Here is a 56,890-nt window from a genome sequence, read left to right as displayed (position 1 = left end):
GCTGGACGGAGTGGGTTGCGCGCGTTCGGGCGGGCTGCAAGCCGGCGCTCCCAGGGAGTCGCAAACTCCTCAATGCCTCAAGCCACGGCGAGGAACTCTAATTCGCCGCCGCCCGCAGCCTCGGTTTGACGGTCGCCTCGGGCTCCTGAAACTGCAGCGAGGCGAGCCGTGCGTAGAGTCCGCCCTGGGACATGAGCTCCTCGTGGCGGCCGGAGGCGACGATCCGTCCCTGGTCGAGCACCAAAATCCGATCAGCGTTGCGCACGGTCGCCAGCCGATGGGCGATGACGATGCTGGTGCGGCCCTGCATCAGGGTCTCCAGCGCATCCTGAACCAGTCGCTCGCTCTCGGCGTCGAGCGCGCTGGTCGCCTCGTCCAGCAAAAGCAGCGTGGGATTGCGCAGGATGGTGCGCGCGATGGCGATGCGCTGACGCTCGCCGCCCGAGAGCCGCACCCCGCGTTCGCCCAGATAGGTATCGAAGCCCTTGGGCAGGCGATCCAGGAACTCCACCGCATGCGCGGCCTCGGCCGCCCGGCGCACGTCGGCATCGCTGGCCGATTCCAGGCCATAGCGGATGTTCTCCCAGGCATCGGCCCCGAAGATGACGGGATCCTGCGGCACCAGCGAAATGCGCCCGCGCAGATCCTTGGGGTCCAGATGGCGGATGTCGACGCCATCGAACCGAATGACCCCCGCCGATGGGTCATAGAACCGCAGCAGCAGTTGAAAGAGCGTGGTCTTGCCCGCGCCCGAGGGGCCGACCAGCGCGAGCCGTTCGCCCGGCTCGACGGTCAGGGTCAGATCCGACAGGGCCGGCGTCTCGGGGCGCGCCGGATAGACGAAGCGAACATTCTGGAATTCGATCTGTCCGCGCGGCGGCAGGGGCAGCGACTCGGGTTCCGCGGGCGGCAGGATCGCCGGGCGAATCTCCAGCAGTTCCATCAGACGCTCGCTGGCGCCGGCCCCGCGCAACAACTGCCCGATCAGATCGCTCAACGAACCGACCGAGCCGGCGACCACCACGGCATAAAAGAGGAAAGCGGAAAGTTCGCCGCCGCTCAGCGTGCCGGCCAGCACCTGATGCCCGCCGATCCACAGCACCACGCCGATGGCGCCGAAGGTCAAGAGCGTGGCGGTACCCGACAGCACGGCGCTGGTCCAGGAGCGGCTCAGGGCGACCTTGAAGGCCGATTCGACCTGATCGCCATAGTGCCGGCGGTCGAGCGGTTCGTGACAGAACGCCTGGACGGTGCGGATACCGTGAATAACCTCGTCCACGTAGGCCCCGACATCGGCGATGCGATCCTGACTGGAGCGCGAGAGCTTGCGCACCCGCCGCCCCAGAAACCAGGCCGGACCGATGACCAGCGGCAGACCGATCAGCACCAGCCCGGTCAGCCATGGACTGGTGATCGCCAGCATCGTCAGACCGCCCAGCATCAGCAGCGAGGTGCGCAACGCCATCGCCAGCGTCGAGCCCACCACCACTTGCAGCAGCGCGGTATCGCTGGTCAGGCGCGAGATCACCTCGCCCGCGCGGGTGACCTCGAAAAAGCCCACGTCCAGTTCCAGAACCCGATCGAAGACCGCCTTGCGGATATCCGCGACCACCCGCTCGCCGATCCAGTTGAGTAGATAGGAGCGCGCCATCACCGAGCCCGCCGTCAGCACCACCACGCCCAGAAAAAGAAGCAGCGAGCGGTTCAGCGCCTCCGCCGAGCCGGTGCCCAACCCGGAATCCACCACCACCCGGATCACCTGACCGAAGGCCAGCACGGAGCCGGCGGCGATCAGCAGCGCCACCACGGCGGCGGCGAGATGGCGGACATAGGGCCGGGTGAAGCGCATCAGGCGCATCAGGGAGCCCAGTTTGCGGGTACCGGGCCGGTTGATGGAATCGGAAGGTTCGTGGCGCATGGATCGTCTCGCGGTGGCTGTGACTTGGCTGCTGTGGCTTGAGTAATGAGTCCCGAGCGAAGCCGAACGAGGGGGAGGTCGCGCTCACGTTCCCGGAAGATTGCAAGATGAGGCGAATCGAACGAAAGTCCAAGGCTTCGGCGCTGATTCGTTGCGCGGATGTCACGTCCGGCGCATCCAGGTCATAATGTCCGGCAACGCCCAATCCCCAGACCGCATGCGACCTCCGCCCATGACCGAACAACCCACCCAGCGCCATCCCACTGAGATCAATCTGCACGCCAAATCGCGTCTGCTCACCATCGTCTTCGATGACGGCGCCTCGTTCGAGTTGCCCTGTGAATATCTCCGAGTCTTTTCGCGGGCCGCCGAGGTGCGGACTCTGAACCGGCCGGTCACGGGTAAGGAAACCGTCAATATCCTCGCGATCGAGCCGCAGGGTCAGTACGCCGTGCGTATCCTCTTCGATGACGGGCATGACACCGGCATCTATTCCTGGGACACGCTCTACCGACTCGGGCAAGAGAAAGAACGCAACTGGTCAGACTATCTCGCGAAACTGGAACAGATCGGCTATCGACGGGCCGAGCCGGAAGAGGGCGAGAAACACATCCGGCTGCTCTATTTCGCCTGGCTGGCCCGCAAGCTGCGCAAGGAATCGGAGGAGTTGACGATTCCGGCGAGTGTGAAGGATGTCGAATCGCTGATGCGCTGGCTCGGGTTGCGTAAACGCGGCGCGGCGGTGCTGTTCGAGGACGGACGGGTTCAGGTGACGGTCAACAAACAGTTCAGCGAACCTTTCACCAAGCTGCATGACGGCGACGAGGTTGGGATCGTACCGACCTCTCCGACTCCGCCAGCGACGCCCGACCTGATCTGACTTATCCGAGCGAGCAAGACAGCGCGCGGATGGCGTCGCGATTGGTCCAGGATCCGGTGAGTTGGGCGGCGGCGGCGGCCGGGAGCCAGCGGTATTCCAGATGCTCGCGCGGGTTCAGCTCGATGAAACGCCGGGTTTCCAGCACCAGGGCAAACCAATATTCGCGGTTGAAACAGACATTCGGCGCGTACCGCTTGCGCCAGGCCGCAATGATCGGGAACAGCGCCGAATGACGCAGATCGATCAGCGCTCCACCCACCCGCAGCCCTGTCTCCTCGCGCACCTCACGCGCGGCGGCGAGCCGGGGCGACTCGCCGGGCTCCAGGCTCCCCGTCACCGACTGCCAGAAGGCCACCGGACGCGCGCGCCGCAGTAACAGGAACTCGCCGCCACGGGTACAGATGACGACCAGCACGGACTGCGGGCGCTTCAAGGATTCAGGGGGCATGGCGCGCTCTGTCTCGTCCTCTGGAATCATGCCGGGAAACAGGCTCAGGGACGCAGCCGAATGCGCAACGCCAGTTCCTTCAACTGCGCCTCGTCCACCGCCGAGGGCGCGTCGGTCAGCAGACAGGCGGCGCTCTGGGTCTTGGGGAAAGCCATGACATCGCGGATTGAGGTCGCGCCGGTCATCAGCATCACCAGACGATCCAGCCCGAAGGCAATACCGCCATGCGGCGGACAACCGAACTTGAGCGCCCGCAGCAGGAAGCCGAAGCGGTCCTCGGCCTGTTCGTCGCTGATCGCCAGCAGCTTGAAGACGCTACGCTGGACGGCGTCGCGATGGATACGGATGGAACCGCCGCCAATCTCGGTGCCGTTCAAAACCATGTCATAGGCGCGCGACACACAGGCGCCGGGATCCGTCTCCAGCCGGTCGAGCTGATCCTCCTTGGGCGCGGTGAAGGGGTGATGCAGCGCCACCCAACGCTGGTTGGCTGGATCGTGCTCGAACATCGGAAAGTCGACGACCCAGACCGGGCGCCAGCCCTCGGCCATCAGCCCGCGCTCCTGACCGAGCTTCACCCGCAACGCGCCGATGGATTCGTTGACCACGGTCGCCTTGTCGGCGCCGAAGAAGATGAGATCGCCATCCTCGGCACCGGTGCGCGCCATGATGCCGTTCAGCGCGGCGTCGGGCAGATTCTTGACGATCGGCGACTGCAAGCCCTCGCGGCCCTTCGCCGTCCACTCGTTGACTTTGATATAGGCCAGACCCTTGGCCCCATAGATGCCGACGAACTGGGTATAAGCATCGATCTCCTTGCGCGACAGCTCGCCACCCTTGGGCAGCCGCAGGGCCACGACGCGCCCGTCCGGATCCTGCGCGGGACCGGCGAAGACCTTGAAATCGACCTCGGCCATCAGGTCGGCGACATCGATCAGTTCCAGCGGCACCCGCAGATCCGGGCGATCCGAACCGAAGCGGCGCACCGCCTCCTGATAGGTCAGACGCGGGAAGGGATCCGGAAGCTCGACGCCACTGACCTCGCGGAAGAGTTCGCGGATCATGGACTCCATCAGGACCATCAGCTCGTCCTCGGTCATGAAGGAGACTTCGATATCGAGCTGGGTGAATTCGGGCTGACGGTCGGCGCGCAGATCCTCGTCGCGGAAGCAGCGGGCGACCTGATAGTAGCGGTCCATCCCCGACATCATCAGCAATTGCTTGAACAACTGCGGCGACTGAGGCAGCGCGAAGAACTCGCCCGGATGGGTGCGGCTGGGGACCAGATAATCCCGCGCGCCCTCGGGCGTGGACTTGGTGAGGATGGGTGTCTCGATGTCCAGAAACCCATGGCGGTCCAGGAAGCCGCGCAGCATCCGGGTCACCTGGGCGCGCGTGCGCAGACGCGACTGCATCTCCGGGCGGCGCAGATCCAGATAGCGGTAGCGCAGACGCAGTTCCTCGGAGGCATCGGCGGCATGCGAATCGAGCTGGATCGGCGGGGTTTCGGAGGCGTTCAGCACCTCCAAATCCAACCCCAGGATCTCGATGGCGCCGGTCGGCAGGTCCGCATTGACAGTGCCCGCCGGACGCGGACGCACCCGCCCCGTGATCTTGAGCACGTATTCGCTGCGCACCTGCTCGGCGCGGCTGAACACCTCGGCGCGGTCCGGGTCGAACACGATCTGGACCAGACCCTCGCGGTCACGCAGATCGATGAAGATCACGCCGCCGTGGTCACGCCGCCGCTGGACCCAGCCGCAGAGAACGACCTCCTGCCCGTCGTGACTGTCGTTCAACTCTCCACAGTAATGCGTGCGCATCGCTCTCTTGCCCTGTTGTTCGCGGTGGGCGAATTCTTATGTCCTGAATTTGGACCGAACCCGCCATGAAAAAGCTCGGAAAGATACTGGTTGCAGGTGTTTGGCGCAAGCGGGGTCCGAGTGCAACTCGGCGCTCCCAGGTTGGGGTCAGGCGGCCGATTTGCTGTCCGCTGGCTTGGCCGCCGGAGCCGCCGCCTTGTCGGAAGCGCCGGTTGAGCTTGAGCTCTTGTCGGAACCGCCGGTAGAGCTTGATCCGCCCGCATCCGCCGATTTCGACTCTTTTTTCTCGCCGCTGTCGTGCAGGTTCTTCTGTTTATCCTTCTTGAAATCGGTTTCGTACCAGCCGCTGCCCTTGAGCCGGAAGCCGGCGGCGGAGATCTGCTTTTTCAGGGTGGGTTGACCGCAGGCGGGACAGTCCGTGAGGGCCGGATCGCTGATCTTTTGGATCTTTTCCAACGCGTGGCCACAGCTTTCGCAACGGTATTCGTAAATCGGCATGCTTGTCTTCTCGCTAAAGTTTGTCGTTGTCGTTGTCGTTGTCGTGATCGCTGTCGTTGTCGTTGTCGTTGTCGTTGTCGAGATGATCATCGCGATCAGAATTCTCCTGCACCGCATGGTTTCGATATCCGAGCTTTGTCCGCTTTCCAACGCCGACCCGGGAGCGATTTCAAAAAAGCAGCGCCGATCGGCGCTGGTTCCCTTACCGTTGCCTTCGGCGATGTTCAAAGGGAGCGACGGCGAGTCCCGAAGTCGTTGGCTCCATGCGTGGCGATCACGACAACGATCACGATCACGACAACGATCACGACAACGATTGTATTCTTTGTGTTGTTTAATTTACTTTTTTACTCGTTAACCAGGAATTCCAGACGGACAATCAATGCACTCGACCGACCTCCGTTCCATCCTCATCACCGGCTGTTCCAGCGGCATCGGCCAGCATTGCGCCCGAGGGCTTGCCAGGCACGGCTGGCGTGTCATCGCCTCTGCGCGTCGCCCGGAGGACGTCGCCCGACTTGCGGACGAGGGTCTGACCGCGATCCGGCTGGATCTGGACGACCCCGCCAGCATCCGCGCGGGCGTCGAACGAACCCTGGAGCTGACTGGCGGTCGGCTGGATGCGCTCTTCAACAACGGCGCCTACGGACAGCCCGGCGCGGTCGAAGATCTGAGCCGCGCGGTGCTGCGCGCCCAACTGGAGACTAACCTGCTCGGCTGGCATGACCTCACCTGCCGCGTCATTCCGATCATGCGTCGTCAGGGTCACGGGCGCATCGTCCAGAACAGTTCGATCCTGGGCTTCATGCCCCTGCCCTATCGCGGCGCCTATGTCGCGAGCAAATACGCGCTGGAGGGGTTGAGCGATACCCTGCGGCTGGAATTGCGCGGCACCGGCATCCATGTCTCGCTGATCGAACCCGGCCCGATCATCAGCCGCTTCCGCGACAACGCGCACCGCGCCTTTCTGGCCAACATCGACCGCGAACACAGCCCGCACCACGCGTCCTACCGTCGGGCCGAGGCGCGTCTGACCAAGGCCGGACCCGTGCAGCCCTTCACGCTGCCGCCGGACGCAGTGCTGAAAAAGCTCATTCACGCCCTGGAGAGTCCGCGGCCGCGAGCACGCTATTATGTCACCCTTCCGACTCATCTGTTCGGGACGTTGAAACGCCTTCTGCCGACCCGCGCACTGGACTGGATTCTGGCGCAGGTGTCGCGCGGTGGAGAAGGATAAATCAGTCACTGACTCCGCAAATCTTGAACAAACTGTCGAAAAATTTCGTTTCGTTTCGTTTCGTTATCGAGTATCCGCGCGACAAACGACAACGACAACGACAACGAGCAAAATCCTCGACCACGTTTTTGGTTCGGCTCTGCCGGGTTGGGCGATTTCCAGAAACCGCCTTACCGCTCAGCCGACGGCTGGCTGCCAAGCTCCTCCGCCCAGCAGCCCGTGGGCGGTCCCAGCACCAGATCCTCGCCCTCGAAACGCACCAGGAAAAGCTCCCGGTTCGGGTCCGCTTCCAGATGGCCGATGTTGACGATCACCCCGCGCGTCCCCGCACGGGCAATCAGCGCGTCCTTGGGGAGGTTCGGGATGCCGCCGTCATTGTGAAGATCGGTGGCCGCATAGACCATGTCACCGGGGTTCAGTTGGCTCAATTCCATCATCGTCGACTCCTGTTGTCGGGTTTGTCACCAGATGACCGCCCTCGCTTGTGTCGGAAATGACAAGCGAATCGGCGGCGCCTTGAAAATTGTCAATGAATCAGCGCCCTGCCTGTGCAACAGGCCGTGGCATGGCGTTTGCTGAATTCTCTCCAAACGAGAAAAGCAAGACTCAAGCCACGCGCCGGATCTGACGCCGCGCGCTCAAGCCAACGCCGCTGGAGAACAAAAGCCATGTGGGAGTATTCTGAAAAGGTCCAGGAACACTTTTTTAGTCCGCGCAACGCCGGGGCCGTCGCCGAGGCCAACGCAACCGGCGATGTCGGTTCGCTGTCCTGCGGCGATGCGCTGCGTCTGACATTGAAGGTCGACCCGGAAACCGAGATCATCCTCGAAGCGGGCTTTCAGACCTTCGGCTGCGGCTCGGCCATCGCCTCCAGTTCCGCCCTGACTGAAATCATCAAAGGCATGACGCTCGACGAGGCGCTGACGGTCAGCAATCAGGACATCGCCGACTATCTCGACGGTCTGCCGCCCGAAAAAATGCACTGTTCGGTCATGGGGCGCGAGGCGCTCCAGGCCGCCATCGCCAACTATCGCGGCGAGGTCTGGAAGGACGATCACGAGGAAGGCGCGCTGGTCTGCAAATGCTTTGCCGTCGACTCGGCGCTGATCGAGCACACCATCCGCGCCAACGCACTGAGCACGGTGGAAGATGTCGCCAATTACACCAAGGCCGGCGGCGGCTGTTCTTCCTGTCACGAAGGAATCGAGGAGATCCTGACGCGTGTGCTGGCCGAAACCGGCAAGACCTTCGCGCCCACCGGCGCGGCCACCAAACCGGCTCCCGTCCGCCGCAAGCTGACCAATCTGCAACGTATCCGCTGCATCGAAAGCTCCATCGAGGCCATCCGCCCCAATCTCCAACGCGATCATGGCGACGTGGAACTGGTCGATATCGACGGCAAGAACGTCTACGTGAACATGACCGGCGCCTGCGTGGGTTGTCAGATGGCCTCCACGACGCTCGAAGGCATTCAGCAGCGCATCGTCGAGGATCTGGGCGAATTCGTGCGAGTGCTGCCGGCGGCGGCGCAGCGGCATTAGGGCGCTTTCGAGAACCGGACGCACCACTCCGTAGGGGCGATTTAAATCGCATCCACAAGACTTTCAGGGCGTCCTGGGACTCCGAGAAGCAAGCTGAACAGCGATCGTTGTCGTTGTCGTCATCGGAGAGTCGATGACGAATACGACAACGACAACGACAACGAGATACAGGAACAGGCTTCGCTTTCGCCAGGTCGCAGCGTCCGACGACCAGAGCGATCGGCGATTCGACCGCATGCCGACGACCCCAGGTGCCGACGGCAAGTCGGCGCTCCCAGTTCATCGCGAGAGAAATCCATGACCACTTCACCACCCGTCCAAGGCATCTATTTCGATAACAACGCCACCACCATGGTCGCTCCCGAGGTCGTGGAGGTCATGCTGCCCTATTTCACCGAGCAGTTCGGCAATCCGTCCTCGCTGCATCAATTCGGCAACCGGGTTGGCATGGCGATCAAGCAGGCCCGCCAGCAGGTCCAGGCGCTGCTCGGCGCCGAGCATGACTCCGAGATTATTTTCACTTCCTGCGGCACCGAGTCCGACTCCACCGCCATTCTGTCCGCACTCAAGGCACAGCCGGAGCGCAAGGAGATCATCACGACCGTCGTGGAGCATCCGGCGATCCTCTCGGTGTGCGAACACCTGGAGAAGGACGGCTACAAGGTTCATTACCTGACGGTGGACGGCAAGGGCCGGCTGGACATGCAGACCTACATGGATCTGCTCTCCGACCGGGTCGCGATCGTCTCGGTGATGTGGGCCAACAACGAATCCGGCACCCTCTTTCCGGTGCAGGAAATGGCCGAGCTGGCCAAATCGGCCGGCGTGCTCTTTCACACCGACGCGGTTCAGGCGGTCGGCAAGCTGCCGATCGATCTCAAGGACACCGCCATCGACATGCTCTCGCTGTCCGGGCACAAGCTGCACGCGCCCAAGGGGATCGGCGTGCTCTATCTGCGCCGCAACACCCGCTTCCGTCCGCTGCTGCGCGGCGGTCATCAGGAGCGCGGACGGCGCGCCGGCACCGAGAACAGCGCTGCCATCGTCGGACTCGGCAAGGCGTGCGCGATGGCGCTTGAACACATGGAGTCCGAAAAGACCGTCGTGCGCGCCATGCGCGACCGGCTGGAGCAGGGAATCCTCACCGCCGTGCCCAACTGTTTCGTCACTGGCGACCCGACCAATCGCCTGCCGAACACCAGCAATATCGCCTTCGAATACATCGAGGGCGAGGCCATCCTGCTGCTGTTGAACAAGCTCGGCATCGCGGCATCGAGCGGCTCGGCCTGTACCTCCGGCTCGCTGGAGCCCTCGCATGTGATGCGCGCCATGGGCATTCCTTTCACCGCCGCGCACGGGACCACCCGCTTCTCGCTCTCGCGCTATAACCGGATGGACGAGGTCGAGCGGGTCATCGCGGCGGTCCCGCCGATTGTCGCGCAGCTACGCAAGCTCTCGCCGTATTGGGGAGAGACTGGCCCCGTAAAAGATCCGGAAAAGGTCTTTGCGCCGGCCTATGCCTGAGTGAAGGCCGTCAGGCGATATTCGAGAAACATCACCCCGAGTTCCCGCCCTCAGGACGAACGCTCTCCCAGCGAACCGTGCGCATCTGGCGGCGTTGCGTTGCGGCGCGGAAACGCCGCCAGCGCATGGACTGCACATCGGTTGCATGCTCGCTCCGCACCACATGAGCTTCAGCGCCAAGCGATCCGTTGCCGGTTCTCGACACAGAAAGAGCCGCCACCGGGCATCCTCGGTCGAAACAGCCGATCCGCCATGGTTCGCACACGCGAGAACGACGCATCGCCAAGCTTCACGATTCCGTCATTGAGATTGCACTGGACGGTCAAGATCGCTGCTTAAGATACGCAAGAGATTGTGCGAATTTTCGGAGCCTCCCGCGATGACCATCGAACCGACCCAACACAACCACCATCCGATCGAGCTTCAAGTACACATTCATTACGGCAAACGACGCTTCTTTTGCGCAAGGGGCCGTGACTTGTCCCAGCGCGGAATTTATCTGGACGTACGCAACCTGACCCTGCCGACCGGAACCCTGATCGACCTGGAGTTCCACGGACTTGAACAGGATTCACGGATCGAGGCGACCGTCGTTCATCAGGATAGCGCAGGCATTCAGGTGCTCTTCGCCGTACCACAACCAGAGCTGTCTCCCGGACTGGAGCAGATCTCCGCTCCGCCCCCCATGGCACTTGGCGCACTGCAGGAGTGCGCGCTTTCCATCATCTAAATCACCGAGCTAAACCGCGCCAGTTCCAACCGTCGCGGATGCTTCCGAGGCTGAGACAATGCAAAAACATCGCCTACCGCGCTAGGCGCGGTTTAATTCCACCGAAACAGCACCCATTGAGGAATCGAGGAATTCCTCGCCGATCGCTCCTGGGCGTCGATGATCCCATCCCCATCGTGATCGAAAAGGTAATACGGGGGGCCGACCTGAGGCTGCACCCGGACCATGTAGAGCATGCCCCGCACCCGATATTCATAAACGATGTCGCTGCCGGACTCGGTAATGGTGATGTCGGGTTCCACCGACTCGCCCGTGACCGGCGACGGCTCGATCGTCGGCGCCTGCAGGAACCCGCCGCCGACCGCCTCCTCCTCTTCTTGTGCATGCGATATCCCGAACGCGAGCGTCAGGACTAGGATGGTGAGAATTCGACTGGACACAGGGTCACCGTTGCGTGGCGAAAGAGATGGAGAATGGTAATACGAACCCGGCCGGATTGCTCGCCCGAGCGTCGTCTCGCTGGGTCAGGCATAATCCGCTCCTTGTTCACGGAACCTCCGCTGGATCCTCTATGAGCGGACTCAACCCCCGTCAAATCGAAGCCGTGCGTTACACCGCCGGCCCTCTGCTGGTGCTGGCTGGCGCCGGCTCCGGCAAAACGCGCGTCATCACCCAGAAAATCGCTCACCTGATCGGGCACGTCGGTCTCCAGGCGCGCCACATTCGCGCCGTCACCTTCACCAACAAGGCCGCGCGCGAAATGCGCGAGCGGGTTAACCAGCAGGTCAAGGGTATCAACACGCGCGGACTGGGCATTTCCACCTTTCATACCCTGGGACTCGACATCCTGCGCCGCCACCCCGAGCGGCTCGGACTGCGCGCCGGATTCTCGCTGCTGGACGCCCAGGACTCGGAATCGCTGATCAAGGAACACCTGCGCGGCACGCGCAATGCCGGCGCCATCGGCCCGCCCGCCGTGCAGCAGCGCATCTCGCGCTGGAAGAACGATTTTGTCGATCCCGAGCAGGCCATGAGCCACGCCGAGGATGACTTCGAGACCCAACTGGCCAGTCTCTATGCCGGCTACGAACGCAGTCTGCGCGCCTATAACGCGGTGGATTTCGACGATCTCATCCTGGGTCCGGCGCGGCTATTCAGGAACCAGCCCGATCTGCTGGAGACCTGGCAGGGGCGCATCCGCTATCTGCTGGTCGACGAGTACCAGGACACCAACGGCGCCCAATACGAACTGGTGCGTCACCTGGCCGGCCCGCGCGGCACCTTCACCGTGGTCGGCGACGACGACCAATCCATCTACGCCTGGCGCGGCGCGCGGCCGGAGAACCTGGCGCGGCTCAAGGACGACTATCCGACCCTCAAGGTCATCATGCTGGAGCAGAACTATCGCTCCAGCGCCCGCATCCTCGGGCTGGCGAACGCGCTGATCGCCCACAATCCGCATGTGTTCGAGAAACGGCTCTGGAGCGAACTCGGTCCCGGCGAACGCCCGCGCGTGCTGCATTGCAAGGACGAGGCACACGAAGCCGAACGGGTTGCCTCCGAGATTCTGCATCTGAAATTCGCCGAGGAGACGCCCTTCGGCGACCTGGCCATCCTCTACCGCGGTAACCATCAGGCGCGCCCGTTCGAGAAGGCGTTACGCGAGCACAACATCCCCTATTTCCTCAGCGGCGGCACCTCCTTTTTCGCCCGCGCCGAGGTCAAGGACACCATGGCCTATCTGCGCCTGCTCGCAAACCCGGAGGACGACGCCGCCTTTCTGCGCATCGTCAACACACCGCGGCGCGAGATCGGCCCGACCACCCTGGAGAAGCTCGCCGACTATGCCCGCGCACGCACCATCGGACTGCTCGCCGCCTGCGGCGAACTCGGTCTCGCCGAACACCTGAACGAACGTCAGCGCAACCGGCTCGGCGCCTTCGCCCGTTTGATCGCCGACCACGGACAGCACGTTGCCGCCGATCCGGCCGCTGCCATGAGCGCGCTTGTCGAGACCATCGACTACCCGGCCTGGCTGCGCGAAAACGCCTCCAGCCAGCCGGTCGCGGATCGTCGCTACGAGAACGTCACCGACCTTCTGAGCTGGCTCGGCAAACTGCACAAGGGCGACTTCCAGGACAAAACGCTCGCCGACATGGTCGGTCATCTCACGCTGATGGACGTGCTCGACCGCCAGGAAGAGACCGAGGGCGGCGACCGCGTCCATCTCATGACCCTGCACGCCGCCAAGGGGCTGGAGTTTCCGCACGTCTTTCTGGTCGGCATGGAAGAAGAACTCCTGCCCCACCGCGTCAGCATCGAGGAAGACAGCATCGAGGAAGAACGTCGACTCGCCTATGTCGGCATCACCCGCGCCCGCCAGGCGCTCACCTTCACCCTCACCCGGCGACGCAAGCGTTATGGCGAATGGGTCTTGAGCGCGCCCAGCCGCTTTCTCGGCGAACTGCCCAAAGAGCAACTGGATTGGGACAACGAGCGCGTGGAAACGCCGGAGAACCGCAAGGCCCGCGGGTTGAGCCATCTCCACCGGCTAAAAGGCCTGTTGAACGCCGACTGAACGCGGTGACCGCTCGAACCTTGGCCGAATCGAACCGTCTGGCGCGGCACCGTCGAACGGCAAAATGGCCTTTGACGAAAGCGTGATCGAACTCCATAATACTTAGTCTGCGCCCGTAGCTCAGATGGATAGAGTACAGCCCTCCGAAGGCTGGGGTCACAGGTTCGAATCCTGTCGGGCGCGCCAAATTCAATTGCCGGCAATTCTAAATTCGGTCGGTTTTCGCCGACCTTCTTCACCCCGGAGCGCACCCGCGTCCTGCTGGCCGGGCGACGGCTGGGGTGGGCAACGCCATGGCGGCCTCGCTTGGCATCGTCACGCCCTTCTGTTCCTGCTCGGCGGCGCCGCTGTTCATCGGCTTCCTCTCCGCCGGCGTACCGCTCGGCATCACCTTCTCCTTCCTGATCGCTGCGCCCATGGTCAACGAGGTAGCGCTGGCGCTGCTGCTGAGGCTGTTCGGCTGGAAGGTCGCGCTGCTCTATCTGGGACTGGGACTGCTGGTCGCCATCGTCGCCGGGCTGATCATCGGCGAATTGAGGATGGATCGCCAGCGACAACGCGCTCGGTCGATCTCATCCCTGGGAACCCGTGGCCCCTGGGACTGGCGTTCTGGCTCAATGCGGTTGTCGCCTGCGTGGATGACAAGAGTCCCCTCGGATCCGCCAGATACTGAAGCGCCGCGAGGACAACAAGACGAGGCCGCGCGCCCCCGACAACATCTGAAAAATAAAACGTCTTACGTCTTTCGACTTTTCATATAAGGCTCATAATATGCGCTTAGTCGCATATGATAAGATCGCTGTAGCGGAATCAGCCGCGTCGTCAGGAACCTTGCGATTCGCCGTTATGATCGATCCCCAAGCCTTCTTCGAGGCGCTCGCCGACCCCATCCGCCGGCGCATCCTGGCGATGCTGCTGGAGCACGACGAGCTGTGCGTCTGCGATCTGCACGGCGCGCTGGATGCACCGCAGCCGAAGGTCTCGCGGCATCTGGCGGTGCTGCGCAGCGCGGCGCTGGTCCGGGTCCGGCGCGATGGCGTGTGGATGCGTTACCGCCTCGACCCGCAGCTGCCAGCCTGGGCACTGCGCATCCTGATGCACATGCAGGATGGCCTGGGGGCCGAGGCGATCGCGCCCGCGCCCTCCGTCTGCGCCCCCGGCGAGTCCTGACCACTGATCGACACCGAGCCCATTTCAAACCCATCGCATCCAGACTTCACCGAGGATCGCCTCATGAACACTGCTCCCAAGACCGTCCTGGTTCTCTGCACCGGCAATTCCTGCCGCTCGCAGATGGCAGAGGTGCTTCTCAACCATGACCTGGCCGGACAAGTACGCGCCCTGTCCGCCGGCACCCGGCCGCAACCCAGGGTCGCGGATAACGCGATCGCCGCGCTGCAAGCGATCGGCCTACCGACCGAAGGGCTCCATCCCAAGAACAGCGACGACTTGCTCGACACACCGATCGATTTGGTCGTGACTGTCTGCGACAACGCCAAGGAGAGCTGCCCGATCTTCCCGCGCCCGGCGCCACGCATCCATCTGCCCTTCCATGACCCGCACGGCGAGCCGCTGGAGTCCTTCCTCCAGGTGCGCGACGAGATCCGCGCACGGCTGATCCCGGCGGTGACCAAGGCGCTGCGTCTCGACTCCAGCGAATCGGAGTAAGCCATGTCCATTCAATGCGAAGTCACCATCAAACAGACCACTGGCGCACCCATGAGCGTCTTCGAACGCTGGCTGACGCTCTGGGTCGCGCTCTGCATCCTGGCCGGCATCGGACTGGGCCAATTTTTCCCCGCCCCCTTTCAGCTCCTGGGCGCGCTGGAGGTGGCACAGGTCAACCTCCCGGTCGGCCTGCTGATCTGGGTAATGATCATCCCGATGCTGATCAAGATCGATTTCGGCGCCCTGCATCAGGTGCGCGATCACTGGAAGGGCATCGGCGTCACCCTGTTCGTCAACTGGGCGGTCAAGCCTTTCTCCATGGCCCTGCTGGCCTGGCTGTTCATTCGTGGACTCTTTGCCGATTGGCTGCCAGCGGAGCAACTGGACAGCTATGTAGCCGGACTCATCCTGCTCGCCGCCGCGCCCTGCACCGCCATGGTCTTCGTCTGGAGCCGGCTCACCGGCGGCGATCCCTATTTCACCCTGACGCAGGTCGCGCTCAACGACGCCATTATGATCGTCGCCTTCGCCCCAATCGTGGCGCTGCTTTTGGGACTCTCGGCGATCATGGTGCCCTGGGACACCCTGCTGACCTCGGTGGTGCTCTATATCCTGATCCCGGTCGGTATCGCCCAATTCTGGCGGCACTTCCTGCTCAAACAGGGCGAGGCCCGGTTCGACGCGACCCTGGCCACCCTGGGTCACGCCTCCATCGTCGCCCTGCTGCTAACCCTGGTGCTGCTGTTCGCTTTCCAGGGTGAGCAGATCCTCGCGCAGCCGCTCATCATCGTCCTGCTGGCGGTGCCGATTCTGATCCAAGTCTTCTTCAACTCCTCGCTGGCCTATTGGCTGAACCGCGCGGTTGGCGAGAAGCATAGCATTGCCTGTCCCTCGGCCCTGATCGGCGCGTCCAACTTCTTCGAGCTGGCGGTAGCGGCGGCCATCAGCCTGTTCGGCTTCCAGTCCGGCGCGGCGCTGGCGACCGTGGTCGGGGTGTTGATCGAGGTGCCGGTGATGCTGCTGGTGGTGCGGGTGGTGAATCGGAGCAAGGGGTGGTACGAACGCGGCCAATCGTAAACTCAACGATGAAGCTGATGAAAACACTCGAAATCGACTCCAGCCGGACGGGGCATTCGCTTCGTCCGTCACGTTTTCCTGTCTCATCCAGACTTGCCGCGCCTGGATCCAGACCAGCGCCTCGCGGATTTCACGCGCAGTGACTCGGCCCGTGGTCTCGAAGCTGTTGAGATCGACGGTGCAGTCCCCCCATCGCGCAGATTGACGTGAACATGCGGCGGCGGGTGGTCATCAAAGTACATGACCATCGACTGTTGTCGAAGCGATGAAGGGTGCTCATGAACGCATGATTAGAGCAATGGGTGCTCTACCGCGATCGACGTCAAATGTGACGTCCGCTTGTCTTCGGCTGCCCGAAACTCACAGATCCGGAGCGGTGATCGATGGGTTTCACGGCCAGTCGGCGCCCGTGCCAATGATGAATGTCATACCGTGGCCGTTTTCCCCAACCACGCTGGCTGACCCTGCAATCCTTCTAATTTTGCCAGCTCAGGGCTCGTTGGATGAGCGGGACGGACCACCCCCTTGCGGCAACTCCAAGTCGTTTGTGGGCTCATCACTGGGGTCGGGGGTTTCAGAGAGGGATTCAAGCAAGTCTTCGCGCTGTTGGCGAGACATTCCACTATGTTCCAGACTGGCCGCGAGATCGTCAAGAAGCTCTTGTTCGGTGTGCTCAGGCGGGTTGGGGTCCACATCGGTTGCACTGTCATCCCAGTGCGTTTCCAGTTGCTCCTTGAAATGGCGAAAGTACTCAATCTCGGACGCCGGAGCGTCCCCTTGCTCCAGGGATTCGATCATAGTGGCGAGTTGACCGATACTTGCCAGATGGGATTCCCATTGCTGAGCCGCCAAATCCGCCCTGTCCTGCTCACTCAGGGTGATCTGGGGCTGGGGGGGGAGTTGTGCCAGCCCAGGTCGTAGATGAGGTGGAATCCCCTGGTGATCCATTGAACGGGGCTTGGCGAAGCCGGCGGTGTCGCCTGCCTTCCGAGCCAATGTGTTGACGGAATCGGCAGAGCTAATTGTGGACGCTTCCTGATGCAATGGGATTGTCGAATCGGATGTGGCGGATTCCTGGCCCATGGCTAGCAGACTCGTGCCAGCGTCGACCGACCGCAGCCCACTACCGATGTGGTATCCCGTTACGACCCCGGAGCCGAAGACGACGAACGCGCCTGCCACAAGTGTCCACCGCTGCGTCATCTGTTCACTCCATCGTCGACTCAGGTGAAATTGGAAAGGATTTAAATAAACGCCTGCACATCAAGTGATGCACGGCCATAAGGCTTCCGCGAGAAACATAGTTCGAACACGTCAGGCCACCCTCGGTGGGGTGGCCTGGCCGAAAGGCTATACAGCGGCGCCAAAGTATTTCGAATGGCTTAGGGTGGGATTAAGCGAAGCGAATCCACCGACAAGCCACAACAGAGACTTGAGCGCCGTTGTACTAGTTGGCATAGATCCAGCTTAGGGTACCGCCGTAGCGGAGAGTACCACCAGCCGGCCAGGGATTAATGCATGATATGTAGACGTTCTTGTGCAGGCTGGATGTGATCGCATACGAGAGATCAGGATCGGTAGTGGCGCAGTACCAGAGGTATGGCGGAACTCCGAAATAGTTGGCCGGGCTCACATATACATAAGTCGTGGCCCCGTTGGTGTAGTACTGCTCGACTGGACCATAAGCAACGGCCGCCTGCGCCGACCCGACTCCGAACATCCCCGCGCTCGCAAGAACCAATGAAGTCACTACTTTATTCATATTCATGGAGATTCGCCTTTGTGATATGTGGAAGACCTGGGAACACGCGCCTATTGAGAGACGAAATTGACCAAATTTCCTTCGCGACCTAACTGCTTCAAGTCGCTGATGCACGAATCAGAAAGCGATAGGCGTAGCAATACCAGGAAATTGCGGCCTTTCCCAGCATGCAACCCCACTCATAGCCACGACTGAATGCGCCAAAGGCAATAGCTGAGCTACGCTATCAACTATAAGATGAGCACTATTTGTTTTCAACCATATAAAATTTATAGTAAATGCCTCCAAGACCGAGCGAGGCGTACCTTGACGACTTGCTGAGATTGTCAACCGAGGGAAACCGCAACAGAGCGCTGCGTGACTTTTACAAGACCAGCAGTGGCTCCCGCTCCGTATCAACGTATACCTTTGATTTTGTAGCAGATTCTTGATCATGGCTTATGAAAACATAATTCGTAACAGACTGCTCTTGATAACTTTATTGGAGTATCTGGAACCGCTGCAAGACTAATGACGATTGGCGCGAGAAGAAGCGGATCGGGAGGCAGGAGATATCCAGTGGGCAAAAAACCGGGGGCACAAAAACCCCAAAACCGGGATCAAAAAACCTGGGGCAGGCATCCCATTGCACACACTGATCTATCTGCATGGAGACCGTCTTCCCCCTCAAGCCGCTTGCGCATCATCGGCTTGGTCAGGCATACGGTTTTTAAGCACACCGAAGCATAGATGAACGCGTTTACGCATCGTGGCAGCGAGCACCGTCGGTTGGGTTGCCGCCGATTGGCAACCCAACATTTAGCGGTCAGGTTGGGTTCATTGCATCAACCCAAATCCTCGCTTGGACCCCAACACGCCGATTTCCGTGTGCTGTCCGCTGGAGGCTGGTCGCTAACCGCCCTTTTTAAGGCTACGCCGACGTCGCCCGCACCGCCTGCGTCAGCGAGTTCGCGTCCGCGTGCGGCAGCGGCAGATAGACCGCGCCCATCTCCTTGGCTAGATCGCGCCCCTGTTGTTGCGGGCGCGGCGAGGTATCGATGACCAGGGCCGTGATCTCCAGCGAGCGCACCACCCGCGCCGCCGCCAGCGATTCCTCGCCGGCGCGGGTCCGTCCGCCGGTACCGTCGCGCGCCACGTTCGCCCGTCCGTCGGTCATCAGAATCAATACCGGCGTGCCGCCGCGACGCTTGACCGAATCGGCCAAAATCATCCCGAGATCGATGCCGGACGCCAGCGGCGTGCCGCCCCCACCCGGCAGCCCGGCCAGGCTGCGTTTGGCCCGCACCAGCGAGCGGGTCGGCGGCAGCAGCACCTCGGCGGCCTGACCGCGAAAGGCGACCAGCGCGACCTTGTCGCGACGCACATAGCAGTCCGCCAGCAGCAGTTCGACCGCGCCCTTGGCCTCGGCCAGACGATGCAGGGCCGAGGAGCCGGAGGCGTCGACGACGAAGATGGTGGTGGTTTCTGACTTGTGCTTGAAGCGGGTGATGCGGAAGTCGTCCTGACGCACCTCGATACGGGTCGACTCCTGACCGAAGCGCGCGCGTTCCTCCCGGCGCAGACGCTGCCAGGGGGCGGCGGCGCGCAGGGTCTCGACCACGTTCAGACGCAGTCCGGCACGCGGCTCGCCACGCAGCACACCCGCCGGGCGACCGCGCGTTTGGGCGTTCTGGACCGCGCCGGCCTTGCCGGTCTGACGCGCCCGCGAGCGGCGCAGCTTGCCCATCTGCAATTGCGCGAGCAGACCGGCCGGGATCGCGGCCTTGGTCGCTTCCAGGATCTGATCTTCGAGTTCCTGCGGTTCCTGCTGTTCGTTGGACTGGTTCTGCTCCTGATCCGGCTCGTCCGGCTCGGGGGGCGGCGGCTCGGCGTCCGGCGGCGGCTCCATCGGCGGCAACTGGGTCGCGCGCGGGGCCAGCACCAGACGACCGGCGACGGCGAGATCCGCGTCCGCGACCTCGGTGCGTTCCTCCAGCGCGGCGGAGGCACAGGCGGCGCGACAGGCGAAGATGGACGCGCGCAGCGAGGGAATCCCCAACGCCAGGGCGAGCCCGCACAGCGCTTCGATCTGTTTTTCGGTAATCGTGACCGAGGAGAGCCGCGCGCGGGCCTCCAGGATGTCCTCGGCGTCGTAGGGACAGGCAACCGCCTCATGGACACGGATATAGGTCAGTTCGAGATGGAAGGCGAGCCGGTCGAGCAGCGCGTTGAGCAGACCTTCGTCCTCGCCAACACCCTCGTCCAGGGCGACCACGGCGAACCGCGAGGGGGTGCGCATCGCCAAACCGTCGCGCTCCAGCACTACCTCGCCGGCGTCGAAGGCCATGGTCAAACGCGCGGCGGTGCCCGCGGCGATGCGCTCGGCCATCGCCAGCTCGACCACGCCGCCGTGAGCCTCGACCAGCAGGCCCAGTTCGGCGACCGGCCGTCCGGCGCTCAGGGTCGCGGCCAGATCCAGACCGCCGAGCAGTCGGCCATCGGAGACATGCAGCGGAATCCGCCGCTGGGGCGTGCCCTCGGGCTGGAGATCGCGCATGACCGCCAGCCACTGATCGCGCACCGGACCCGCCAGGGCGCGCAGCGAGACGCCGCCGGTGCCGACCGGATCGATCGACATCAGGACGGCCGCCAGCACGGCGTCATCCCAGGGCGAGGGGCCGGGCTGGTTCGCGGTCCGATTGGGTGCCTGATTCAGGTCAGGTCCGCCGCCGCTCTCGACGGCGGGATTCGCGCCGGCGGTCGTCATGCGCCAAACAACTCCGCGACCGCGCGCTCGACCCGACTGGTGGAACCGGATTCGTCGAGCGGATCGCGGCGCAGACGATGCCGCAGGGCCGAGGTGGCGATCGACTTCAGATGCGACTGCGTCACTTCGGTGTCGCCCAGCAGGGCCGCGAGCGCGCGCGCGGCGCGGATCAGGGTCAGCTCGCCGCGCAGACCGTCAGTGCCCAGCTTGATACAAAGCCGGCCCGCGTCTTCGAGGGTTGCATCCGGGACGGTGACGGTCGGCAGCAGCGCGCGTGCTTTTTCGATTTGACGGCGGACCTTGCCGTCCTTGCCTTTCCACTTGACCACGAAGGCGGTGGGATCGCGCTCGAACTCGTCGCGCAGACGCACCACCTTGATGCGGGTGGGCAGATCCTGCGGGGTCTTGACCTCGACCGAGAGACCGAAGCGATCCTGAAGCTGAGGCCGCAGTTCACCCTCCTCCGGATTGCCGGAGCCGACCAGCACGAAGCGCGCGGGATGACGGATACTCAGACCCTCGCGCTCGACCAGATTCTCGCCGGAGGCGGCGACGTCGAGCAGCGAGTCGACCAGATGGTCTTCGAGCAGGTTGACCTCGTCGATATAGAGGAACCCACGATGGGCGCGCGCCAGCAGGCCCGGCTCGAATGCCTTTTCGCCCTTGGTCAATGCGCGCTCCAGATCCAGCGCGCCGATGACCCGGTCCTCGGTGGCGCCGAGCGGAAGATCGACCACCGGCACCGACACCTGACGGCTTTTCAGCGGGCCTTTTTTGGCGCGATTGGTGCGGCAGTCAGCGCACAAGGCATCGTCACCAGCTTCCGGGTCGCAGTTATAGGTGCAATCGACCGCGCGCATCTTCGGCAGGAGCGCGGCGAGTCCACGAATTGCCGTGGACTTACCGGTGCCCCGGTCGCCAAACACAAGAACCCCGCCAATCGACGGGTCAATAGCCGCAATCAACAGGGAGCGTTTCATCTCCTCCTGGGCGACGACGGCGGAAAACGGAAACGGGATGGACATACGCGGCGAACCTAGTTGCTATGATCTTGAAATGGCACAAACGGCCGGTTGATCGGAAGCGCCCGACACAAAGCGCACACAGGCGCGCGGGCACCGTCCCAGTAAAAAGGACTCAGCCGTCAATCGCGCGACGAGCCCGGCGTTCATTCATCAAGCCCGCGACCCTAGCGCCCATCCCTAAGCGCGGTCAAGCGCGTTGCGTCAATCGGGCGGTAAATTTGGCAGAAAGGATGGTCCGGGGCAAAGATTCGCGTCCAACGTCGACTGGACGCGGTTGCAACCCGGCGCGCGCGCAATCGATGGACGCCGCCGACGCATTTCGGGCAGACTGACGCGCGCGGCACCCGCATCCGCGCAAGCACCAGAAGAACACCGCCGATCCCCGTTGAGGAGACTTTCCGTATCATGCCGACCCCTTCCGTACAGCCAGAAACCGCCACCGGCGACGCCCGACCCATCCTTGACGGGGCAAACGCATGACCAACGCCGCCACCGCTCCACTGGAAGAAGGCCCCTCGAAGGGACTCGGCCAGATCACGCTACTCAGTCACGACGACCGTCTCAAGGGCCGCCCGCGTCTGTGCAGCGACTGCGGACTCTGCGACAGCGCGCTGAAACCGTCGATGCCGCAAGCCTGCATGTTTGTGGACAACCGGACCCAGACGATCGAGCAACGTCTCCACGGTCGGAACCGCCAGCCTGACGACGAACTGCGCTTCGGGATTTATCGCGCGCAGTATGCCGCGCGGATGCGCCGACCCAACCCCCAGGCCCAATGGAGCGGCATGGTCACCGCGCTCGGCGCGCGCCTGCTCGAACAGGGAAAGGTCGAGGCGGTCATCACCACCGGCGCCGCGCCCGGCACCCGCTTCAAGGCCCAGCCGATTCTGGCACGCACCCTGGCGGAGGTCTTGGCCACGGCCGGTAACAAGCCCTGTCTCTCGCCCAATCTGAGCCTGCTCGACCGCGTGCGCGAACAGGGGATCAAGCGGCTCGCCTTTATCGGCACGAGTTGCCAGGTTCACGCGCTGCGGGCGGTCGAGGCGGAACTCGGGCTGGAACGACTCGATGTGATCGGCATTCCGTGCAGCGACAATGTCGCCTACGAGGATCTGACCTATTTTCTGAGTCAGGTCTCGCGCTCGCCCGAAACCGTCGTCCATCACGAATTCATGCAGGACTTCAGCCTCTGGATGCGCCATGAAGACGGCCATGTCGAGCGTCTCAACTTCGTCGACTTCCCGATGGACAAGCTGCATGGGATCTTCCCCTCGGCCTGTCTCTCCTGCTTCGACTATCCCAACGCGCTCAGCGACCTGACCGTCGGCTACATGGGCGCAGAACTCGGCTGGCAGTGGGTGCTGGCGCGCACCGAACGCGGTGAGGAACTCTTCGAGCTGATGCGACCCGATCTGGAGATCGGCGAGCTGACCGAGCGGGGCGACCGTCGGCGCGGCATGCCGCGTTTCATGGAGCGGCTCGCGCATCCGCCCGGTGCCAAGCGGCCGCCTTTCCTGATCCGCAAACTGGTCGCGATGCTGCAACGCAAAAAAGGTCCGGGCGGTTTGGAGTTCGCGCGCGCGGTGATTGAGATGAAGCTGTTGCGGAACCTCAATTATGTGCGTGGTAAGTTCGCGCGGTTGGAGCCGCGGGTGGTGCCTTATCATGTGTATCAGACTCTTGAGCCCTATGCCGAAACTTATCGCGAGACCTTTGGGCGCGCGCTGGCGGATGAGTCCTAGTGCAACTGTGCGAAAGTCCCAAGACCGTCTCAGGTCGTTGTCGTTGTCGTTAGTTGTTGTCGTAATCGAATATTCGCCATGTCGAGACCGCGACAACGACAACGAGGAGGCCCCGGTCTCGGAACTTGAGCGGCGAAGCACTAGGGCGGTTGCCGCCGCCCCGGGAGCGCCGATTGCCCTGGGAACGCCGGCTTGTAGCCGACCCTGGGGCCGCCGACATGTTGTCGGCAGAAGGGGCATGATGGCGATTGGATTGTCGGTCGGCTCGGACGCCGGCTACAAGCCGGCGGCCCCAGGGGGGACAGGGTCATGCTGAGTTATCTTCATGGCTTTCATGCGGGAAATCATGCCGACGTCCTGAAGCACGCGGTGCTGGCGCTGCTGTTGGATGCGCTGCTGGTCAAGCCTAAATCGCTGGTGTTTCTGGACTCGCACGCCGGCTCCGGAGTGTATGACCTGACGAGTAAGCAGGCCCGCAAGACGAATGAGAGCGCGAATGGAATCGGTCGACTGTGGGCGCGGCAAGAATCATTTCCCGAACTGGCGCGCTATTTCGACGCCATCGCGGCGCTCAATCCGGACGGTGGCTACGCGCGCTATCCGGGATCGCCGCAGCTCGCGCGGCACTGTCTGCGCGCGGATGACCGGCTGATCCTGATGGAGTTGCACAAGGCCGAGGTCCAGACGCTGCGCCATGCGCTGGGCGGCGATCCGCGGGTCAATATCCATCATCGCGACGGTTTCGAGGGATTGACCGCGCTGCTGCCGCCCAAGCCGCCGCGCGGTCTAGTGCTGATCGACCCGCCCTATGAGGTCAAGACCGACGTCGATCGGGTCGCGAACTGTCTCGCCGCCGCGCACGCGCGCTGGCCAGCCGGGAGTTATGCCATCTGGTATCCGCGTCTTGGGGTCCAGCGCGATCAGGCCGCTCGCTTAATGAGGAAGCTGTCGCGCGAAATCCCGGAGTTCCTGATCGCCGAGTTGGCGGTGCGTCCGCAAACGGACGACTTCGGGATGCACGGCTCGGGGATGGCCATCGTGAACCCGCCCTGGCGCTTCGAGGAACGGCTTGGAACCTTGTTGCCCCGACTCGCGGATGTGCTTGCGTTGGAGCCCATCCAGTCAGGAAGCACGACAGGATGGCGGCTGGAATGGCGGCGTCGACCAGCCTAATCGACTCAGGACTCCTCGGCATCCGAGGACACAGCGGGAATCTCGTCGTCCGGATTCAGATATTCGACATTCAGCAGATGCACCCGGCGGCTGTCCGCGCGCATCACGGTAAAGCGAAAGCGGCCGAGTTCCACCGACTCGCCGCGCTTGGGCAGATGGCCGAGCGCATTCACCACCAGGCCGCCGATGGTGTCGAACTCCTCGTCCGGGAAGTCGCTGCCGAAGTAGTCGTTGAAATCCTCGATGGTGGTGCGGGCCTTGGCGCTGAATTCGTTGCGGTCGCGCCGGAAGATGCCGGAACCCTCGTCATAGTCGTGCTCGTCGTCGATTTCGCCGACGATCTGCTCCAACACGTCCTCGATGGTCACCAGCCCCGCCGCGCTGCCGTATTCGTCGACCACGATCGCCATGTGGTTGCGGCTTGACCGGAATTCCTTGAGCAGGACGTTGAGCCGCTTGCTATCGGGAACGAACACGGCAGAGCGCAGAAGGTCGCGGATGTTGAAGGCGCGTCGTCCATTCCCGACGCAGAAGGTCAGAAGATCCTTCGCCAGCAGGATGCCGACCACTTCGCCCTTGTCGTCGCCGGTGACCGGAAAGCGCGAGTGGGCCGATTTGACGGCGATCTGGAGGATTTTCTCCAATGGGTCGTCGCGTCTGAGCGAAACCATTTCTGCGCGCGGGATCATGATGTCGCGCACCCGCAGATCCGAGACCTGCAATACCCCCTCAATCATGCTCAGGGCGTCCGTGTCCAACAGATCCCGTTGTCGCGCGTCCTTCAGCAACTCGATGAGCTGCTCCTTGTCCTGTGGTTCGCCCCCCAGCATCTGGCCAATTCGTTCAATCCAGTTGCGTGAACGCGAACCCTCGCTAGATCGATCGCTCGTCATCGAGTCTCCAAGTCTTGCTGATGTTCATAGGGTGGCGGGAATCCTAACCCGCCCAGGATGTTCGTTTCCAGAGTTTCCATCGCCTCGGCCTCGGTCTCGTCAAGATGATCGTAATCAAGCAGATGCAGCACGCCATGGACGACCATGTGCGCCCAATGCGCGGGCGCGTCCTTACCCTGTTCCAGCGCCTCGCGGCGCACCACCTCGGCGCAGATCACCAGATCCCCGAGCAGGTCGCGGATGGCGTCATCCGGATCCAGGCCCGGCGGAAGCTCGAACGGGAAGGAGAGGACATTGGTCGGTCGGTCGAGACCGCGATACTGCCGATTCAGCGCCGCGCCTTCGTCCGTGTCCACGATCCGAATCGTCAACTCCGCGCGCTCGCGATGGCCGTCGAGCGCGGCTTTCGTCCAGCGTTCGAACTGAGGCAGCGAAGGCAGTTCGGGGGCATCCGTCGCCAGTTGCAGGTCGAGTTCCAGGTGTACGGGCATTTGGTCAGTTGTCAGTTGTCAGTTGTCAGTTGTCAGTTGTCAGTTGTCAGTTGTCAGTCAGGATGCCGGGGAGGCCGCGATGAGGAAAGGTTTTCATAGGTCTCGTAGGCACTGACGATACGCTGGACCAGCGTATGCCGCACCACGTCGCGGGCGTTGAAGAAGGTGAAGCTGATGCCGTTGACATCCTTGAGAATCTCGACCGCCTGACGCAGGCCGGAGGGTTGGCCGCGCGGCAGATCCACCTGCGTCACGTCGCCGGTGATCACGGCGGTCGAGCCGAAACCGATACGGGTCAGGAACATCTTCATCTGCTCGGGCGTGGTGTTCTGGGCCTCGTCGAGGATGATGAACGAATCGTTCAGGGTGCGACCGCGCATGAAGGCCAAGGGCGCGACTTCGATGACATTGCGTTCGAGCAGCTTGGTGACTTTCTCGAATCCCAGCATCTCGAACAGGGCGTCATAGAGCGGGCGCAGATAGGGGTCGATTTTCTGGGCCAGGTCGCCGGGCAGGAAGCCGAGCCGCTCGCCCGCCTCCACCGCCGGACGCACCAGCAGCAGACGCCGCACCCGATCGGACTCCAGCGCCTCGACCGCGCAGGCGACGGCTAGGTAGGTCTTGCCGGTGCCGGCGGGGCCGACGCCGAAGTTGATGTCGTGCTTGAGGATGGCGTGCAGGTATTCCTGCTGGTTCGCGCCGCGTGCCCGGATGAGACCGCGCTTGGTCTTGATGACGACCTCCGGCAGGCGGTCCTCGACCTGTTCCAGCAGCGCGTCCGCGCCGGACTCCTGGAGCGCGAGGTGGATGATTTCTGGCGTCAGCACACCTCGTTCGGTCTCGTCGTAGAGATGGCGCAGGAGTTGTTCTCCAAGTCGCGCCGAGTCGCGCTCGCCGATCAGCCGGAACGCGAAACCGCGATTGTTGATCTCGATGCCGAGACGGCGCTCCAATTGGCGCAGATGTTGATCGAACTGGCCGCAGAGGTTCGCGAGGCGCGTGTTGTCCTCGGGTTCCAGTTCCAGATCCAGCGTGTGCGGTTGAGTCGTCAAGCGGAGCGAGGCGTCAGGCGGCCACGGAGCGAATTGGGCAGGGCTTCGGTGATGGTCAGATCGACGAAATCGCCGATCAAGTCGGTCGGCCCCTCGAAATTGACCACGCGATTGTTCTCGGTCCGCCCGGCGAGTTGGTGCGGATCCTTGCGCGACGGGCCTTCCACCAGCACCCGCTGGACCGTCCCGACCATCTGGCGGCTGATGCGCTGGGCGTTGCTGTTGATGCGCTGCTGCAGACGTTCCAGACGCGCCTTTTTCGCGTCTAGCGAGACATCATCCGGGTAATCCGCCGCCGGAGTGCCGGGGCGACGGCTGTAGATGAAACTGTAACTCTGATCGAAGCCGAGATCGTCCACCAGCGCCAGGGTCGCGGCGAAGTCATCCTCGGTCTCACCCGGAAAGCCGACGATGAAATCGGACGAAAGATGGATGCCGGGCCGCGCCTGCCGGAGCCGCTGGATTTTGGCGCGATAGTCCGCTGCCGTGTGACCGCGTTTCATGGCGGCCAGGATGCGGTCCGAGCCGGACTGCACCGGCAGATGCAGAAAGCTGACCAGTTCGGGCACCTCCGCGAAGACCTCGATCAGACTGTCCGAGAATTCGAGCGGATGGCTAGTGGTGAAGCGGATCCGGTCAATCCCGTCAATGGCGGCGACATAGCGGATCAGTAGCGCAAGATCGGCGGTCTCGCATTCGCTGTTTGCCACCCGCGGAGTCACGGGACTGAACATGGATCCGCGATAGGCGTTGACGTTCTGCCCTAGCAGATTGACCTCGCGCACGCCCTGCTCGGCTAACCCCGCGACCTCGGCGATCACGTCATCGAAGGGACGGCTGATCTCCTCGCCGCGGGTATAGGGCACGACGCAATAGGTGCAGTATTTGGAGCAGCCCTCCATCACCGAAACGAAGGCGGTCGGTCCCTCGGCGCGCGGCGCCGGCAGACAGTCGAACTTTTCGATTTCCGGAAAGGACACATCCACCTGGGGTAGTCGATCGGTCCGGAGATCCTTCAGCATTTGCGGCAGCCGGTGCAGGGTCTGCGGACCGAACACCAGATCCACATAGGGCGCCCGCTCGCGGATTGCCGCCCCTTCCTGACTCGCCACGCAACCGCCGACGCCGATCACCAGATCCGGGCGGGCGACCTTCCAGGGGCGCCAGCGCCCGAGTTGGGAGAAGACCTTTTCCTGCGCCTTCTCGCGGATGGAGCAGGTATTGAGCAGCAGCACGTCTGCGTCTTCCGGACGATCGGTCAATTCCAGGCCCGCTGACACGCGAAGGACATCCGCGATCCGGGCGGAGTCGTACTCGTTCATCTGACAACCGTAGGTCTGGATATAGAGCTTGCGATGCATGAGAGGATGTTGGAACGGGCGAACGATCGTGATGACTTGCTCGCTCTGAAAGATGGGGGCGCGGAGGCGGTCTACAACCCACTGAGTCGGGAGGAGGTCGCGAATACCGCTGCATGACAATGGATGCAGCGTAACCGAACGAATTCGGACTTTGCAACCGCCGCATGGATGCGCGCCCATCCTCTCCGCGCCGCCATTTCGACGGTTTCGATGAGACCTGTCGGTCGGAAGGCGATACGCAAAAAACACGAAAAGGCAAAAATTCGCAAGTCAAGATAGCGGCTCAGAGCAAGAACGTAGTCGCTCGATTCTATTGATCCAGATCAATCAACCTGGATTCGACGGATGAAACCGCCGCGCCGCGCCGGAAGCAAAAAAGCGATAAGAATCAGCTTTTCCACGGCTTGAAAACGCCCCGCCGATCCGCCATTTTCCATGGCAAGCCTTTGAAATCCTTCCGTCTCCGCACGCCACGACGACTCGGTGCGCCGTCATCTGGCCGAGTTCATTTTGCCGCTGGTCACAGCATATAGTCAGGGCTACACTTACAAACCACAAGATATAGTGCTTCCGCCTAATATTGGTTTTTTCCTCGCAGATCGCCAAACGATCTGAATTTGGACGAAAAAACCACCTATCGAACTCTTCAAAAACGCCAGAGGCCCCATGATGGGAAGCGAGACGAATTTCCCGACCCTGCCAACCCGCGTGCTCAAGCGCGACGGGGTCGAGGTTCGCTTCGACGCCGCCAAGATCGAGTCGGCGATTCTGCGCGCCGGTCAGGCCAGTGGCGAGTTCGGTCCTTTAGAGGCCGGATTGTTGACGGCCCAGGTCATCAAAGTGCTGGCTCACCGCTTTAGCGACGGACGCCTGCCGGACATCGAGGGCATTCAGGACGTGGTGGAGCAGACGCTGATCAGCGCCAACCACTTCGGCACCGCCCGCTCCTACATCGTCTATCGCGAGCAGCATCACAAACTGCGCACCGACCACCGCACCCTGGTGGATGTCGGCGCCTCGATCGATGAGTATCTCGACCGCTCGGACTGGCGGGTCGCGGCCAACGCCAACCAGGGCTATTCGCTGGGCGGGTTGATTCTCAACACCTCGGGCAAGGTGATCGCCAACTACTGGCTGAATCATGTCTATCCGCCCGAGATCGGCGAGGCCCATCGCGAGGGCGATTATCATATCCATGACCTGGACATGCTCGCCGGCTATTGCGCCGGCTGGTCGCTGCGCACCCTGCTCAACGAGGGTCTGAATGGGGTGCCGGGCAAGGTCGAGGCGGGACCGCCCAAGCACATGTCCTCGGCCATCGGACAGATCGTCAACTTCCTTGGCACCCTGCAGAACGAATGGGCCGGCGCCCAGGCGTTTTCGAGCTTCGATACCTACATGGCACCTTTCGTCCGCATCGACGGACTGGATTATCGCCATGTCAAGCAGGCGATTCAGGAACTCATCTATAACCTGAATGTGCCGTCGCGGTGGGGCTGCCAATGCGTCGATGATGAGACCGAGTGCCTGACCGAGCATGGCTGGAAGCGCTACGACCAGATCGCCTCGGGTGAGCGTATCGCCACCTTTGACTGGCGCAACAACCGTCTGGAATATCTCAAACCGCTGGCGCTGAATGCCTACGACTTCGACGGCGACATGTACGTGCTGCGCAATCGCACGCAGGAACAATGGATCACGCCGGGCCACAAGGTCTTGCGCAAGGTCTTCAACTCGGAGGATCGCTGGGTACTGGAAGACATCGAGCAGGTTGCCGAACTCAAGTCCCCGATCATCGTTCCCAATGCCTGGGAAACCACGTCGGTGACCGAGATCGACGATCGGATCGTCATGCTGCTGGCCTGGGTGGTGGCGGAAGGCAACTTCGATTTCCATGCCGATCGGCGGCGGGTCAGTCTCTTCCAGTCGAGCGGCCATGCGGAAAACGCGGCCGAGATCGAATGGGTGCTGCATGAGCTTGGCTTCAGCTTCCACCTTCGCGAGCAGACCGGAACCTATGCGAATTTCCCCGTCTATCGCTATCGGCTAAACAAGGAAGGCAGTGAGTTCGTTCTGAGCTACACGGAACGCAAATGCGTGCCCGACATCATCCGGACCCTGTCCGCCCGCCAGATCCGTCTCTTCCTGGATACCTATATCAAGGGCGACGGCAGTATCGAACCTAGCGGGCGCATCCGGATCTACACCAATGATCGCGACAATCTCGACGCGCTACAGGAACTCTGCGTGCTCGCCGGTTACGGCAGCAGCGTTTATACACGCAAGGATTCGGGCGTTCATGTTCTGAACCTGATCCGCAACCGCGAGACCTATATCCAGCTCATCGAGCGCCGGCCTTACAAGGGCAAGGTCTGGTGTCCGACAACCCGCAACGGCACCTTCGTCGCGCGTCGCCATGGCAAGACCTTCATCACCGGCAACACCCCCTTCACCAATCTGACCTTCGATTGGGTCTGCCCCGAGGATCTGCGCGAGCAGGTGCCGGTGATCGCGGGCGTGGAGCAGTCCTTTACCTATGGCGAGCTTCAGGCCGAGATGGACCTGATCAACCGCGCCTATATCGAAGTCATGACCGAGGGCGATGCCAAGGGCCGGATCTTCACCTTCCCGATCCCGACCTACAACATCACCCACGATTTCCCCTGGGAGAGCGAAAACGCGGATCATCTCTTTGAAATGACGGCCAAATATGGCCTCCCCTATTTCCAGAATTTTCTCAACTCCGAACTGACCCCGAACATGGTCCGTTCCATGTGCTGCCGGTTGCAACTGGATCTGCGCGAATTGCTCAAGCGCGGCAACGGCCTCTTCGGCTCGGCGGAGCAGACCGGCTCGCTGGGCGTGGTCACGATCAACTGCGCGCGGCTTGGCTTCACCCATCGCGGCGACGAACCGGGTCTGCTGGCGCGGCTCGACGCACTTCTGAACCTGGCGCGCAACAGTCTGGAGATCAAGCGCAAGGTCATCCAGCGGCACATGGATGCCGGGCTTTTTCCCTATACCAAACGCTATCTAGGCACCCTGCGCAATCATTTCTCGACCATCGGCGTGAACGGGATCAACGAGATGATCCGCAACTTCACCAACGACGCCGAGGACATCACGACGACGCGCGGCCATCAGATGGCCTGCCGACTGCTCGATCATGTGCGCGCACGGATGGTGGAGTTTCAGGAGGCCACCGGGAGTATGTACAACCTGGAGGCCACGCCCGCCGAGGGGACGACGTACCGGTTCGCGCGGGAGGACCAGAAGCGTTTTCCCGGCATCCTCCAGGCTGGCACCGCCCAGACGCCTTACTACACCAACAGTTCGCAGTTGCCGGTGGGCTATACGGACGATCCCTTCGAGGCGCTTGCCATGCAGGAGGCGTTGCAGAGCAAGTATACCGGCGGCACCGTGCTGCACCTCTATATGAGCGAGCAGGTTTCGTCCACGGACGCCTGCAAACGGCTGGTGCGCCGCTCGCTGGAGAACTTCCGCCTGCCCTATATCACGGTCACGCCGGTGTTCTCGATCTGTCCCATACACGGCTATATCGCCGGCGAACATCCTTTCTGCCCGATCTGCGACCGGGAAGTCATCGCCCGCAAGCAGACCGAACATGATCGCGCCGTCGCCGAGCGTAAAGACTCGGCACGAACCAGCGCCGATTAAATCCATCCAATGATTTATCAGGAGAGCGACAACATGAACGACGCACGCATCGAACTCAAGACCGAGGAACGCACGCCTTGCGAAGTGTGGACCCGCGTTATGGGTTATCACCGCCCGGTTTCCGCGTTCAACAATGGTAAGCGTGCCGAACATGCGGAGCGTTGTTATTTCTCGGAGCAACCGGAAGTCGCACCGCGTCGCGTGGACCAGCTCGCCGCTTAGTCACTGTCCATCAATGACTTCCTGATCGGTCGAACGATGAAGAGAACCACGGATGGACACCGATCCACACAGATTCATCCTTGATTAAGGACGCCCCACCTCCGCGCCACCACATCCTCGACGCATCTAGAGACCGGCGGTGTTCGATGCGCTGATGTGCTTCAATTTGTGTGTATCTGTGTTCATCTGTGGTTCAGTGAAAGGCGTTCGCCGCAGAGCATGATGGGGTCTGCGGCGAACGGCACTGCTCACAGCGGGAACAATTGATGAACACTTTTTCAACATTCATGACGTTGTGCTCAGGCACCGATCAAGTATGAACGCGGCACCGACTGTCGATGCCGAATCCCTGCGAATCGGCGGACTCACCCGGCTGACGACCATCGATTATCCAGGCGAGCTGGCCGCCGTGATCTTCTGTCAGGGCTGCCCCTGGCGCTGTCGTTACTGCCATAACCGCGACTTGCTCGATCCCGACGCGAACACTGTCATTGATTGGCGCGAAGTGATCCAGTTTCTGACTCAGCGACGGGGATTGCTCGATGCGGTGGTGTTCAGTGGCGGAGAACCGACCGCTCAACAGGCGCTTTCGTCGGCGATGTCCGAGGCGCGGGGGCTGGGCTTCAAGATCGGGTTACATACAAGCGGAGCCTATCCCGAACGTCTGCGCCGTCTGTTGCCCCTGCTGGATTGGGTGGGCCTGGACATCAAGGCGCTCCCTGAGGACTATGACCGGATAACGGGGGTCGAAGGCTCGGGGAAACCGGCCTGGGAGAGTCTGTCGCGGCTGCTGGAGTCGGGGATTGCGCTGGAGGTCCGCACCACGGTCATGCCCGACTGGACACCGCCGGAGGTCGCCGCCATCGCGCATGCCCTCGCGGATGTCGGCGTCAAAAACTACGCCTTACAGGGCTGCGACACCCAGCACGCACTGGATCGAAATCTTCCTAATCTCCGCTTTCCGCTACGAGAACTCGCCGGAGACATCGAGAGCGGGCGTTTCGCGCGCTTCACGCTCCGGGAAGCCTGAACCGAAACCGCATCCGGAATGACACGCATCGTTTTACCTCGCGATCGCTCGGCAGAGGATGCATGCCATGCCGGTCGCAGTTTAAAACAGTTCCATCATCATTGTTTGGGCCACATCGGTGGGTATTCCCGAACGCGAGAAACTACTCTCGTTAGCGGCCTCCACCACCTGGAGTTCAACCCGTGCGGTTCCGCTGCCAAGCATACCAATTTCCCTGGCTGCGCCCTTGGAGAGGTCAATCATGCGGCCATGGGCGTAGGGGCCGCGATCATTGATGGTGACTTCGACCGAGCGGCCATTGGCCTTGTTAGTCACCATCACCTTGGTGCCAAAACTCAAGGTCTTGTGCGCCGCAGTCAGGGCGTTCGTGTTGAACCTTGCTCCACTGGCGGTCTTGCGGCCATTGAAACGATCCGCGTAATAGGAGGCGGTACCTTCGGTGACGACTGCCTGCGTCTGCGTCGTCGGCAGAATTGAAAGTGTCAGTAGAAACGGGGATAGCCATCTGCGTCGTTTAACCAAAACGCTTCCTCTTGTAGTCTCGTTGTGGTGTATGGGCGCCTCGGAAGGACCCTTCGTCTTCGATCCGAAGGGCTATTTTACAGGGCGAGGGGCGCGTTTGGCCACCCTTCCAATCAAATTGAGAGTTAATTGCAACATAATCGAAACATTGGCGGGCGAGACGCGCCTGAAACGGCGACCCTCAGGAAGTCGGAATGTCCTGGTCCGTCTTGCCGTTGGAGTCGAAATCGATCTCGTCCCAAAAATCTTCCTGACCTTCCACCGAGGGCGGATTGCCGTCATGGACCAGGTTGAGTCGGCGTTGTAGATAGGCATCGCGCAGAAAGCCATAAGAATCCAGCGCGGCATCTTCCAGGATCTGACCGGCGGTGAGATATTCGGCGCGGCGATCGACGAACTGCAGACCCAACAGACTCCAGTAGATATGATCCTCCCGGATGTTAATCAGTGGGTCCGTGAACACGTCGCCGGCCAGACCGATGGTATCGCGCATGCTGCTCGGCCCCAGGATGGGCAACATCAGAAAGGCGCCCGATTCAAGCCCCCAGTAACCGAGCGTCTGGCCAAAATCTTCCTTGTAGCTCGGCAGGCCCACATTGGTGGCCACGTCGAAAATCCCCAGCACTCCGATCGTGGAGTTGATGAAGAGTCGTCCCACATCGCTCCCCGCCCGCGACATTTTGAACTGCAGGACATTATTCACCGCCGAGGTCACATCGGCGATGTTATGAAAGAAATTGGTGACGCCGCGATCAACCGGCTCGGGCGTAATCGCTTGGTAGCCCTTGGCGACAGGTTGCAGAAACGCCTTGTCGAAATCGGAGTTAAATCGGTAGACCGCCCGGTTGAACGGCTCCAGTGGATCGCGCGGATCCACCACCCGGTCTGGATTCGTGGCACAACCGCCGGTCAAGAGGGTCGAGCACAACACCCCCAACCAGCCCAACCGGAATGCGTCCATTTCGACACCCTTCATTGGTAGTTTCTTTTTCCCAGTGGAGTTGTGAAATGCTATCACAGTGCTAGCCGCTCCCGGAGGCTAGCCTGATCGGATCATAATGGACCTGCCCGACAACGGACTCAATACAGGACCGACACCCCGTACCCAAGGCGCCGAAGCAACGCGATGACTCCCGCATCCCCCGGCAGATGCAAGGCGCCGATGGCGATGAACCATCCGCCCCGATCCAGCAGTGGCCGCATGCGCTCCACCATCCGCCGATTGCGCGCGTCGATCACGACTTCCCGGAACAGCTCCGCCAGCCGGGGATCGCCGCCCTGGAGAGAGGACTCGCTGAGATCGACCAGACGTCCAAGATCGCGTTCCAGATAGACCTGCATCAATTGCTCGAACATGATCGGCAACTGACTTCTGGATTTCAGGGTCTCGCGCAACAGACCGATCTGATCGGCTTCGCTCATCCCGTCGAAGACGGCAAGCTGCTCTTCCATCGTTTCCAATCCCTGAACGGGTCTGCCCGATTCGAGCGCGGCGCGATACAGCATGATATCCAGGAAATGCCCCGTCTCGGTCGGCGGGGTACTCAGCAGGGTCATCACCGCCCAGGGCTTGAAATCCTTGAACGCATCCTCGGACATCCCGATGTCGGCGAGCGCCGCGGCTGTCTGGGGGTAAAGATCGGGCGGAAGCACCTCATGCAGGGTACGGCCGTCGGTATAGGTCATGGTGACCATGGCCTTGATGATCGCCGCCGCGTCGGGAATCACCTCCAGCGCAACGCCGGAGCAATCATCGAAGGCCGCCCGGACCGGCGGAGGAAGTTCGGTCGCACGGGGATCCTCGCTATGGATCGTCCCGAACAAAACGCTGGAAACCGCTGCCGTCGGCGAACTGATCTGATAGAGAAGCCCGTGCGCCGCGCGCCCAACCTCTCCCACTGCCGGGCCGCTCAGCAGGAACGCCCAAAGGACGACGCTCCAGACAACCCAGTGCCGGAAAACCCTCATGACGCGGATATCGCTCAATCCAGCATGACCCCATGGCAATCGTTACTCGAAACAACCGGCAATCAAGAACGAAAAGTCGCTCTATCCGCAGTCAATGTTTGGCATTCGCCGCGCACCCACTTATGCTGTCGCCATGAATGATGAAGAACAGATTCCTGATGGTATCGCGCAGCGCTTTCGTGGCTTTCTGCCGGTGGTCGTCGACGTGGAGACCGCGGGCTTCGACGCCCAGCGTCATGCCCTGCTTGAAATCGCCGCGGTCATTATCCGCATGAAACCGGACGGAAGGCTAGAGCCATCGGCCCCGATCGCCTGTCATGTCCTGCCGTTCGTGGGCTCGGAGATCGACCCACGGGCGCTGGCGTTCAATCGCATCGATCCGGACCACCCCTTCCGCGACGCCATCTCGGAACAGGATGCACTCACCCGCATCCTCACGCCGATTCGCAAGGCCGTCAAATCGACCGGCTGCAATCGCGCCATCCTGGTGGGGCACAATGCCCATTTCGACCTGGGTTTCGTGAAAGCGGCGGTGGAACGCACCGGGTTCAAGCGCAATCCCTTCCATGCCTTCAGCGTCTTCGATACGGTCTCGTTGAGCGGGCTGATGTTCGGTCAGACGGTGTTGGCCAAGGCCGCGCGGGCGGCCGGGCTGTACTGGCAGAACAGCGAGGCGCATTCGGCCATCTATGACGCCGAACAGACCGCGCGCCTCTTCTGCATGATCGTCAACCGCTGGCACGATCTCGATCCGGTGCGTTTCTGGGAGAACAGCCCGGATGTCTTGACCTTGATGTCGAAAGAAGGCTGACCTGGTCGTTGTCTCTTTCGTTGTCGTTGTCGTTGTCGTTGTCGTTGTCGTAATCGATATAACCATGCGATCAGAATTCTCCCGCCCCTCATGGTTTCGCTGTCCGATTGCTCATGGCCGAATTGCACTGATTCCTCGACAACGACAACGACAACGACAACGACAACGACAACGACAACAATTGCATTCTTTACTGTTTGTTTAAATTGGTTTTATTACTTGTTAACTAACCGCCAGCCTCCTCTGTCTTGGCGACCGCCTGCTCCATCAAGGTTTTGAGTTCCCCGTTGGCATGCAATTCAAGGGTGATGTCGCACCCGCCAACCAGTTCGCCGTCGATATAGATCTGCGGAAAGGTCGGCCAATCGGCATAGCGCGGCAGGTTCTCGAAAATCTCGGGATCCTGCAAAACGTTGACATAGGCAAAGGGAAGACCGCACTCCTGCAATGCCGCAGCGGCCCGCATGGAGAATCCGCACTGCGGAAACTGCGGGGTACCCTTCATGTAGATCACGACCGGATTTCCCTTCACCTGATCGCCGATGCGCTCCAAAACATCCATCGCTTCACCTCGTTAAGAATTGACAATAATCAACGACTATCGGGACGCGCCCCGGCATTTCAAGCCAGATACCGCTGCAACCAGAGTTCCAGCAGGGCCAGGTGCCAGAGCTTGTTGCCCTGGATGCGGGTGTGGTGCAGATCCGGCGCGTCCAGCAGTTGATCGAGATAGGCTTGACGGTAGAGACCGCGCTCGCGGCTGGCGCGCGAAGTGAGCGTATCGCGCATCAGCTCCAGAAAGGGTCCTCGTACATATTTGAGCGCCGGCATGGGGAAATAGCCCTTGGGCCGGTCGATCACGGCGTCCGGCAGCAGACCGCGCGCCAGCGCCTTGAGCGGATACTTGCCGCCCTCGCGCAGTTTCAACTCTGGCGGACAGCGGGCGGCCAGTTCGACCAGTTGATGGTCGAGGAAAGGCACCCGCGCCTCCAGCCCCCAGGCCATGGTCATGTTGTCGACCCGCTTGACCGGGTCATCGACGATCAGCGTGGTGACATCGAGCCGCAGGACCGCATCCATGAACTCGTCGGCGTCCGGCGCGTCCAGGCGCTCCGCGATCAGGGCGGAGGTATGGTCCGCGCCGGCATAGTCATCCGTGACCAGGCGCCGATATTCGGCGTGGTCACGGTCGAAATAGTGCTTGGCGAAACGCTCCAGTCGACTGCCCCCGGTCTCGTCGCGCATGCGCGGATACCAAAAATACCCGCCGAAGACCTCATCGGCACCCTGTCCTGACTGCACCACCTTGATCTCGCGCGCGACCTGCTCGGCGAGCAGATAAAAGGCCACCGCGTCCTGTCCGAACATCGGCTCGGCCATGGCGTCGATGGCCTCCGGCAGGCGTTGCAGCACCTGCGCATTCGGCACCAGGAACTTGCGATGACGGGTGCCGTACCGTTCTACGACCAGATCCGAATACTGGAACTCGCTGCCCGCTTCCTCCGGCGTATCCTCGAAGCCGACCGAAAAGGTCCGCAGGTCCGCCACGCCCGCCTCCGCCAGCAGCGCGACCAGCAGACTGGAGTCCAGACCGCCGGACAGCAGCACGCCCACCGGCACGTCTGCCACCTCGCTGCGGATCTTGACCGCGTGACGCAGCGCGTCGTGGATCGACTCCAGCCATTCGGACTCGCTCGGCGGACGCTCGGGGCGGGTCGCCGACAGATGCCAGTAGGCCTGTTCGGTGCGGCCGCCGCTGGCGTCCAGGCGCAGCCAGTGACCGGGGGCGAGCTTGCGCACGCCTTGCAGGATGGTGCGCGGCGCCGGCACCACGGCATGTAGGGTGAAAAGGTTGTGCAGCGCCACCGGATCGATGGCCGTCTCGACCCCGCCTGCGGCCAGCAATGTCTGCGGATTGGAGGCGAATCGCAGTGCGCGACCCTGCTCCGACCAATACAGCGGCTTGATTCCGAAGCGATCGCGCGCCAGAAACAGCACCCGCTGGTTGGCGTCCCAGACCGCGAAGGCGAACATGCCGTGCAATCGCTCGACGCAGCCGGTTCCCCAGGCATGCCAGGCTTTAAGGATGACCTCGCTGTCGCCCTCGGAGAAGAAGCGATAACCCTGTTCCTCAAGTTCACGCCGGAGCGCGCGGTAGTTATAGATGGTCCCGTTGAAAACCAGCGCCAGCCCGAGTTCCGCATCCACCATGGGCTGATTGGAGCGCACCGAGAGGTCGATGATCGACAGCCGTCGGTGTCCGAAGGCCAACGCCCCATCGCTGTAACTGCCGCCGTGATCCGGACCGCGCCGGGTCAGCTCGGCCATCATCGACTGAATCGACGCCAAGCTCGCCGGCATGCCGTCGAAGCGTAACTCTCCACAGATACCGCACATCGCATCGTCCTCGTTCAACGGCGCCTTGGGTTCATCCGCAGGTTTGTACGAGGTTTCAGCCTCGCACTCACTCGCGGCGATCCGCGAGACGCCATTTAAATCATCAAAAAATAAAAGACTTAAACCGCGTCGACACCGACGCATCCTGATGCGGGCAAGACCGCCCAAAATCCACGAACCATAAATATCCTGCCGAACGCGGTTTAACGCGGCTTGAGTTGTCAGGATGCGGGCCTATGTTTCACCGCACAAGTTCGATTTCCCTCGCAAACCCGACTGGAGCATCGCACCATGGCCCATGAATTACCCGCATTGCCCTATGAGAAGAACGCCCTCGAACCCGTCATCTCGGCCGAAACCATCGACTATCACTACGGCAAGCATCATCAGACCTATGTCACCAATCTGAATAATCTAATCGCGGGCACCGAGTTCGCGGACCTGAGCCTCACCGACATCATCCTGAAATCCTCCGGCGGCATGTTCAACAACGCCGCACAGGTCTGGAACCACACCTTTTACTGGAACTGTCTGAGCCCGACCGGCGGCGGCGCACCGACCGGCGCGCTGGGTGAGGCGATCGACGCCAAGTTCGGTTCGTTCGACGAATTCAAAAAGCAGTTCGCGCAATCCGCCGCGACCAACTTTGGCTCGGGCTGGACCTGGTTGGTCAAGAACGCCGACGGTTCCATCGAAATCTTCAATACCTCCAACGCCGGAACTCCCATGACCTCGGGCAAAACCGCCCTGCTGACCGTCGATGTCTGGGAACATGCCTATTACATCGACTATCGTAACGCTCGCCCAAAATACCTTGAAAGCATTTGGGATAAAATCAATTGGTCGTTCGTCGCGGCCAATTACGCTGGCTGAGCGGGCGGATGACGCGCTGAATTCTTGTATCGAGCGCGACTTTCACGTTATATTCCACTGCTTCGCCTTCACGACAAAGGCGGTTTCCCTCGCGGAGGAACCGCCTTTTTTGTTTTATTGATCGATCGATGACTCCGGGCCCCGACGCCATGAGCGAACCCTTGATGGCCACCTACAAGCGCCTGCCTGTCACCTTCGCGCGGGGTGACGGCGTCTGGCTCTGGGATACCGATGGCAAACGTTATCTGGACGCACTCTCGGGAATCGCCGTGTGCGGACTCGGGCACGCCCATCCCGCCGTGCGCGACGCACTCTGCGAGCAGGCCGGCCAACTGATCCACACCTCCAATCTCTACGGCATCGCCGAGCAGGAACGTCTTGGGGCCATGCTGACCGAACGGGCCGGCATGGACCGGGTATTTTTCGCGAATTCCGGGGCCGAGGCCAACGAAGCCGCGATCAAGCTCGCGCGACTGCACGCGCACCGGCGCGGCGTGGAAAGCCCGGCGATCCTGGTCACCGAGGGGAGTTTTCACGGACGCACCCTGGCGACCCTCTCGGCCACCGGCAATCGCAAGGTGCAGGCCGGTTTCGAGCCACTGGTACAGGGCTTCGTGCGCGTCCCCTACAACGATCTCGACGCCGTCGAGACCGCCGCCGAAAACCGTCCGAACATCGTCGCGATCCTGGTCGAACCCATCCAGGGCGAGGGCGGCATCCGTCTCCCCGCCGACGATTATCTGCCACGTCTGCGCACCATTTGCGATCGCGAGGGCTGGCTCCTGATTTTCGACGAGATCCAGACCGGCATGGGGCGGACCGGGCGGTTTTTCGCCCATGAGCACGTCGCCGCCATCCCGGATGTCATCACGCTCGCCAAAGGACTCGGCAACGGCGTCCCGATCGGCGCCTGTCTCGCGCGCGGCGCGGCGGCCGAGGTTCTGACCCCCGGCTCGCATGGCTCGACCTTCGGCGGCAATCCGCTCGCCTGCCGGGTCGGGCGCGCCGTGCTGGAGACCATCGACGCGGCCAACCTCGTCGAGAACGCTGCCCGTCAGGGAGCCTATCTGCTCAATGCCTTTCGCGAATCGCTGGGGCATGTCAACGGCGTCTCCGAGATTCGGGGGCGCGGCCTGATGATCGGCATCGAGCTGGATCGCCCCTGCGCCGAACTGGTGCCCCTGGCGCTCGCCGCCAGCCTTCTCATTAACGTCACCGCCGAGCGCGTCATCCGATTGCTGCCCCCCTTGATCCTGGAGCAGCCCGAGGCCGAGCAGCTCGTGCGCGAACTGACCCACCTGATCGAAGGGTTTCTGGGCAACGCCTGAAAACGACTTCGTCGGAGAAATGCGATTCCATGGATGCCCATCAAACCCCTTGCCGGCACTTTCTGAGCCTGCTCGACCTGAGCGATGTCGAGGCCCGCGCCTTGATCGCCCGCGCCATCGAACTCAAGCGGATGCTGAAAGCGGGCCAGGACTACCAGCCCTTCCCGCGACGTACGCTCGCGATGATCTTTGAAAAATCGTCGACCCGAACCCGCGTCTCCTTCGAGACCGGCATGGTTCAGCTCGGTGGGCATGCGCTCTTCCTGTCGCCCCGCGACACTCAACTCGGCCGGGGCGAACCCATCGAGGACAGCGCCCGCGTGCTCTCGCGAATGGTCGACGCCGTCATGATCCGCACCTTTTCGCAGGAGATGCTGGAACGCTTTGCGGCCTATTCCAACGTGCCCGTGATCAATGGCCTGACCGACCGTCTCCATCCCTGTCAACTGCTGGCGGATATGCAGACCTATCAGGAGTTCCGCGGCGACATCCGCGGTCGGCGGGTCGCCTGGATCGGCGATGGCAACAATATGTGCAATTCCTTCCTGGAAGCCGCGCGGCTGTTCGACTTCGAACTGCGCATCGCCTGCCCCGAAGGCTTCGAGCCGGACGCGGCATTGCTCGCTGCCGCCAGCAGTCGCTGCACCCTCGTCCGCGACCCCAAGGAAGCCGCCGACGGCGCCCATCTGGTCGCGACCGATGTCTGGGCCAGCATGGGCCAGGAAGACGAGCAGGCACGCCGACAAACCCTGTTCGCCCCCTTTCAGGTCACCGATGCTGTCATGGCGCGCGCGACCAGGGATGTGCTTTTCATGCACTGTCTCCCCGCCCACCGAGGAGAGGAAGTCGCGGCTTCGGTCATCGACGGTCCTCAATCCGTGGTCTGGGACGAGGCGGAAAACCGCCTTCACGCCCAGAAGGCTTTACTGGAGTTCCTGCTGACGGTCGCCGCGTGATAAAGAGCTGGGTTCGTCCCTTCGAGGGACTGCATTTGAATAACGCACGATCAACGACTTCAGCCTCTCTCCCCATGTCGGGTATAGGCCAACCGCTACGCCTCGGAGGATACCTCATGGGACGCTTTCCGCTCTTCATGCTCATTCTTGTCGGCGCGCTGGGCGCCGCCCCGGCTCGGGCGGAAACCCAGTATGTGACGGATCAGCTTCAGATCACCATGCGCGCGGGCGAAAGCACGCGCTACAAGATCATCCGCATGCTGGAGAGCGGAACGCCGCTCGACGTGCTGAGCGTCAATCAAACCACGGAATACGCGCGCGTCCGTACCGAGGACGGAAAACTCGGCTATGTGCTCATCAGTCAGCTTCAGAAAGAGCCTTCCGCGCGTGCGCAAATTGCCGATCTGCAAACTCAACTCGCCGAACTGAAGCAGGCGCCGGACGTGCTCGCCGCGAAACTTTCCAAGCTCCAATCCGAACATGCAATCCTCATCGAGGATGCCCAGGCGCTCAAGCAGACCAAGCAGGAGCTGGAGCAGGAACTCGCCACCATTCGTCATGCCTCGGCGAATGTGCTTGAAATCACCAACGAGCGGGATCGGCTCAGAATTCAAGCCAGCGAACTCACCCGCGAACGCGAGGAACTGATGCAAGAACAAACGGAAGCCAGGAATCAGACCAAACAGCAATGGTTCATGCTCGGCGCGGCCGTGCTATTTGGTGGGGTTCTGCTCGGCTTGCTGCTCCCGCATCTGAAATTCCGCCGACGCAAGAGTTCGTGGGGAAGTTTTTGAGTTCAGTTGGCAGTTGGCAGTTGGCAGTTGGCAGTTGGCAGTTGGCAGTTGGCAGTTGGCAGTTGGCAGTTATTGGAAGACCAGAACTTGTAAAGTTCCAGGAATCAACTCAAAAAACGAGAAATACCTGACAACTGATACCTGACAACTGCCAACTTTCCCCCTACTCCACCCCGCGCACTTCCACCGTCCCAGTCTCCGTCCAGGCCCGTTGACGCGGACGGTACATATCCTCCACCGTCGCCGCCGGATGGGCGAAGATGCCGGGCGAGACGGCGCGTAGACGGTAGGCAAGCTGGAACTGGGGCCGCGCGTCAGGCTTCCGATCGATGGCGGCGATGAAACGGTCGGCCCTGAATGCGGTGTGCGCCGCTTCTTCCTCCAGACCCAGCCAGGGGATGTCGGCGATGTCGCCGGCCTTGATAAGGTTCGGGTTATCGATCTCGAAACCGGCTGGAAGCGGATCGTTGACGATCAGGCGCGCTTGGCGCGGCGTATCGGCCGTCACCGTAATCACGGCGATCAGGCGTCCGCCCTGGACGATCCCGGAGGGCTGGATCCGCCGCCCCTCCAAATCGTAATAGGCGCGTTCGATCCGATAGCCATTGCCGCCCGCCGCTTCTGGAGTCAGCGGAACGCCGGTGACCGTGACCAGGGCCTCCAGCGGCGCGCTGCCGCGATTTCCGACGATCGGCGGCTGGGCCGCGAGGTCCGCCGCGTCCCAGCGACGGTAGAGCGCGCCCTTCACGGGTTCGCCGCCGAGCGTCAACTCCGGCTGATCCGCGCCCGACGTCAAGGCATGCGCGGCGAGCAGGAGCCAGGCGCTGTCCTGGGTGCTGGCATGGTCAGCGGCGGACCACTGATCCTGGAAACGCCGGGCCAGCGCGCGCGCATCCACTGCGGCGGTTTCCGTTTCGACGGCCAGGGTCAGCAGGGCCGCGCCATCGCGCAGATCCGAACCGAAATCGGCCCGCCAGCCACCCGCGTCCCCGTCCGTCGAGAGCATCCCCAGGGCGTTGCGGAAGACCGTCCCGGCGCGCGGACGGTCGCCGTAGAGCGCAAGCCCTGCGCCTAACTGGGCCTTGGCCATGGGCGTGGCGAAGGCGTCGAGCTTGGTGTCGGCGTAATACCGCAGATCGCCGATCGCGGCGCGGCCATTGCGGGCCAGCACATAGAGCGCATAGGCGATTTCCTCGCCGCCCTGGCTGAAATCCGGGGCATAGGCGAGACGATTGCGCAGATTGTCGAGCGCCATGTCGAAGGCGGCATCCGGCACCGAGTAACCCTGCTCGCGGGCGCGGGTCAGGAAGTCGGTGACATAGGCATCGAGCCAGCCGTCATCGCCGCCCCCGCTCCCCCACAGCCCGAAACTGCCGTTGCTGCCCTGATTGGTCAGAATCTCGGCGATGGCCGACTGGATCCGTTCCTTGACCTTGGGCGAAGCCGCCGGGTCGTCGCCCGTCAGACCGACCGCGCCGGCGACCTCGTCCAGATAGAGCAGCGGTAGCGCACGGCTCGTGAGCTGCTCGGTGCAGCCGTAGGGATAGCGGTCCAGCGCCATCAGCAGACCCGCGACATCCAGCCGGCCGGCGCCGCCGATGGAAACCAGCAGCGAGCCCGTGCCCGGCAGCCGGTCGGACAGCAGGTCCACGTCCAGACGCAGTTCGCCGCCGGGCGGTAGTTCCGTCGCCTGGGTGAGAGAGGTAGGTGGTGCGTTGGAACGCACCGGCAGGGTCAGCGTTTTCAGCAAATCGCGGCCATCCGGGGTTCGCAGTGCGATGGTCAGTGCGTCGTCGCCAACGCCGACGGCCTTGAGCGGGACCATCACCTGACTGCGTCCGCCCTCGGTCAGAGTCAACTCGTGCGCGGCGGACTCGGCCGGAATCAGCGTATGACCGCCAGCGGTCGCGACGCTCAGCTCGACCGCCCCGGCCGGACCCTCGACATGCGCAAGATTGACCAGCAGACGCGAGCGATCCCCCGGCGCCAGAAAACGCGGCAGCGCGGCGGACACGACCACCGGATCGCGCACCAGCAGATCCGTCACCGCATGCCCGACCCCGTCCGCGGACCAGGTCATGGCCATGACGCGCAGGGTGCCATTAAAATCCGGGATGGCGAAAGAGACGCTCGCCCGTCCCTGGTCGTCGAGCTTGACGATCCCGGAATGATAGGCCACCAGTTCCTCGGACGGCGGCGGCCCCTCCAGCTTCAGCAGCGCGCCGTCGCCGCCCGAGCGTACGCTCCCCGGCACGCCCTGCATGCGGTCGATGAGTTGGCCATAGAAATCGCGGATCTCCATCCCGAGCCGGCGCTGGGCGAAATACCAATCCTCCGGCGCTGGCGGCTGATAGCGAGTGAGATTGAGGATCCCGGCATCGACCGCCGCAACCGTCACATAGGCCGCCTGGCCCGCCACCAGATTGCCGACTGCGACCGGAATCTCGATGGTCTGGCGCGGGCTGACGGTGCCGGTCAGTGCCGGCGGCAGATCGAGCTTGAGATCGAGTGCGCGCTGGCCTGGATCGACACCCGCCCAGGTCAGACCGATGGCCCGCGCCGGCATCCGTTTGGCGGCCAGATCCATGGGCCGGTAGAGTACGGCCGTGACATAGGCGCCCGGCCCCCAGTCCGCCGTGACGGGCAGCTCGACCGTCGCGCCCGACTCGGACACCTCGACCGCTTTCATGGCGATGACGCGGTCATCGACCACCATCACCAGCGCCAGACCGGGGAAACGCGGCTCGATCCGCGCCTTGACCTTCTCGCCGACCCGGTACTTTTCTTTATCCAGCGAGACCTTGAGCAGATCCGGGGTATCCTGGGCGCCAGGCTTGACATACCAGCCGGCCTCGAATTCCAGATCGACCGGCAGGACAGCACCCTCCGGCGCTTCCAGCGCCAGCCGATAGGCGCCCCAGTCGACCGGCGACTCGATCCGCCCGACTTCGTCCAGACCCGCATCAAGCGTCCCGTCGGCGACGCGCTGGCTGGAGGTGATGGGTTCATAGTCCCAGGTGCCGTCGGACTCGTACCACTGGAAACTAGTCGTCAGGCGCGAGAGTGTCCAGCGCAGCCCGGCGAGCGCGGTTCGTTGGCCATCCGCGCCGAGCGCGATCACCTCGAAACGGGCATTGCCGCCCTCCTCCACCGAGCCGTCGAACAGCGGTTTGATTCCGATGCGGACCTGCTTCGAGGCCACCGGGAGGCTCAGCGAACGCTCGACCGGACGCCCATTGTCGTCCACCACCCGCACCTGTACGCTCGCCTCCAACGGCTTGCTGGTCGGCGTGATCTCCGGGACGGTCAGCGCAATCGCGGCCTTGCCCTGCCCATCGGTCTGAGTAGCGGTCAGCGGACCGCCGACCGGCGCGAACGCCTCGCTCTCCAGACCGAAGCGATAACCGGGGAAACCGGGCAGGGTATCGGCCGGCGTCAACCGGATCTCGCCCTCGACCGCCAATCCGGCGGCGGGCGCGCCATAGAGAAAACGGGCATCCAGGGCGATGTCCGGCGGGGCCTCCGGATCGATGGCCGCGGCCTGACTCGCCAGATCGAAGGTCAGACGCTCCGGCTCGAAGTCCTCGACCAGAAAGGCCAGATCGGCCAGCGGCTCGCCCTTGGGATCGGTGTAGACCTGCGCGCGCCAGGTGCCGCGCATGGCCGAGCGGCTCAGAGTGACGGTGGACTGATGGCCGCCCGCGCCCTGATCCTTGGTCAGCTCGCGCAGAAACTCCACCCCGTCCGGGCGCTTGACGATCAGCGTGAGAGGAAGATTCGGGACTGCGTTCGCCCGCGCATCGCGGACCAGGGCGGTTAGATGGACGGTCTCGCCGGGCCGATAGGCGCCGCGCTCGCTGACCAGATAGACATCCAGCGGCTTGGGCGGCGGACGCCCAGCGACGCCCCGATCACTGAGATCGAAGGGGGTCTGGGTCAGATCGAGAAAGGCATAGTCGCCGTCCGGTCCTTCCGCGACCAGCAATGCCGGGGCATTGCCGCCCGTGCCGCGCAACAAACCCGGCTCGAAGCGGGCATGTCCCTCGGCATCCGTGGTCGCCTGTCCGAGGATGTCGTTATTGACCGCCACCAGACGCACCCCGACCTTGCCCGCTGGCCGGGCGGTCGAGAGCGAACGCACCAACGCATGCAGTCCATCGTTGCCGGCGAAGGTCGCCAGACCCAGATCGGTGACGACGAACCACTGCGTCGCGAGGTTCTCCGAACGGTCGGTCGCATTCCGGGGCCGAGCGGTCATGGCATAGGCGCCCGGCTCGATGTCGGCGATCAGCGCGCCGACCGGCACCGCCGTGGTCACCTCCCGATTCAACTCGGGCCTGACCTCGACCGTCCCCGTCCAGACCGCCTCGCCGGTCTGATCGACGATCCGGTTGGCGGCCCATCGATCAAGCTGCGCACGGAAGGTGCCGTTCTCCATGGCTTGGGTCAGCGCGCGGTCGCCGACCCGGTAGACCGCCGCCTCGATCCGATCCGTGTTGACCGAGACCACCGGAATCGCCGCCTCGCCGCCCTTGGGCAGCACATAGGCACGCCCCAGGAAACGGGCCATCGGCGCACGATCACGCACATAGATCTCCAGATCGGATCCCTTGACCAGCGCCTCGCCGTCGGCAGCGGGCAGTCCGGCGCGCACCTGCACGCGATACCGCTCGCCATGCCGCACGCCGTCGATACAGACCTGTTGCGCCTCCGCCTCCACCGGCAGATCGGTCCGGTCGGCGACCCGCACGAAATCGGTCAGATTGCCGCGGTCGCGGGGCAATGGATCGCTGAACTGGAGACAGATCCGCGGACTGGCCGCGTCGGAGTCGACTTCATGTCCGGTCACTCGAAAACCATGCTCGGCGATCCATTGGTCCAGTGCGGCGCGCGTCTCGGCGGACTCGGACAGCGCGAGGGCGGCACGGGCGGCACGAATGGCGGGCCGCCAGTCCTGACGCTGCGCGAAGGCGCGACCAAGCAGGGCGAGCGCGTCCGCGCGACGTTGCGCATCCTCGGAACGCAGATAGGCATTGATGGCGGCGGCGGTCGCATCCTGTTTGAAACGCTGCTGGGTCTCCCAGTCCGACGGCTGGGCCGCGAGGGCGGAGGCGGCGAGGCCCATCCAGAGCCCCCGATCGTCGGCATCCAGACGCAGTGCTGCGGCCTGGAGATCGGCGGCGTGCTGGTGCTTGCCGGCGTTCGCGGCCACCCGCGCCTCGGCGACAAGCGCATCGCGACGCCCGACCGGAAGATCCATCCGGGCGATCCGCTCCTCAAGCGCCCTGGCCTCGCTCAACGCGCGCGGGGGCAGAAAGCGCAGTTCCGCCAGACGCAGCGCCTTGAGATCGGGCGCGGGCGTCGCGCCCTCGACGATCAAACCGGAGATCGCCCCGTCGAAGGGGCGGCGATCACGGCCGTCCTCCTTCAGAAAGCACCAGCCGGCCTTGACGTTGAACGTGAATGCCTGGCAGCGGGCATCCTCCAGACAGGCCGATTTGCACGCCTCCAGGCTGACGTCTTTCAGGGTCGCATAGTCGTGACCGAACACGTCCATTCCGGGCAGAACCGTCAGTGCGCGCGGCGCGGCCTGTATCGGGGCGGCGGCACCACTGAACGCCAGTGCGACAAACCCCAGTACCAAGACATCGGGCAAACGCGCGAGGAGCAGGACGCGCGGGATGGACCTGAAGGCAAACATGAAAACCCCCTCCGAATGCTAAACCTGATGCCACAACTCTAGTGCCTGCCCGATCATCGGTAAACCGGGCAAATCAAGCAACCGCCAGAGATTGTCAGGCAGATGGAAAAAACCGCGCATTTTCCTTAACACGCATTTTCGCTAAGGGTTAATATCAATATGCTTGACAATACCGACGGTCTCGTTCGCGCCGCGCTCGGGCTTTCGGCTATTCACCCAAAAGATACCCAATCAGGAGGTTTCGTCATGTCTCAAACGAAGAAGCAAGGTTCTCTGATGATCGCGCTGCTGCCGTCAGTCATTCTCTACGTCTCCGCCATTGTCCTCTTCGCCCTGACCCGCGAGGATCTTGGCGGCACGATTCACTATTGGGAGGTTCTTGTCGCCGTCGCCGCGGTCATCTCGCTCCTCTCCGGCTGGGGCCAGACCTATGCGGCCAATCGTTCGCACCTCATGTATCTGATCAAGCAGATCATCCATTGGGGCTTGTTGCTGGGCGTGCTGTATCTGTTCCAGACCCAGGGAATCACCGCGGCGCTGGGCGATCAGAAATACACCGTCGTGCTGCTCACGCTGTTGAGTATGACCGCCATCTTCGCGGGTCTCTATATCGACTTCAAGGCGCTCTTTTTCGGCGCCTTCATGGCCATTTGCACCTATCTGCTGGCCGCGCCGGCGAATGTCTCCATTCTGGAGCCGATCGGCAAAACGCTCCGCATCGCCGATCCTCAGACCAAGCCGCTGACCATGATCATCGTGATGGGGCTCATCGCCTTTGTCGCCGGCGCCCTGGTTCTGATCAGTGTGCGCGGCTCCATCATGGCTAAGCGCAACAGGGCATAAGCACAGCAACCGCACTGAGGCCGCCCGCCACCTTCGCATTCAGACGGAGACGGCGCGGCGGCCCGAAGCATGGATCTGGCCCAAATGACAACCGACTTCCACGAACACGCCTTCACCATCCGTCTGCACGATACCGACGCCGCCGGGCTGCTCTTTTTTGGACATATTTTCCGGCACGCGCACGATGCCTTCGAGGCATTCATGGACACGATTGGCTTTCCAGTGGACCTGATGATCCGCGATGGCCGGATGCTTCTGCCGCTGACACACGCCGAAGCCGACTATCGCCGGCCTCTGCGTCATGGCGATACGGTGCGGGTTCTGGTCTCGGTGCTGGAGATTCGCCGACGTTCGTTCGCCATCGGCTATCGATTCATCGATCGTCTTGGAGATGTCGCGGCGACCGCGCGCACGGTCCATGTCGAGGTCAGCGCCGACATCGCGCCAGTCATGGACTTATCGGAATCACTGCGCCTGGCCTTGTCCACATATCTCGCGGACGACGCGCAACTGTCATGAACCTCGCCCGCGACGGCAGCGGACGATCAGTTGACTATAAAATCCCGCATTGACCGCGGCGAAAAGGCCCTTCGCACGGAGCGCCACTCAATCGCAGAACGCCTCGGTCTCCCATCGCACGCAGGTGTTCAACGTGCTTTGCTCGATGCAAACATGCTTGCGAAAGCAACCGCTCGCCGGATCCCATTCGCAGCGATTCGTCAGTTGGCAGCTCATCAAACGGCTATAGGCCAGACAATCCTCGGTACAGGAAACACCTTTTACGCTATAGGTATATTCATATTCCTGGCACGAGAAGGTTCCTTCCACCAGACAGCGTCTGGTTTGCATTGGCACGGTCACGAGCCCCTCTCGATCGTCTCCCCGGTAGGCTCCAGCGATGCAAGCGAAGCCGAGCCCCAGGATCCATAGCAGTTTCTTGAGCGAACGCACGCGCTTTCCCTCGGCTGGCGAATGAACGGGGCGATCGACAGGGGCCACGGCCGGCGCTCAGTCGATCGGGATCTTACGTCCGGCCTCGTCGAGCCGGACAAAGGTGATACAGGTCGAAAAGATCGGCTCCTCCGCTCCGGTCTCGATGTCGTCGGCAAAGACCTGGATCCCATAGGTCACGGAGGACCGGCCCCGGCAACTCTCGCCCGCCTCGAAACGCAGCACCGCGCCCTGATGCACGCCGCGATGGAACTCCACCCGATCCATGCCGACGGTCACGAACCGGCAGCCGGGATTGTCGCGGCTGGCGGCGATCCAGGCGATCTCGTCCACCCATTTTAGCAGACAGCCCCCGAACAGATGACCGTAATGGTTCAGATGCTCGGGCCGCACAACCGTGTAACTCTCCATCCGGATACTCCTCATGATGAACCGACGGTCATAAAACCGTCGTTTAACTGCGCTGGATCTATATAACGACACCGCCAGCCGGGTTATTTTCGCCCCCGCGATCTTCCGCGCAATTCATAAAAACTCTGACAGGGGGACTCAATGTCCGGAACATCCTCGGTCGGCTGGATCGACATCGTCGTCATTCTCGCCTACCTGCTCGCCACCGGCTACCTCGGCTGGCTCGGCTATCGCGGCACTCGCTCGGCGGCGGACTTTCTCGTCGGCGGGCGCTCGGCCCATCCCATCATCATGGCGGTCTCCTACGGTGCCACCTTTATCTCGACCGCCGCCATCGTCGGCTTCGGCGGGGTCGCCGGACTCTTCGGCATGAGTCTGCTGTGGCTGACCTTTCTCAATATCGGGGTCGGCATCCTGATCGCCTTCACGGTCCTGGGCGAGCCCACGCGCCGGCTCGGGCACCATCTGGGCGCCCACACCTTCCCGGAACTGCTGGGACTGCGCTATCAGAGCCGCGGCATCCAGATCTTCGCCGGGGCGCTCATCTTTCTCTTCATGCCGCTCTACTCGGCGGCGGTCATGACCGGCGGCAGCATCTTCGCGGCGACCCAGTTCGGGATCGATTTCGAGGTCGCGCTGCTGCTTTTCGCCGTCGTCACCGCCGCCTATGTCATCCCCGGCGGACTGAAGGCGGTCATGTACACCGACACACTCCAAGGCTTCATCATGGTCTTCGCCATGATCTTTCTGCTGGTCTTCACCTATTCGAGCCTGGGCGGCATCACCGAGGCCCATCAATACCTCACCGACATGGCCGATCTAGTCCCCGCCCCGCTGCAACAGATGGGTCATCAGGGTTGGACCGCGATGCCCGCCTTCGGCTGGGGCGCGCCGACCTATGATCTCTGGTGGATCGTCATCACCTCGATCATCCTCGGCGTCGGCATCGGCGTGCTGGCCCAGCCGCAATTGATCGTGCGCTTCATGACCGTGCGCAGCCGGCGCGAACTCGACCGGGCGGTGCCGATCGGCGCGGTCTTCATCATGCTGATGACCGGTACGCCCTTCCTGGTCGGCAGTCTGTCCAATGCCTGGTTCGCCCAGCATGGCCCGATCCTGCACGGCAAGGTGGTCTCCCAGATCGATCCGGCCAAGGACCGCGCGCTGGTCGAACTGATGAAAAAGACCGACAGCGGCGATTGGACAACGATCATCAGCCCGAAGACCAACAAGCCCGCCACCGCGCCCATGATCGTCAGCGAGCGGACGCAGGCGCAAGCTGCATCCGGCGAGACCTTTGAACTGGTCGGCGGGCGCTCGACGGCCATCACCTATGTCAAGGGCGACTCCGACCAGATCATTCCGACCTTCATCACCTCGGCGTTGCCGCGCTGGTTTGGCGTGGTCTTCTTCCTGGCCCTGCTGGCGGCGGCCATGAGCACCATGTCCAGTCAGTTCCATACCATCGGCACCGCCGCTGGGCGCGATCTGTACGAACGCATCGGCGACAAGGGCCAAGCCCGCGAGCCGAGCATCCTGGTCATGCGGCTCGCCATCGTGCTAGGTCTGCTGATCGCCGTCACCATCAGTTACACGGTTCGTCAGGACTACATCATCGCCCGCTTCACGGCCATCTTCTTTGGGCTCTGCGCCGCCAGCTTCCTACCCGCCTATGTCGGCGGACTCTTTTTCCGGCGTGTCACCAAGGCTGGTGCGCTGGCCTCGATGACGGTCGGCATGAGCGTCTCGCTGTTCTGGCTGCTGCTGATCAAAGCCAAGGAGGCATCGGCAATCGGACTGGTGCAATGGATCACCGGCGGCAAGACCAGCCTGCTGGCCGACTACCCCAACTGGCCCTCGGTGGATCCGATCATCGTCGCGCTCCCCGCCGCGCTGCTGACCCTGATCCTGGTCAGCGCGATCACCCGCCCACCCGATGCGGAACACCTGCGTCAATGCTTCCCGGAGCGGAAGCCTTAACCCGACAGAGGGCATGACACATGCTTGGCATCGACGATCCACTCGTATTGACCGCCTATTTCGGCATCATCGCCATGGCCGTCCTCAGCCTGATTTACGGGCTGATCCGCCGCAACGCCGCGCGTGACGAGCTCACGCCGGAGGACCGCCAATGGGCACTCGAAGAAAAGAAGGTAGACGATGAAATCTAATCGCAACACCCTCCTGATCGCGGGGCTGACCGCCGCGCTCGCCTGCTCGACCGCCACGGCCGAGGAAACGGTCGGCCCCTTCACCTGGGGCGCGGATCTGCGTCTGCGCCAGGTCTGGGTCGACAACGTGGGCCTGAACGCCGCCAGCCCCACCGCCGACCGCACCTTCCAGCGTTATCGCACGCGACTCTGGGGCTCCTATGCCGTGAGCGATCAACTCTCGGCCAGCGCCCGGCTCATGTGGGAAGGCCGCCACTATCAGGATCCCAGCCCCTCGAACTACACTGTCCCCGGTTTTGAGCAGTGGTACAGCGGCGGCGTCCTCTTCGATCAGCTCACCATCGATTACAAACAGATCGGCGGTCTGCCGCTCTCGGCCAAGCTGGGCCGCCAGGACATCATCCTGGGCAACGGCTGGCTGGTGCTCGACGGCTCGCCCATCGACGGCTCGCGGACCATCTATTTCGACGCCGCCCGCGCCACCTATGAGCTGGAATCGCTCGGCACCACGCTGGATCTGATCTACATCGACCAGAGCGCCGACACCGGGCGCTTCCCGCAAGCGCTGAACGGCGAGGTCGAGGATCAGACCGAGCAGAACGAAACCGGCGCGATCCTCTATGCTCGTAACAAATCGCTGATCAAGGACACCATCCTGGACGGCTATTTCATCTACAAGCACGACCGGGAGAACATCACCTCCGGCCCGCCAACCAACCTCCGCGTCAACAATGGCGCGCCCTTCCCCTCCGGCTCCGACACCGGCGACATCTACGCGGCCGGGGCGCGCGCCGACGCCAAGTTCAACGCACAGCTCGCGCTCCGCGCCGAGACCGTCTACGAATGGGGCACCCGCAACCGGCGCGACCTGAGCGCCTTCGGCCTCAACAGCCGTCTGACCTTCAGCCTCAACGACCCGCTGAAGAATCAGCTCCACGCTGACTTTGAATATCTATCGGGCGACGATCCGGACAGCCGGAGCAACCAGGCATTCGACCCGCTTTGGGGCCGCTGGCCGCAGTGGAGCGAGCTGATGATCTATCAATGGCCGCTGGAGAGCCGCGTCGGCGAAGCCACCAACCTGAGCCGCCTGAATGTCGGCTGGATCGCGCAGGTGCATCCCACCACCCAGGTGCTGGTCGACTATCACGCGCTTTGGGCGAACGAGATGAGCACCCGCACCGCCGCGCAGATGGCGAACATCAGCGGCGAGGACGATTTTCGCGGACATCTCTTCACCGGCTGGATCAAAACCAAGCTCAGCAAGCACGTCGCCGGGCATCTGGTCGCCGAGTACCTCGCCCCAGGGGATTACTACGCCGCGAATCGGCGCGACGATTCGTTCTTCGTGCGCGCGGAGTTGAATCTGACCTGGTAGAGACCCGCGCCGATGCGATCGGATCGGCGCGACAAAAACCGATATCCTTGGCGCGGATCGATGCGCTCAACGCGGATGTAGGGGCGAATTCATTCGACCCTACGCCCCCACATCCGCGCAAGGCGTCGATCATCGTTTCGGCCATCGCTCGTTGTCGTTGTCGTTGTCGTTGTCGTTGTCGTTGTCGTAATCGGATTATCGACAACGACAACGGTAACATTGACGCATCTGCAAGCATTTGGCGCCCTCAAGCAATCTGGGACATCGGGGCGGGATACCCGCCCCCGAAACACTGGCCGGATCGATGATCAAAGCCTCCGCGTCACCAACGTGGTGAATGAATTCGCCCCTACACCCCCGTTCTAATCCCACGCAACGACAATTGATGACACGCCCGAACCTGAGCGGACTGAGTATTTGTACGGACTGGCGACTCCTCAATATTTGGAGTTATGATCAAATCGTTGGCGACAGAGTCGGTTGATCGTTTTAAGACGAATGCGGCAATTCTTGATAAGCATGCCTTCGCAGAAGGATAGATTTGATTTTCGTGATTGTTCCATAAATCTATATATAAAGAGGCAAGACACCATGAAAACGCGCGACACTGGAATGATAATAAGCGTTTGCTCGGGCTGATCGACAGCATCCACCATGCTGATGACGCGGATGATCGTGATCCGCGGCATCCGATGGCGAGAAAATCGCGTGATCAATCCCGTTCCTAAACCGTCGATTCCCAAATCATTCCTATCGATGGACACGGAGTCCCGACCTATGCCCCACGATAATGACCCGCTCACCCAGGCCAGCACCCGCTTGCAGGCACTTGCCCAACATCCGCCGCGCCGTTCGGCGGCCATGTCGCTGCGTACCCTTTTGCCGGACATTGAGGCCGCCAAGCAGGCGGGGGCGTCCTCTGCCGACATCCTCGCCGAGCTTGCCGCCGCCGGGATCCCGATCGCCCCCCGCACCTTTGCCAAAACGCTCTCGCGTATCCGGCAAGAACGGCGCGCCTTCCTCCCGACCGCCTCGCCGTCAACGCCGCCGTCAACAGTCGCGGTTGTCCAGGCAACCCCCGCACCGGTGGCAACCTCAGCGTCGGCGAAGCCTCCACGCACCCCCTCGTCCGATCCGCGAGGTAGGATGGGCAGAACGGCCATGGGATGACGCTGATGATTGGCACGGACGCCGCTTGGCCGTGAAACCCATCGTTCACCGCGCCAACGCCTGACCAAAACGTCCTCGCGACATCGGGGGCGTTTTGCGGTGCGCGGTTTCGAGGGCGTCGGCGCGGGGTTCGATGGGTTTCGCTGTGCTCTACCCGTCCTCGCTCGGTTTTTCGTCTTTCAAGGCGACGTTATCGGTCATTGTTTTCCATGCGTATGGCGCTCTAATTGTCAGACATCGCGCCGCATGGCAAAGTGTAACAAAACTGAACGCCTCAAAAATGTGACACCCAATTGTTGTTTACTAATTGATTTTTATGAAAAAGAAATTCAAGGATAATTTAAGTGTAAAATATATGTGACAGTTGCTAGCTTGCTTATTCATGCCGAACATTGATTTTTAAGGATTTTATCGATGGCATGTGGATTGCTTTGCTTTAAAGTCAATTGCAAGGCATCAAGGTTCGGCCGCTCGCTGTCGACGGAGAATGGACAGCGATCTCGCACTCAGTCAGCAAGCGCTCGGGTGATTGAGTATTTGTGCGGACTAGCGACCCATTGAAGTTCCAGGGTAGGATTGAAGCGTTAGATGAGCTGATTGATCGTTTCGGCACGACTGCGGAAAGTTTGATGGGCTTGCCGGAGGATTAAAATAAACTTGTGCCAAAATTAATCTCAACCATTGAAAAACAATAGATTGCAACGCAAAAACCGGCTTCAAAGCTTATTTTGGCACAGGTCTAATGTTTGAATGTAAAACCTGACCGTATGCCGTAACAGGCTGATTAACTTGCTGGTTAAAGTCCAGCCGATGGAGTTGCTCGTACACCATTGTAGTGCCCCGGAGCGGCGTTTGGGTAACCAAGGGTCGTGAGTTCCGAGGGTGCAAAACCGCAGGCCGCAGCGCAAGCGAACTGAGATGTAGCCTCGTCACTTAGTCGAAGAAGCCGACCCTGTGGTCAGAAGGGGAAGGTCGCCGTCGGTGGGAACAGACAACGAGAGCGTCCCGCCGGTTCTTCCGGGGTAGCAAGGGTGGCATGTGGTGGAAGTCAATCAGTCCCAGTGCGGGAGACCCGTGATGGCGGCGGCCCAGAGCCGCCAACCACGTCGTATAAGGCCAGTCCGAAATCGACGTGGGTCATCACGGGAGTCGGAGGGGCTCATCGTACCGTTTGAGGGCTTGGGACAACAGAACCCGGCCCGAGGAAAGGAGCCCTACTTTGTGCATGCAACCAACGCGCGGAGGATCGGGAGATTGTGACCATGTCGCTAGCCACTCCGAAGATGATCAGGACGTTGCAGAGGGCGCTCTGCTCCAAGGCCAAGCCGAAGGATCTCGGCGCATGCCTCGGCGTGAAGCACATCGGAAAGCCGTGTACGGGAGAACTGTACGCACGGTTTGATGAGGGAGGGCTGGTATCCTGTGACTACGATTCGGCTCGTGAGGCACCGCCAAACGAAAGGGGCGGCAACAGATAGGCCGGATCTACGGACACGGGATGCCTGCTCTCTACTCTACC

49 protein-coding genes and 1 tRNA gene are annotated in these 56,890 nt (G+C 62.3%); 27 read left to right on the top strand and 23 right to left on the bottom strand.

The window, feature by feature from the left end; all coding sequences use genetic code 11:
* Window positions 1–97: 97 nt before the first annotated feature.
* The gene (locus CCR95_RS08440; protein ID WP_201093493.1) at window positions 98–1,918 is read right to left on the bottom strand and encodes an ABC transporter transmembrane domain-containing protein; all 1,821 of its coding nucleotides are present in this window, start codon (window positions 1,916–1,918) and stop codon (window positions 98–100) included.
* A gap of 232 nt (window positions 1,919–2,150) precedes the next feature.
* Here CCR95_RS08440 and CCR95_RS08435 point away from each other — a divergent pair, with 232 nt between their 5' ends.
* On the top strand, window positions 2,151–2,798 hold the full coding sequence (locus tag CCR95_RS08435; protein ID WP_201093491.1) for a gamma-butyrobetaine hydroxylase-like domain-containing protein: 648 nt from the start codon (window positions 2,151–2,153) through the stop codon (window positions 2,796–2,798).
* Window position 2,799: 1 nt separating this feature from the next.
* On the opposite strand, the gene nudB is transcribed toward CCR95_RS08435, so the two are convergent.
* From nudB to CCR95_RS26325, 3 genes are all read right to left on the bottom strand, one after another.
* Window positions 2,800–3,246: a dihydroneopterin triphosphate diphosphatase gene (nudB, locus tag CCR95_RS08430; protein WP_201093490.1), complete on the bottom strand. Its 447-nt coding sequence runs from the start codon at window positions 3,244–3,246 to the stop codon at window positions 2,800–2,802.
* Window positions 3,247–3,290: 44 nt separating this feature from the next.
* Entirely contained in the window at window positions 3,291–5,069 is a 1,779-nt protein-coding gene (gene aspS, locus CCR95_RS08425) for an aspartate--tRNA ligase (RefSeq protein WP_201093489.1), read from the bottom strand.
* A gap of 147 nt (window positions 5,070–5,216) precedes the next feature.
* On the bottom strand, window positions 5,217–5,906 hold the full coding sequence (locus CCR95_RS26325) for an FmdB family zinc ribbon protein (RefSeq protein ID WP_420825650.1): 690 nt from the start codon (window positions 5,904–5,906) through the stop codon (window positions 5,217–5,219).
* A 43-nt stretch (window positions 5,907–5,949) separates the two neighbouring features.
* Between CCR95_RS26325 and CCR95_RS08410 the strand changes: the two genes are divergently transcribed.
* Window positions 5,950–6,804 (top strand): SDR family oxidoreductase, encoded by an 855-nt coding sequence (locus tag CCR95_RS08410; RefSeq protein ID WP_201093488.1) that lies wholly within the window; start codon window positions 5,950–5,952, stop codon window positions 6,802–6,804.
* 170 nt (window positions 6,805–6,974) lie between these two features.
* On the opposite strand, the gene CCR95_RS08405 is transcribed toward CCR95_RS08410, so the two are convergent.
* The gene (locus tag CCR95_RS08405; RefSeq protein WP_242523129.1) at window positions 6,975–7,241 is read right to left on the bottom strand and encodes a nitrogen fixation protein NifZ; all 267 of its coding nucleotides are present in this window, start codon (window positions 7,239–7,241) and stop codon (window positions 6,975–6,977) included.
* Between the two features lie 231 nt (window positions 7,242–7,472).
* On the opposite strand from CCR95_RS08405, the gene nifU reads away from it, so the two are divergent.
* From nifU to CCR95_RS08390, 3 genes are all read left to right on the top strand, one after another.
* A complete protein-coding gene (nifU, locus tag CCR95_RS08400) occupies window positions 7,473–8,345 on the top strand; it encodes a Fe-S cluster assembly protein NifU (RefSeq protein WP_201093487.1) in 873 nt (290 codons plus the stop codon).
* A 297-nt stretch (window positions 8,346–8,642) separates the two neighbouring features.
* On the top strand, window positions 8,643–9,869 hold the full coding sequence (gene nifS / locus CCR95_RS08395) for a cysteine desulfurase NifS (protein ID WP_201093486.1): 1,227 nt from the start codon (window positions 8,643–8,645) through the stop codon (window positions 9,867–9,869).
* A gap of 379 nt (window positions 9,870–10,248) precedes the next feature.
* Window positions 10,249–10,599 carry a PilZ domain-containing protein gene (locus CCR95_RS08390; protein ID WP_201093485.1) on the top strand — a complete coding sequence of 117 codons (351 nt, stop codon included), beginning with the start codon at window positions 10,249–10,251 and terminating at the stop codon, window positions 10,597–10,599.
* A gap of 92 nt (window positions 10,600–10,691) precedes the next feature.
* Here CCR95_RS08390 and CCR95_RS08385 read toward each other — a convergent pair whose 3' ends face one another.
* Window positions 10,692–11,039 carry a DUF2782 domain-containing protein gene (locus tag CCR95_RS08385; RefSeq protein ID WP_338115369.1) on the bottom strand — a complete coding sequence of 116 codons (348 nt, stop codon included), beginning with the start codon at window positions 11,037–11,039 and terminating at the stop codon, window positions 10,692–10,694.
* Between the two features lie 131 nt (window positions 11,040–11,170).
* Between CCR95_RS08385 and CCR95_RS08380 the strand changes: the two genes are divergently transcribed.
* The 6 genes from CCR95_RS08380 (at window position 11,171) to arsB (ending at window position 15,922) form a co-directional block, all read left to right on the top strand.
* Window positions 11,171–13,177, top strand: a complete 2,007-nt coding sequence (locus CCR95_RS08380; RefSeq protein WP_201093483.1) for a UvrD-helicase domain-containing protein — start codon at window positions 11,171–11,173, stop codon at window positions 13,175–13,177.
* 109 nt (window positions 13,178–13,286) lie between these two features.
* Window positions 13,287–13,363: transfer RNA gene (locus CCR95_RS08375), tRNA-Arg, on the top strand.
* Between the two features lie 107 nt (window positions 13,364–13,470).
* Window positions 13,471–13,938 (top strand): permease, encoded by a 468-nt coding sequence (locus CCR95_RS26090; protein ID WP_338115368.1) that lies wholly within the window; start codon window positions 13,471–13,473, stop codon window positions 13,936–13,938.
* A gap of 70 nt (window positions 13,939–14,008) precedes the next feature.
* Window positions 14,009–14,347: an ArsR/SmtB family transcription factor gene (locus CCR95_RS08365; protein WP_242523128.1), complete on the top strand. Its 339-nt coding sequence runs from the start codon at window positions 14,009–14,011 to the stop codon at window positions 14,345–14,347.
* Window positions 14,348–14,410: 63 nt separating this feature from the next.
* The gene (locus tag CCR95_RS08360) at window positions 14,411–14,845 is read left to right on the top strand and encodes an arsenate reductase ArsC (RefSeq protein ID WP_201093482.1); all 435 of its coding nucleotides are present in this window, start codon (window positions 14,411–14,413) and stop codon (window positions 14,843–14,845) included.
* A gap of 3 nt (window positions 14,846–14,848) precedes the next feature.
* On the top strand, window positions 14,849–15,922 hold the full coding sequence (gene arsB / locus CCR95_RS08355; RefSeq protein ID WP_201093481.1) for an ACR3 family arsenite efflux transporter: 1,074 nt from the start codon (window positions 14,849–14,851) through the stop codon (window positions 15,920–15,922).
* A gap of 83 nt (window positions 15,923–16,005) precedes the next feature.
* Here the strand turns inward: arsB and CCR95_RS26575 are convergent, their stop codons facing one another.
* The 5 genes from CCR95_RS26575 to bchI all read right to left on the bottom strand — a co-directional run bounded on the left by CCR95_RS26575 (window position 16,006) and on the right by bchI (window position 21,455).
* Window positions 16,006–16,164, bottom strand: coding sequence for a DUF4160 domain-containing protein (locus CCR95_RS26575; protein ID WP_476718522.1), 159 nt, complete (start codon window positions 16,162–16,164; stop codon window positions 16,006–16,008).
* Window positions 16,165–16,411: 247 nt separating this feature from the next.
* Entirely contained in the window at window positions 16,412–17,005 is a 594-nt protein-coding gene (locus tag CCR95_RS08350; protein ID WP_201093480.1) for a hypothetical protein, read from the bottom strand.
* Window positions 17,006–17,369: 364 nt separating this feature from the next.
* Window positions 17,370–17,690 (bottom strand): hypothetical protein, encoded by a 321-nt coding sequence (locus CCR95_RS08345; protein ID WP_201093479.1) that lies wholly within the window; start codon window positions 17,688–17,690, stop codon window positions 17,370–17,372.
* 904 nt (window positions 17,691–18,594) lie between these two features.
* The gene (locus CCR95_RS08340; protein WP_201093478.1) at window positions 18,595–20,430 is read right to left on the bottom strand and encodes a magnesium chelatase subunit D; all 1,836 of its coding nucleotides are present in this window, start codon (window positions 20,428–20,430) and stop codon (window positions 18,595–18,597) included.
* Complete coding sequence (gene bchI, locus CCR95_RS08335; RefSeq protein ID WP_201093475.1) at window positions 20,427–21,455, bottom strand: magnesium chelatase ATPase subunit I; 1,029 nt, start codon at window positions 21,453–21,455, stop codon at window positions 20,427–20,429. Before bchI ends, CCR95_RS08340 begins: the two co-directional genes overlap by 4 nt.
* Before the next feature lie 476 nt (window positions 21,456–21,931).
* Here bchI and CCR95_RS08330 point away from each other — a divergent pair, with 476 nt between their 5' ends.
* Window positions 21,932–23,197: a Coenzyme F420 hydrogenase/dehydrogenase, beta subunit C-terminal domain gene (locus CCR95_RS08330; RefSeq protein WP_201093473.1), complete on the top strand. Its 1,266-nt coding sequence runs from the start codon at window positions 21,932–21,934 to the stop codon at window positions 23,195–23,197.
* A 309-nt stretch (window positions 23,198–23,506) separates the two neighbouring features.
* Window positions 23,507–24,370, top strand: coding sequence for a 23S rRNA (adenine(2030)-N(6))-methyltransferase RlmJ (locus CCR95_RS08325; protein WP_201093471.1), 864 nt, complete (start codon window positions 23,507–23,509; stop codon window positions 24,368–24,370).
* A gap of 5 nt (window positions 24,371–24,375) precedes the next feature.
* On the opposite strand, the gene CCR95_RS08320 is transcribed toward CCR95_RS08325, so the two are convergent.
* From CCR95_RS08320 to miaB, 4 genes are read right to left on the bottom strand one after another with little or no spacing between them, the layout of a single operon-like run.
* The gene (locus CCR95_RS08320) at window positions 24,376–25,263 is read right to left on the bottom strand and encodes an HlyC/CorC family transporter (RefSeq protein WP_201093469.1); all 888 of its coding nucleotides are present in this window, start codon (window positions 25,261–25,263) and stop codon (window positions 24,376–24,378) included.
* A complete protein-coding gene (gene ybeY / locus CCR95_RS08315) occupies window positions 25,260–25,754 on the bottom strand; it encodes an rRNA maturation RNase YbeY (RefSeq protein ID WP_201093467.1) in 495 nt (164 codons plus the stop codon). Before ybeY ends, CCR95_RS08320 begins: the two co-directional genes overlap by 4 nt.
* A 53-nt stretch (window positions 25,755–25,807) precedes the next feature.
* Window positions 25,808–26,806 (bottom strand): PhoH family protein, encoded by a 999-nt coding sequence (locus CCR95_RS08310; protein WP_201093465.1) that lies wholly within the window; start codon window positions 26,804–26,806, stop codon window positions 25,808–25,810.
* Window positions 26,803–28,167 (bottom strand): tRNA (N6-isopentenyl adenosine(37)-C2)-methylthiotransferase MiaB, encoded by a 1,365-nt coding sequence (miaB, locus tag CCR95_RS08305; RefSeq protein ID WP_201093463.1) that lies wholly within the window; start codon window positions 28,165–28,167, stop codon window positions 26,803–26,805. The genes CCR95_RS08310 and miaB overlap by 4 nt, the downstream gene beginning before the upstream one ends.
* Window positions 28,168–28,836: 669 nt before the next feature.
* Between miaB and CCR95_RS26320 the strand changes: the two genes are divergently transcribed.
* From CCR95_RS26320 to CCR95_RS08290, 3 genes are all read left to right on the top strand, one after another.
* Window positions 28,837–31,845 (top strand): ribonucleoside triphosphate reductase, encoded by a 3,009-nt coding sequence (locus CCR95_RS26320; protein WP_201093559.1) that lies wholly within the window; start codon window positions 28,837–28,839, stop codon window positions 31,843–31,845.
* A gap of 33 nt (window positions 31,846–31,878) precedes the next feature.
* Window positions 31,879–32,067, top strand: a complete 189-nt coding sequence (gene nrdD / locus CCR95_RS26315) for an anaerobic ribonucleoside-triphosphate reductase (RefSeq protein ID WP_201093461.1) — start codon at window positions 31,879–31,881, stop codon at window positions 32,065–32,067.
* Window positions 32,068–32,383: 316 nt separating this feature from the next.
* Window positions 32,384–33,097, top strand: coding sequence for an anaerobic ribonucleoside-triphosphate reductase activating protein (locus CCR95_RS08290; RefSeq protein ID WP_201093459.1), 714 nt, complete (start codon window positions 32,384–32,386; stop codon window positions 33,095–33,097).
* 81 nt (window positions 33,098–33,178) lie between these two features.
* Here CCR95_RS08290 and CCR95_RS08285 read toward each other — a convergent pair whose 3' ends face one another.
* From CCR95_RS08285 to CCR95_RS08275, 3 genes are all read right to left on the bottom strand, one after another.
* Window positions 33,179–33,619: a septal ring lytic transglycosylase RlpA family protein gene (locus tag CCR95_RS08285; protein ID WP_201093457.1), complete on the bottom strand. Its 441-nt coding sequence runs from the start codon at window positions 33,617–33,619 to the stop codon at window positions 33,179–33,181.
* A 181-nt stretch (window positions 33,620–33,800) separates the two neighbouring features.
* Complete coding sequence (locus CCR95_RS08280) at window positions 33,801–34,595, bottom strand: MlaA family lipoprotein (RefSeq protein WP_242523127.1); 795 nt, start codon at window positions 34,593–34,595, stop codon at window positions 33,801–33,803.
* Window positions 34,596–34,699: 104 nt separating this feature from the next.
* Entirely contained in the window at window positions 34,700–35,587 is an 888-nt protein-coding gene (locus tag CCR95_RS08275) for a TraB/GumN family protein (RefSeq protein WP_242523126.1), read from the bottom strand.
* Window positions 35,588–35,720: 133 nt separating this feature from the next.
* Between CCR95_RS08275 and rnt the strand changes: the two genes are divergently transcribed.
* Window positions 35,721–36,398: a ribonuclease T gene (gene rnt / locus CCR95_RS08270; RefSeq protein ID WP_201093452.1), complete on the top strand. Its 678-nt coding sequence runs from the start codon at window positions 35,721–35,723 to the stop codon at window positions 36,396–36,398.
* 226 nt (window positions 36,399–36,624) lie between these two features.
* Here rnt and grxD read toward each other — a convergent pair whose 3' ends face one another.
* Both grxD and CCR95_RS08260 read right to left on the bottom strand, forming a co-directional pair.
* Window positions 36,625–36,960, bottom strand: coding sequence for a Grx4 family monothiol glutaredoxin (gene grxD / locus CCR95_RS08265; protein ID WP_201093450.1), 336 nt, complete (start codon window positions 36,958–36,960; stop codon window positions 36,625–36,627).
* Between the two features lie 59 nt (window positions 36,961–37,019).
* Window positions 37,020–38,795 carry an N-acetylglutaminylglutamine amidotransferase gene (locus tag CCR95_RS08260; protein WP_201093448.1) on the bottom strand — a complete coding sequence of 592 codons (1,776 nt, stop codon included), beginning with the start codon at window positions 38,793–38,795 and terminating at the stop codon, window positions 37,020–37,022.
* Window positions 38,796–39,086: 291 nt separating this feature from the next.
* On the opposite strand from CCR95_RS08260, the gene CCR95_RS08255 reads away from it, so the two are divergent.
* The 4 genes from CCR95_RS08255 to CCR95_RS08240 all read left to right on the top strand — a co-directional run bounded on the left by CCR95_RS08255 (window position 39,087) and on the right by CCR95_RS08240 (window position 42,746).
* Window positions 39,087–39,668: a superoxide dismutase gene (locus CCR95_RS08255; protein WP_201093446.1), complete on the top strand. Its 582-nt coding sequence runs from the start codon at window positions 39,087–39,089 to the stop codon at window positions 39,666–39,668.
* 149 nt (window positions 39,669–39,817) lie between these two features.
* Window positions 39,818–40,996: an aspartate aminotransferase family protein gene (locus tag CCR95_RS08250; protein ID WP_201093556.1), complete on the top strand. Its 1,179-nt coding sequence runs from the start codon at window positions 39,818–39,820 to the stop codon at window positions 40,994–40,996.
* A gap of 29 nt (window positions 40,997–41,025) precedes the next feature.
* Window positions 41,026–41,952, top strand: coding sequence for an ornithine carbamoyltransferase (argF, locus tag CCR95_RS08245; RefSeq protein WP_201093445.1), 927 nt, complete (start codon window positions 41,026–41,028; stop codon window positions 41,950–41,952).
* 116 nt (window positions 41,953–42,068) lie between these two features.
* Window positions 42,069–42,746 carry a TIGR04211 family SH3 domain-containing protein gene (locus CCR95_RS08240; protein WP_201093442.1) on the top strand — a complete coding sequence of 226 codons (678 nt, stop codon included), beginning with the start codon at window positions 42,069–42,071 and terminating at the stop codon, window positions 42,744–42,746.
* 163 nt (window positions 42,747–42,909) lie between these two features.
* Here CCR95_RS08240 and CCR95_RS08235 read toward each other — a convergent pair whose 3' ends face one another.
* A complete protein-coding gene (locus tag CCR95_RS08235) occupies window positions 42,910–48,447 on the bottom strand; it encodes an alpha-2-macroglobulin family protein (RefSeq protein WP_201093440.1) in 5,538 nt (1,845 codons plus the stop codon).
* A 246-nt stretch (window positions 48,448–48,693) separates the two neighbouring features.
* Between CCR95_RS08235 and CCR95_RS08230 the strand changes: the two genes are divergently transcribed.
* On the top strand, window positions 48,694–49,290 hold the full coding sequence (locus CCR95_RS08230) for a hypothetical protein (protein ID WP_201093438.1): 597 nt from the start codon (window positions 48,694–48,696) through the stop codon (window positions 49,288–49,290).
* An 84-nt stretch (window positions 49,291–49,374) separates the two neighbouring features.
* Window positions 49,375–49,809 (top strand): acyl-CoA thioesterase, encoded by a 435-nt coding sequence (locus CCR95_RS08225; RefSeq protein ID WP_201093436.1) that lies wholly within the window; start codon window positions 49,375–49,377, stop codon window positions 49,807–49,809.
* An 87-nt stretch (window positions 49,810–49,896) separates the two neighbouring features.
* On the opposite strand, the gene CCR95_RS08220 is transcribed toward CCR95_RS08225, so the two are convergent.
* Window positions 49,897–50,241, bottom strand: a complete 345-nt coding sequence (locus tag CCR95_RS08220) for a hypothetical protein (protein WP_201093434.1) — start codon at window positions 50,239–50,241, stop codon at window positions 49,897–49,899.
* 57 nt (window positions 50,242–50,298) lie between these two features.
* Entirely contained in the window at window positions 50,299–50,652 is a 354-nt protein-coding gene (locus tag CCR95_RS08215; protein WP_201093432.1) for an acyl-CoA thioesterase, read from the bottom strand.
* Window positions 50,653–50,793: 141 nt separating this feature from the next.
* Here CCR95_RS08215 and CCR95_RS08210 point away from each other — a divergent pair, with 141 nt between their 5' ends.
* From CCR95_RS08210 to CCR95_RS08195, 4 genes are all read left to right on the top strand, one after another.
* On the top strand, window positions 50,794–52,632 hold the full coding sequence (locus CCR95_RS08210; protein ID WP_201093430.1) for a sodium:solute symporter family protein: 1,839 nt from the start codon (window positions 50,794–50,796) through the stop codon (window positions 52,630–52,632).
* A gap of 20 nt (window positions 52,633–52,652) precedes the next feature.
* Window positions 52,653–52,823 (top strand): symporter small accessory protein, encoded by a 171-nt coding sequence (locus CCR95_RS08205; RefSeq protein WP_201093428.1) that lies wholly within the window; start codon window positions 52,653–52,655, stop codon window positions 52,821–52,823.
* Window positions 52,813–54,201 carry an alginate export family protein gene (locus CCR95_RS08200; protein ID WP_201093426.1) on the top strand — a complete coding sequence of 463 codons (1,389 nt, stop codon included), beginning with the start codon at window positions 52,813–52,815 and terminating at the stop codon, window positions 54,199–54,201. The genes CCR95_RS08205 and CCR95_RS08200 overlap by 11 nt, the downstream gene beginning before the upstream one ends.
* A gap of 777 nt (window positions 54,202–54,978) precedes the next feature.
* A complete protein-coding gene (locus CCR95_RS08195; RefSeq protein WP_201093425.1) occupies window positions 54,979–55,371 on the top strand; it encodes a hypothetical protein in 393 nt (130 codons plus the stop codon).
* Window positions 55,372–56,890: the final 1,519 nt, after the last annotated feature.

This window comes from Thiocystis minor, assembly GCF_016653465.1.
In the GTDB taxonomy this organism is placed as follows: Bacteria; Pseudomonadota; Gammaproteobacteria; order Chromatiales; family Chromatiaceae; genus Chromatium; species Chromatium minus.
This window is presented reverse-complemented; position numbering and strand designations above follow the sequence as displayed.

What these genes read in the sequence shown, in the direction of transcription:
- CCR95_RS08275 (WP_242523126.1), bottom strand. Translation starts at nt 35,587, where the DNA reads ATGAGGGTTTTCCGGCACTGGGTTGTCTGGAGCGTCGTCCTTTGGGCG.
- CCR95_RS08325 (WP_201093471.1), top strand. Translation starts at nt 23,507, where the DNA reads ATGCTGAGTTATCTTCATGGCTTTCATGCGGGAAATCATGCCGACGTC.
- CCR95_RS08290 (WP_201093459.1), top strand. Translation starts at nt 32,384, where the DNA reads ATGAACGCGGCACCGACTGTCGATGCCGAATCCCTGCGAATCGGCGGA.
- CCR95_RS08255 (WP_201093446.1), top strand. Translation starts at nt 39,087, where the DNA reads ATGGCCCATGAATTACCCGCATTGCCCTATGAGAAGAACGCCCTCGAA.
- CCR95_RS08250 (WP_201093556.1), top strand. Translation starts at nt 39,818, where the DNA reads ATGAGCGAACCCTTGATGGCCACCTACAAGCGCCTGCCTGTCACCTTC.
- CCR95_RS26575 (WP_476718522.1), bottom strand. Translation starts at nt 16,164, where the DNA reads ATGTACTTTGATGACCACCCGCCGCCGCATGTTCACGTCAATCTGCGC.
- CCR95_RS08405 (WP_242523129.1), bottom strand. Translation starts at nt 7,241, where the DNA reads ATGATGGAATTGAGCCAACTGAACCCCGGTGACATGGTCTATGCGGCC.
- arsB (WP_201093481.1), top strand. Translation starts at nt 14,849, where the DNA reads ATGTCCATTCAATGCGAAGTCACCATCAAACAGACCACTGGCGCACCC.
- nudB (WP_201093490.1), bottom strand. Translation starts at nt 3,246, where the DNA reads ATGCCCCCTGAATCCTTGAAGCGCCCGCAGTCCGTGCTGGTCGTCATC.
- CCR95_RS26320 (WP_201093559.1), top strand. Translation starts at nt 28,837, where the DNA reads ATGGGAAGCGAGACGAATTTCCCGACCCTGCCAACCCGCGTGCTCAAG.
- CCR95_RS08205 (WP_201093428.1), top strand. Translation starts at nt 52,653, where the DNA reads ATGCTTGGCATCGACGATCCACTCGTATTGACCGCCTATTTCGGCATC.
- CCR95_RS08330 (WP_201093473.1), top strand. Translation starts at nt 21,932, where the DNA reads ATGACCAACGCCGCCACCGCTCCACTGGAAGAAGGCCCCTCGAAGGGA.
- ybeY (WP_201093467.1), bottom strand. Translation starts at nt 25,754, where the DNA reads ATGCCCGTACACCTGGAACTCGACCTGCAACTGGCGACGGATGCCCCC.
- aspS (WP_201093489.1), bottom strand. Translation starts at nt 5,069, where the DNA reads ATGCGCACGCATTACTGTGGAGAGTTGAACGACAGTCACGACGGGCAG.
- CCR95_RS08210 (WP_201093430.1), top strand. Translation starts at nt 50,794, where the DNA reads ATGTCCGGAACATCCTCGGTCGGCTGGATCGACATCGTCGTCATTCTC.
- CCR95_RS08390 (WP_201093485.1), top strand. Translation starts at nt 10,249, where the DNA reads ATGACCATCGAACCGACCCAACACAACCACCATCCGATCGAGCTTCAA.
- CCR95_RS08440 (WP_201093493.1), bottom strand. Translation starts at nt 1,918, where the DNA reads ATGCGCCACGAACCTTCCGATTCCATCAACCGGCCCGGTACCCGCAAA.
- CCR95_RS08235 (WP_201093440.1), bottom strand. Translation starts at nt 48,447, where the DNA reads ATGTTTGCCTTCAGGTCCATCCCGCGCGTCCTGCTCCTCGCGCGTTTG.
- CCR95_RS08240 (WP_201093442.1), top strand. Translation starts at nt 42,069, where the DNA reads ATGGGACGCTTTCCGCTCTTCATGCTCATTCTTGTCGGCGCGCTGGGC.
- nifU (WP_201093487.1), top strand. Translation starts at nt 7,473, where the DNA reads ATGTGGGAGTATTCTGAAAAGGTCCAGGAACACTTTTTTAGTCCGCGC.
- CCR95_RS08225 (WP_201093436.1), top strand. Translation starts at nt 49,375, where the DNA reads ATGACAACCGACTTCCACGAACACGCCTTCACCATCCGTCTGCACGAT.
- CCR95_RS08340 (WP_201093478.1), bottom strand. Translation starts at nt 20,430, where the DNA reads ATGACGACCGCCGGCGCGAATCCCGCCGTCGAGAGCGGCGGCGGACCT.
- CCR95_RS08345 (WP_201093479.1), bottom strand. Translation starts at nt 17,690, where the DNA reads ATGAATATGAATAAAGTAGTGACTTCATTGGTTCTTGCGAGCGCGGGG.
- grxD (WP_201093450.1), bottom strand. Translation starts at nt 36,960, where the DNA reads ATGGATGTTTTGGAGCGCATCGGCGATCAGGTGAAGGGAAATCCGGTC.
- CCR95_RS08230 (WP_201093438.1), top strand. Translation starts at nt 48,694, where the DNA reads ATGTCTCAAACGAAGAAGCAAGGTTCTCTGATGATCGCGCTGCTGCCG.
- nifS (WP_201093486.1), top strand. Translation starts at nt 8,643, where the DNA reads ATGACCACTTCACCACCCGTCCAAGGCATCTATTTCGATAACAACGCC.
- CCR95_RS08200 (WP_201093426.1), top strand. Translation starts at nt 52,813, where the DNA reads ATGAAATCTAATCGCAACACCCTCCTGATCGCGGGGCTGACCGCCGCG.
- CCR95_RS08280 (WP_242523127.1), bottom strand. Translation starts at nt 34,595, where the DNA reads ATGAAGGGTGTCGAAATGGACGCATTCCGGTTGGGCTGGTTGGGGGTG.
- CCR95_RS08350 (WP_201093480.1), bottom strand. Translation starts at nt 17,005, where the DNA reads ATGGGCCAGGAATCCGCCACATCCGATTCGACAATCCCATTGCATCAG.
- argF (WP_201093445.1), top strand. Translation starts at nt 41,026, where the DNA reads ATGGATGCCCATCAAACCCCTTGCCGGCACTTTCTGAGCCTGCTCGAC.
- CCR95_RS08435 (WP_201093491.1), top strand. Translation starts at nt 2,151, where the DNA reads ATGACCGAACAACCCACCCAGCGCCATCCCACTGAGATCAATCTGCAC.
- CCR95_RS08215 (WP_201093432.1), bottom strand. Translation starts at nt 50,652, where the DNA reads ATGGAGAGTTACACGGTTGTGCGGCCCGAGCATCTGAACCATTACGGT.
- CCR95_RS08195 (WP_201093425.1), top strand. Translation starts at nt 54,979, where the DNA reads ATGCCCCACGATAATGACCCGCTCACCCAGGCCAGCACCCGCTTGCAG.
- CCR95_RS08410 (WP_201093488.1), top strand. Translation starts at nt 5,950, where the DNA reads ATGCACTCGACCGACCTCCGTTCCATCCTCATCACCGGCTGTTCCAGC.
- CCR95_RS08320 (WP_201093469.1), bottom strand. Translation starts at nt 25,263, where the DNA reads ATGACGAGCGATCGATCTAGCGAGGGTTCGCGTTCACGCAACTGGATT.
- rnt (WP_201093452.1), top strand. Translation starts at nt 35,721, where the DNA reads ATGAATGATGAAGAACAGATTCCTGATGGTATCGCGCAGCGCTTTCGT.
- nrdD (WP_201093461.1), top strand. Translation starts at nt 31,879, where the DNA reads ATGAACGACGCACGCATCGAACTCAAGACCGAGGAACGCACGCCTTGC.
- bchI (WP_201093475.1), bottom strand. Translation starts at nt 21,455, where the DNA reads ATGTCCATCCCGTTTCCGTTTTCCGCCGTCGTCGCCCAGGAGGAGATG.
- miaB (WP_201093463.1), bottom strand. Translation starts at nt 28,167, where the DNA reads ATGCATCGCAAGCTCTATATCCAGACCTACGGTTGTCAGATGAACGAG.
- CCR95_RS08260 (WP_201093448.1), bottom strand. Translation starts at nt 38,795, where the DNA reads ATGTGCGGTATCTGTGGAGAGTTACGCTTCGACGGCATGCCGGCGAGC.
- CCR95_RS26090 (WP_338115368.1), top strand. Translation starts at nt 13,471, where the DNA reads ATGGCGGCCTCGCTTGGCATCGTCACGCCCTTCTGTTCCTGCTCGGCG.
- CCR95_RS08360 (WP_201093482.1), top strand. Translation starts at nt 14,411, where the DNA reads ATGAACACTGCTCCCAAGACCGTCCTGGTTCTCTGCACCGGCAATTCC.
- CCR95_RS08380 (WP_201093483.1), top strand. Translation starts at nt 11,171, where the DNA reads ATGAGCGGACTCAACCCCCGTCAAATCGAAGCCGTGCGTTACACCGCC.